This window comes from Streptomyces sp. NPDC006610, assembly GCF_040611575.1.
Lineage (GTDB): Bacteria > Actinomycetota > Actinomycetes > Streptomycetales > Streptomycetaceae > Streptomyces.
On sequence record NZ_JBEXOP010000026.1, the window covers coordinates 54,877 to 111,014 of the forward strand.

General features: G+C 73.7%; 50 protein-coding genes (2 of these 50 only partly in view). 23 read left to right on the forward strand and 27 right to left on the reverse strand.

The window, feature by feature from the left end; translation table 11 throughout:
• The 6 genes in view from ABZY13_RS21370 to cobI are tightly spaced (each overlapping or abutting the next) and all read left to right on the forward strand, a layout consistent with a single transcriptional unit that may run on beyond the window.
• Positions 1-1,106, forward strand: partial view of a cobyric acid synthase gene (locus tag ABZY13_RS21370; protein ID WP_356633010.1) — the 3' portion only. It extends 427 nt beyond the left edge of the window; 1,106 of the gene's 1,533 nt are visible here — the last part of the coding sequence; its start codon lies beyond the left edge, outside the window; its stop codon occupies positions 1,104-1,106.
• Complete coding sequence (gene cobN, locus ABZY13_RS21375) at positions 1,103-4,759, forward strand: cobaltochelatase subunit CobN (protein WP_356633012.1); 3,657 nt, start codon at positions 1,103-1,105, stop codon at positions 4,757-4,759. The genes ABZY13_RS21370 and cobN overlap by 4 nt, the downstream gene beginning before the upstream one ends.
• The gene (locus ABZY13_RS21380) at positions 4,756-6,741 is read left to right on the forward strand and encodes a putative cobaltochelatase (RefSeq protein WP_356633014.1); all 1,986 of its coding nucleotides are present in this window, start codon (positions 4,756-4,758) and stop codon (positions 6,739-6,741) included. The genes cobN and ABZY13_RS21380 overlap by 4 nt, the downstream gene beginning before the upstream one ends.
• Positions 6,741-7,340, forward strand: a complete 600-nt coding sequence (gene cobO / locus ABZY13_RS21385) for a cob(I)yrinic acid a,c-diamide adenosyltransferase (RefSeq protein WP_356633016.1) — start codon at positions 6,741-6,743, stop codon at positions 7,338-7,340. The genes ABZY13_RS21380 and cobO overlap by 1 nt, the downstream gene beginning before the upstream one ends.
• A complete protein-coding gene (locus ABZY13_RS21390) occupies positions 7,334-8,707 on the forward strand; it encodes a cobyrinate a,c-diamide synthase (RefSeq protein WP_356633018.1) in 1,374 nt (457 codons plus the stop codon). Before cobO ends, ABZY13_RS21390 begins: the two co-directional genes overlap by 7 nt.
• Positions 8,704-9,435, forward strand: coding sequence for a precorrin-2 C(20)-methyltransferase (gene cobI, locus ABZY13_RS21395; RefSeq protein WP_356633020.1), 732 nt, complete (start codon positions 8,704-8,706; stop codon positions 9,433-9,435). The genes ABZY13_RS21390 and cobI overlap by 4 nt, the downstream gene beginning before the upstream one ends.
• 23 nt (positions 9,436-9,458) lie before the next feature.
• Here the strand turns inward: cobI and ABZY13_RS21400 are convergent, their stop codons facing one another.
• Positions 9,459-10,187 (reverse strand): ZIP family metal transporter, encoded by a 729-nt coding sequence (locus ABZY13_RS21400; RefSeq protein WP_356633022.1) that lies wholly within the window; start codon positions 10,185-10,187, stop codon positions 9,459-9,461.
• Between the two features lie 92 nt (positions 10,188-10,279).
• On the opposite strand from ABZY13_RS21400, the gene cobM reads away from it, so the two are divergent.
• The 6 genes from cobM to cobC are packed head-to-tail and all read left to right on the forward strand — an operon-like array spanning position 10,280 to position 16,567.
• Positions 10,280-11,098 carry a precorrin-4 C(11)-methyltransferase gene (cobM, locus tag ABZY13_RS21405; RefSeq protein WP_356633024.1) on the forward strand — a complete coding sequence of 273 codons (819 nt, stop codon included), beginning with the start codon at positions 10,280-10,282 and terminating at the stop codon, positions 11,096-11,098.
• 5 nt (positions 11,099-11,103) lie between these two features.
• Entirely contained in the window at positions 11,104-12,345 is a 1,242-nt protein-coding gene (gene cbiE, locus ABZY13_RS21410; protein WP_356633112.1) for a precorrin-6y C5,15-methyltransferase (decarboxylating) subunit CbiE, read from the forward strand.
• A complete protein-coding gene (gene cobJ, locus ABZY13_RS21415) occupies positions 12,342-14,012 on the forward strand; it encodes a precorrin-3B C(17)-methyltransferase (protein WP_356633026.1) in 1,671 nt (556 codons plus the stop codon). The genes cbiE and cobJ overlap by 4 nt, the downstream gene beginning before the upstream one ends.
• Positions 14,009-14,596, forward strand: coding sequence for a precorrin-8X methylmutase (locus ABZY13_RS21420; protein WP_356633028.1), 588 nt, complete (start codon positions 14,009-14,011; stop codon positions 14,594-14,596). The genes cobJ and ABZY13_RS21420 overlap by 4 nt, the downstream gene beginning before the upstream one ends.
• Entirely contained in the window at positions 14,593-15,528 is a 936-nt protein-coding gene (locus ABZY13_RS21425; RefSeq protein WP_356633030.1) for a sirohydrochlorin chelatase, read from the forward strand. Before ABZY13_RS21420 ends, ABZY13_RS21425 begins: the two co-directional genes overlap by 4 nt.
• Positions 15,518-16,567 (forward strand): Rv2231c family pyridoxal phosphate-dependent protein CobC, encoded by a 1,050-nt coding sequence (gene cobC, locus ABZY13_RS21430; RefSeq protein ID WP_356633032.1) that lies wholly within the window; start codon positions 15,518-15,520, stop codon positions 16,565-16,567. The genes ABZY13_RS21425 and cobC overlap by 11 nt, the downstream gene beginning before the upstream one ends.
• Before the next feature lie 385 nt (positions 16,568-16,952).
• On the opposite strand, the gene ABZY13_RS21435 is transcribed toward cobC, so the two are convergent.
• The 4 genes from ABZY13_RS21435 to ABZY13_RS21450 are packed head-to-tail and all read right to left on the reverse strand — an operon-like array spanning position 16,953 to position 20,533.
• On the reverse strand, positions 16,953-18,044 hold the full coding sequence (locus ABZY13_RS21435) for an amidohydrolase family protein (RefSeq protein WP_356633034.1): 1,092 nt from the start codon (positions 18,042-18,044) through the stop codon (positions 16,953-16,955).
• A 10-nt stretch (positions 18,045-18,054) separates the two neighbouring features.
• Positions 18,055-18,858, reverse strand: coding sequence for an amino acid ABC transporter ATP-binding protein (locus ABZY13_RS21440; protein ID WP_356633036.1), 804 nt, complete (start codon positions 18,856-18,858; stop codon positions 18,055-18,057).
• On the reverse strand, positions 18,855-19,691 hold the full coding sequence (locus ABZY13_RS21445; RefSeq protein ID WP_356633038.1) for an amino acid ABC transporter permease: 837 nt from the start codon (positions 19,689-19,691) through the stop codon (positions 18,855-18,857). Before ABZY13_RS21445 ends, ABZY13_RS21440 begins: the two co-directional genes overlap by 4 nt.
• Positions 19,688-20,533, reverse strand: coding sequence for a transporter substrate-binding domain-containing protein (locus tag ABZY13_RS21450; RefSeq protein ID WP_356633040.1), 846 nt, complete (start codon positions 20,531-20,533; stop codon positions 19,688-19,690). Before ABZY13_RS21450 ends, ABZY13_RS21445 begins: the two co-directional genes overlap by 4 nt.
• 182 nt (positions 20,534-20,715) lie before the next feature.
• Between ABZY13_RS21450 and ABZY13_RS21455 the strand changes: the two genes are divergently transcribed.
• The 5 genes from ABZY13_RS21455 (at position 20,716) to thpD (ending at position 25,251) form a co-directional block, all read left to right on the forward strand.
• Positions 20,716-21,762, forward strand: coding sequence for an aminotransferase class V-fold PLP-dependent enzyme (locus ABZY13_RS21455; RefSeq protein WP_356633042.1), 1,047 nt, complete (start codon positions 20,716-20,718; stop codon positions 21,760-21,762).
• A gap of 364 nt (positions 21,763-22,126) precedes the next feature.
• Positions 22,127-22,645 (forward strand): diaminobutyrate acetyltransferase, encoded by a 519-nt coding sequence (gene ectA, locus ABZY13_RS21460; RefSeq protein WP_356633044.1) that lies wholly within the window; start codon positions 22,127-22,129, stop codon positions 22,643-22,645.
• A 13-nt stretch (positions 22,646-22,658) separates the two neighbouring features.
• Positions 22,659-23,930 carry a diaminobutyrate--2-oxoglutarate transaminase gene (gene ectB / locus ABZY13_RS21465; RefSeq protein ID WP_356633046.1) on the forward strand — a complete coding sequence of 424 codons (1,272 nt, stop codon included), beginning with the start codon at positions 22,659-22,661 and terminating at the stop codon, positions 23,928-23,930.
• Positions 23,931-23,950: 20 nt separating this feature from the next.
• Positions 23,951-24,355 carry an ectoine synthase gene (locus ABZY13_RS21470; protein ID WP_356633048.1) on the forward strand — a complete coding sequence of 135 codons (405 nt, stop codon included), beginning with the start codon at positions 23,951-23,953 and terminating at the stop codon, positions 24,353-24,355.
• Positions 24,356-24,363: 8 nt separating this feature from the next.
• Positions 24,364-25,251, forward strand: coding sequence for an ectoine hydroxylase (gene thpD, locus ABZY13_RS21475; protein WP_356633114.1), 888 nt, complete (start codon positions 24,364-24,366; stop codon positions 25,249-25,251).
• 325 nt (positions 25,252-25,576) lie between these two features.
• Here the strand turns inward: thpD and ABZY13_RS21480 are convergent, their stop codons facing one another.
• From ABZY13_RS21480 to ABZY13_RS21495, 4 genes are all read right to left on the reverse strand, one after another.
• Positions 25,577-26,632, reverse strand: a complete 1,056-nt coding sequence (locus tag ABZY13_RS21480; RefSeq protein WP_356633050.1) for an aminotransferase class V-fold PLP-dependent enzyme — start codon at positions 26,630-26,632, stop codon at positions 25,577-25,579.
• A gap of 99 nt (positions 26,633-26,731) precedes the next feature.
• Complete coding sequence (locus ABZY13_RS21485; protein WP_356633052.1) at positions 26,732-27,451, reverse strand: DsbA family oxidoreductase; 720 nt, start codon at positions 27,449-27,451, stop codon at positions 26,732-26,734.
• Between the two features lie 99 nt (positions 27,452-27,550).
• On the reverse strand, positions 27,551-28,162 hold the full coding sequence (locus ABZY13_RS21490; RefSeq protein ID WP_356633054.1) for a DUF1349 domain-containing protein: 612 nt from the start codon (positions 28,160-28,162) through the stop codon (positions 27,551-27,553).
• 202 nt (positions 28,163-28,364) lie between these two features.
• A complete protein-coding gene (locus ABZY13_RS21495) occupies positions 28,365-29,894 on the reverse strand; it encodes an aldehyde dehydrogenase (NADP(+)) (protein ID WP_356633056.1) in 1,530 nt (509 codons plus the stop codon).
• A 129-nt stretch (positions 29,895-30,023) separates the two neighbouring features.
• On the opposite strand from ABZY13_RS21495, the gene ABZY13_RS21500 reads away from it, so the two are divergent.
• From ABZY13_RS21500 to ABZY13_RS21515, 4 genes are all read left to right on the forward strand, one after another.
• Positions 30,024-30,797 (forward strand): IclR family transcriptional regulator, encoded by a 774-nt coding sequence (locus ABZY13_RS21500; protein WP_356633058.1) that lies wholly within the window; start codon positions 30,024-30,026, stop codon positions 30,795-30,797.
• 159 nt (positions 30,798-30,956) lie between these two features.
• Positions 30,957-32,009: a hypothetical protein gene (locus ABZY13_RS21505; RefSeq protein WP_356633060.1), complete on the forward strand. Its 1,053-nt coding sequence runs from the start codon at positions 30,957-30,959 to the stop codon at positions 32,007-32,009.
• A 47-nt stretch (positions 32,010-32,056) separates the two neighbouring features.
• Positions 32,057-33,355, forward strand: coding sequence for a histidine kinase (locus tag ABZY13_RS21510; RefSeq protein ID WP_356633062.1), 1,299 nt, complete (start codon positions 32,057-32,059; stop codon positions 33,353-33,355).
• A complete protein-coding gene (locus ABZY13_RS21515) occupies positions 33,352-34,017 on the forward strand; it encodes a response regulator transcription factor (protein ID WP_356633064.1) in 666 nt (221 codons plus the stop codon). The genes ABZY13_RS21510 and ABZY13_RS21515 overlap by 4 nt, the downstream gene beginning before the upstream one ends.
• Positions 34,018-34,110: 93 nt before the next feature.
• Here ABZY13_RS21515 and ABZY13_RS21520 read toward each other — a convergent pair whose 3' ends face one another.
• Entirely contained in the window at positions 34,111-35,568 is a 1,458-nt protein-coding gene (locus ABZY13_RS21520) for an NCS2 family permease (RefSeq protein WP_356633066.1), read from the reverse strand.
• Between the two features lie 256 nt (positions 35,569-35,824).
• Here ABZY13_RS21520 and ABZY13_RS21525 point away from each other — a divergent pair, with 256 nt between their 5' ends.
• Positions 35,825-36,388, forward strand: coding sequence for a SigE family RNA polymerase sigma factor (locus ABZY13_RS21525; RefSeq protein ID WP_356633068.1), 564 nt, complete (start codon positions 35,825-35,827; stop codon positions 36,386-36,388).
• Positions 36,385-37,296 (forward strand): hypothetical protein, encoded by a 912-nt coding sequence (locus tag ABZY13_RS21530; RefSeq protein ID WP_356633070.1) that lies wholly within the window; start codon positions 36,385-36,387, stop codon positions 37,294-37,296. The genes ABZY13_RS21525 and ABZY13_RS21530 overlap by 4 nt, the downstream gene beginning before the upstream one ends.
• 82 nt (positions 37,297-37,378) lie before the next feature.
• Here the strand turns inward: ABZY13_RS21530 and ABZY13_RS21535 are convergent, their stop codons facing one another.
• The 17 genes from ABZY13_RS21535 to ABZY13_RS21615 form a co-directional block, all read right to left on the reverse strand.
• The gene (locus tag ABZY13_RS21535; RefSeq protein ID WP_356633072.1) at positions 37,379-38,533 is read right to left on the reverse strand and encodes a dienelactone hydrolase family protein; all 1,155 of its coding nucleotides are present in this window, start codon (positions 38,531-38,533) and stop codon (positions 37,379-37,381) included.
• A 1-nt stretch (position 38,534) separates the two neighbouring features.
• The gene (locus tag ABZY13_RS21540; RefSeq protein WP_356633074.1) at positions 38,535-39,677 is read right to left on the reverse strand and encodes a pectinesterase family protein; all 1,143 of its coding nucleotides are present in this window, start codon (positions 39,675-39,677) and stop codon (positions 38,535-38,537) included.
• Between the two features lie 89 nt (positions 39,678-39,766).
• Positions 39,767-41,086, reverse strand: coding sequence for a polysaccharide lyase family 1 protein (locus ABZY13_RS21545; protein WP_356633076.1), 1,320 nt, complete (start codon positions 41,084-41,086; stop codon positions 39,767-39,769).
• 36 nt (positions 41,087-41,122) lie between these two features.
• Positions 41,123-41,920 carry a rhamnogalacturonan acetylesterase gene (locus tag ABZY13_RS21550; protein ID WP_356633078.1) on the reverse strand — a complete coding sequence of 266 codons (798 nt, stop codon included), beginning with the start codon at positions 41,918-41,920 and terminating at the stop codon, positions 41,123-41,125.
• A 240-nt stretch (positions 41,921-42,160) separates the two neighbouring features.
• Entirely contained in the window at positions 42,161-43,522 is a 1,362-nt protein-coding gene (locus ABZY13_RS21555; RefSeq protein ID WP_356633080.1) for a sugar ABC transporter substrate-binding protein, read from the reverse strand.
• A 55-nt stretch (positions 43,523-43,577) separates the two neighbouring features.
• Positions 43,578-44,270 carry a hypothetical protein gene (locus ABZY13_RS21560; RefSeq protein WP_356633082.1) on the reverse strand — a complete coding sequence of 231 codons (693 nt, stop codon included), beginning with the start codon at positions 44,268-44,270 and terminating at the stop codon, positions 43,578-43,580.
• Between the two features lie 40 nt (positions 44,271-44,310).
• The gene (locus tag ABZY13_RS21565; RefSeq protein ID WP_356633084.1) at positions 44,311-45,834 is read right to left on the reverse strand and encodes a family 43 glycosylhydrolase; all 1,524 of its coding nucleotides are present in this window, start codon (positions 45,832-45,834) and stop codon (positions 44,311-44,313) included.
• On the reverse strand, positions 45,831-46,676 hold the full coding sequence (locus ABZY13_RS21570) for a PmoA family protein (RefSeq protein WP_356633086.1): 846 nt from the start codon (positions 46,674-46,676) through the stop codon (positions 45,831-45,833). The genes ABZY13_RS21565 and ABZY13_RS21570 overlap by 4 nt, the downstream gene beginning before the upstream one ends.
• Positions 46,673-47,830 carry a Gfo/Idh/MocA family oxidoreductase gene (locus tag ABZY13_RS21575; RefSeq protein WP_356633088.1) on the reverse strand — a complete coding sequence of 386 codons (1,158 nt, stop codon included), beginning with the start codon at positions 47,828-47,830 and terminating at the stop codon, positions 46,673-46,675. Before ABZY13_RS21575 ends, ABZY13_RS21570 begins: the two co-directional genes overlap by 4 nt.
• Positions 47,827-49,122, reverse strand: a complete 1,296-nt coding sequence (locus ABZY13_RS21580) for a pectate lyase (protein WP_356633090.1) — start codon at positions 49,120-49,122, stop codon at positions 47,827-47,829. Before ABZY13_RS21580 ends, ABZY13_RS21575 begins: the two co-directional genes overlap by 4 nt.
• Positions 49,119-50,018, reverse strand: coding sequence for a carbohydrate ABC transporter permease (locus ABZY13_RS21585; RefSeq protein ID WP_356633092.1), 900 nt, complete (start codon positions 50,016-50,018; stop codon positions 49,119-49,121). Before ABZY13_RS21585 ends, ABZY13_RS21580 begins: the two co-directional genes overlap by 4 nt.
• Complete coding sequence (locus tag ABZY13_RS21590; protein WP_356633094.1) at positions 50,015-50,950, reverse strand: sugar ABC transporter permease; 936 nt, start codon at positions 50,948-50,950, stop codon at positions 50,015-50,017. The genes ABZY13_RS21585 and ABZY13_RS21590 overlap by 4 nt, the downstream gene beginning before the upstream one ends.
• A 131-nt stretch (positions 50,951-51,081) precedes the next feature.
• Positions 51,082-52,815: an L-arabinonate dehydratase gene (gene araD, locus ABZY13_RS21595; RefSeq protein WP_356633096.1), complete on the reverse strand. Its 1,734-nt coding sequence runs from the start codon at positions 52,813-52,815 to the stop codon at positions 51,082-51,084.
• Entirely contained in the window at positions 52,812-53,720 is a 909-nt protein-coding gene (locus tag ABZY13_RS21600; RefSeq protein ID WP_356633098.1) for a dihydrodipicolinate synthase family protein, read from the reverse strand. Before ABZY13_RS21600 ends, araD begins: the two co-directional genes overlap by 4 nt.
• Entirely contained in the window at positions 53,717-54,385 is a 669-nt protein-coding gene (locus tag ABZY13_RS21605) for a GntR family transcriptional regulator (RefSeq protein ID WP_356633100.1), read from the reverse strand. Before ABZY13_RS21605 ends, ABZY13_RS21600 begins: the two co-directional genes overlap by 4 nt.
• Positions 54,386-54,597: 212 nt before the next feature.
• The gene (locus tag ABZY13_RS21610; protein WP_356633102.1) at positions 54,598-55,197 is read right to left on the reverse strand and encodes a TIGR03086 family metal-binding protein; all 600 of its coding nucleotides are present in this window, start codon (positions 55,195-55,197) and stop codon (positions 54,598-54,600) included.
• A 165-nt stretch (positions 55,198-55,362) separates the two neighbouring features.
• On the reverse strand, positions 55,363-56,138 hold the 3' portion of the coding sequence (locus tag ABZY13_RS21615; RefSeq protein ID WP_356633104.1) for a hypothetical protein. 388 nt of this gene lie beyond the right edge of the window; 776 of the gene's 1,164 nt are visible here — the last part of the coding sequence; its start codon lies beyond the right edge, outside the window; its stop codon occupies positions 55,363-55,365.

A 56,138-nucleotide genomic window follows, 5' to 3' on the forward strand; every position in this document is an offset into this window, starting at 1 on the left:
TGCGGCGGACCGACATCGTGAACATGGGGATCGCCCGCAACGCGCGGCTGCCCGTGCTGGTGGTGGGCGACATCGACCGCGGGGGCGTCTTCGCGTCCTTCTTCGGCACGGTGGCGCTGCTCTCGCCCGAGGACCAGGCGCTGGTCGCCGGGTTCCTGGTGAACAAGTTCCGCGGCGACGTCTCGCTGCTGGAGCCGGGCCTGGACATGCTCCGGGACCTCACCGGGCGGGGGACGTACGGCGTGCTGCCGTACCGGCACGGGCTCGGCATCGACGAGGAGGACGGCCTGAGGGTGTCGCTGCGCGGGACCGTGCGCGAGTCGAACACCGCCCCGCCCGTCGGCGAGGACGTGCTGCGCGTCGCCGTGTGCGCGGTGCCGCTGATGTCCAACTTCACCGACGTCGACGCGCTGGCCGCCGAGCCGGGCGTCGTGGTGCGGTTCGTGGACCGGCCGGAGGAACTGGCCGACGCCGACCTGGTCGTGCTGCCGGGGACCCGCGGCACCGTGCGGGCGCTGGACTGGCTGCACGAGCGCGGGCTCGCCGGGGCGCTGCGCCGCCGGGCCGCGGAGGGCCGGCCCGTCCTCGGGATCTGCGGCGGCTTCCAGGTCCTCGGCGAGCGCATCGAGGACGACGTCGAGAGCCGACGCGGACAGGTGGACGGCCTCGGCATCCTGCCGGTGCGGGTGCGCTTCGCCCGCGAGAAGACCCTCACCCGGCCGGTCGGCGAGGCCCTCGGCGAGCGGGTCGAGGGCTACGAGATCCACCACGGGGTGGCCGACGTCCTCGGCGGGGACACGTTCATCTCCGACGACCGAGGACACGGTCTGGACGGCTGCCGGATCGGCACGACCTGGGGCACCCACTGGCACGGCTCGCTGGAGTCGGACGGCTTCCGGCGCGCCTTCCTGCGCGAGGTGGCCGCCCTCGCCGGCCGCCGCTTCGTGCCGGCGCCCGACACCTCGTTCGCCGCGCTGCGCGAGCAACAGCTCGACCGGCTCGGCGACCTGATCGAACAGCACGCGGACACGGACGCGCTGTGGCGGCTCATCGAGTCGGGCGCGCCGCAAGGACTGCCTTTCATTCCACCGGGAGCGCCCGCATGAGCACAGTGTTGTTGTTGTCGACCGCCGACACCGATCTGCTGGCGGCCCGCGCCGCGGACGCCGGCTACCGGATCGGCAACCCGACCCGCGTCGACGTCCAGGAGGAACTGCCCGCGCTGCTGGAGGGCGCGGACATCGCCGTCGTACGGCTGCTGGGCGGCAAGCGCGCCTGGGAGGACGGGCTCGCCGCGCTGAAGGCGTCCGGCGTGCCGACCGTGCTGCTCGGCGGCGAGGCCGTGCCGGACGCGGAGCTGATGGCCGAGTCGTCCGTCCCGGCCGGCGTGGTGGCCGAGGCGCTGCGGTACCTCGTCGAGGGCGGGCCGGACAACCTCACCGAACTGGCCCGGTTCCTCTCCGACACCGTGCTGCTGACCGGCGAGGGTTTCGAGGAGCCGCGCAGGATGCCGGAGTACGGCGTCCACGGCGAGCGCGCCGTCGCGGACGGCCGCCCGACGGTCGGCGTGCTCTTCTACCGCGCCCACGAACTCAGCGGCAACACCGCCTTCGTGGACACCCTGTGCGACGCGATCGAGGCACAGGGCGCCAACGCCCTTCCGGTGTACTGCGGTTCGCTGCGCGGCGCGGAGGAGGGCCTGTACGAGATCCTGGGCCGCGCCGACGCCCTGATCGCCACGGTCCTCGCCGCCGGCGGCACGCACGCCTCCGGTGCTTCGGCCGGCGGCGACGAGGAGGCCTGGGACGTCGGGGCGCTCGCCGACCTGAACGTGCCGGTGCTGCAGGGCCTGTGCCTCACCTCCTCGCGGGCCGCCTGGGACGCGTCCGACGCCGCGCTGTCCCCGATGGACGCCGCGATGCAGGTCGCCATCCCGGAGTTCGACGGGCGGCTGATCACCGTGCCGTTCTCCTTCAAGGAGCAGGGCCCGGACGACGTCCCGGTGTACGTCGCCGACCCCGAGCGGGCCGCGCGGGTGGCCGGGATCGCCGTACGGCACGCCCGGCTCGGGCACAAGCCGAACGCCGACAAGAAGCTGGCGCTCGTCTTCACCGCGTACCCGACCAAGCACTCCCGCGTCGGCAACGCCGTCGGCCTGGACACGCCCGCCTCGGCGGTGCGGGTGCTGGACGCCCTGCGCGACGCCGGGTACGCGGTCGAGGGCTACCCGGACAACGGCGACGAGCTGATCCACCGGCTGATCGAGGCCGGCGGGCACGACGTGGAGTGGCTGACGGAGGACCAGCTGGCCGCCGCGCCCGCCAGGGTGCCGCTGGCCGACTACCGGGCGTGGTTCGACCGGCTGGACCCCGAGCTGCGCGACGGGATGCTGGAGGCGTGGGGCGAGCCGCCCGGCTCCCTCTACGTGGACGGCGACGACATCGTGCTGGCGTCCCTGCGGTTCGGGAACGTCGTCGTGATGATCCAGCCGCCGCGCGGCTTCGGCGAGAACCCCATCGCGATCTACCACGACCCCGACATGCCGCCGTCCCACCACTACCTGGCGGCCTACCGCTGGCTGGAGAACTCCTTCCGCGCGGACGCGATCGTGCACATGGGCAAGCACGGCACGATGGAGTGGCTGCCCGGCAAGGGCCTCGGGCTCAGCAAGGGCTGCGCGCCGGACGCCGTCCTCGGCGACCTCCCCCTCGTCTACCCCTTCATCGTCAACGACCCCGGCGAGGGCACCCAGGCCAAGCGGCGCGGGCACGCCACGGTGGTCGACCACCTGGTGCCGCCGATGGCCCGCGCGGACACGTACGGGGACCTGGCGAAGCTGGAACAGCTCCTCGACGAGTACGCGCTCGTCTCCGACCTGGACCCGGCCAAGGCTCCGGCCGTGCGGGCGCAGATCTGGACGCTGGTGAAGGCGGCCGAGCTCCATCACGACCTGCACGTGGACGAGCAGCCGGACGACGAGACCTTCGACGAGTTCGTCATGCACATCGACGGCTATCTGTGCGAGATCAAGGACGTGCAGATCCGCGACGGCCTGCACGTTCTCGGCGGCGGGCCGGTCGGCGAGCCGCGCGTCAACCTGGTGCTGGCCGTGCTGCGGGCCTCCCAGGTGTGGGGCGGGCGGGCCAACGCGCTGCCGGGGCTGCGGGCCTCGCTGGCCGCGCACTTCGGGCTGGACGAGAAGGAGCTGCTGGCCGAGCCGGGCGCGCCGGTGAAGGTGCCCGTCGAGCTGACGAACCTGGTGGAGGGTCCCGCGCGCACCGGCTCCGACGCCGTCGACCTGCTGGAGCAGCTGTGCCGGCGGCTGGCGGAGGGCATGGAGGCCCGTGGCTGGGCCGTCGCGGAGAGCGGTCCGCTGGTGCGGGAGGTGCTGGGCGGCGCCGAAGTGCCGGACGCCGTCGCGGTGCTGGAGTTCGCCTGCGACGAGGTCGTGCCGCGTCTCGCCCGGACGACGGACGAGATCGGGCACATCCTGCGCGCCCTGGACGGCGGCTACGTCCCGGCCGGCCCGTCGGGCTCCCCGACGCGCGGCCTGGTCAACGTCCTGCCGACCGGCCGGAACTTCTACTCCGTCGACCCCAAGGCCATTCCGTCCCGGCTGAGCTGGGAGGTCGGGCAGTCGCTGGCGGACTCGCTGGTGCAGCGGTATCTGACCGACACCGGGGAGTACCCGAAGTCCGTCGGCCTGACGGTGTGGGGCACGTCCGCGATGCGCACCCAGGGCGACGACATCGCCGAGATCCTGGCGCTGCTGGGCTGCCGCCCGGTGTGGGACGACGCGTCGCGGCGGGTGACCGGCTTCGAGATCGTGCCCCTGGAGGAGCTGGGCCGACCGCGCATCGACGTCACGGTCCGCATCTCCGGCTTCTTCCGGGACGCGTTCCCGCACGTCGTCGGGCTGATCGACGACGCGGTGCGGGCGGTGGCCGAGCTGGACGAGCCCGCCGAGTCCAACCACGTGCGGGCGCACGTGGACGAGGACGCCGCCGAGCACGGCGACCGGCGGCGCGCGACGGCCCGTATCTTCGGCTCCAAGCCGGGGGCGTACGGCGCGGGTCTGCTGCCGCTGATCGACGCGCGGAACTGGCGCTCCGACGCGGACCTCGCCGAGGTGTACGCGGTGTGGGGCGGCTACGCCTACGGGCGCGGGCTCGACGGACGGGCGGCGCGCGGGGACATGGAGACGGCGTTCCGGCGGATCGCGGTGGCGGCGAAGAACGTCGACACGCGCGAGCACGACCTGGTCGATGCCGACGACTACTTCCAGTACCACGGCGGCATGGTCGCCATGGTGCGGCACCTGACCGGCGCCAACCCCGAGGCCTACGTGGGCGATTCGGCGACGCCGGACCAGGTGAGGACGCGGACGCTGGGCGAGGAGACGCACCGGGTCTTCCGGGCGCGGGTGGTCAACCCGCGCTGGATGGCGGCGATGCGGCGGCACGGCTACAAGGGCGCCTTCGAGATGGCGGCGACCGTGGACTACCTGTTCGGGTACGACGCCACGGCGGGGGTCGTGGACGACTGGATGTACGAGAAGCTCAGCGCCGAGTACGTCTTCGACCCGGAGAACCGGGACTTCATGAAGAAGTCCAACCCGTGGGCGCTGCGCGGCATCACCGAGCGACTGCTGGAGGCCGCCGACCGCGGGCTGTGGGCCGAGCCGGACGCCGACACGCTGGAGCGGCTGCGCGCCACCTATCTGGAGCTCGAAGGCGACCTGGAGGGCGACGACAAGTGACCACCCCGTTTCCGTTCACGGCCGTCGTCGGCCAGGACGACCTGCGCCTCGGCCTGCTGCTCAACGCCGTCTCACCGAGCATCGGCGGCATTCTCGTGCGCGGTGAGAAGGGGACGGCCAAGTCGACGACGGTCCGCGCCCTGTCGGCGCTGCTGCCGGAGGTCGACGTCGTCCCCGGGTGCCGCTTCTCCTGCGCCCCGGCCGCTCCCGACCCCGCGTGCCCGGACGGGCCGCACGAGGTCCGGGCCGGTACGACGCGCCCGGCCCGCATGGTCGAACTCCCCGTCGGCGCCTCCGAGGACCGGCTGGTGGGCGCCCTCGACATCGAGCGGGCGCTCGCGGAGGGCGTGAAGGCGTTCGAGCCGGGCCTGCTCGCCGACGCGCACCGCGGGATCCTGTACGTGGACGAGGTCAACCTGCTCCACGACCACCTGGTCGACCTCCTCCTGGACGCCGCCGCGATGGGCGCCTCGTACGTCGAACGCGAGGGCGTGTCCGTGCGGCACGCGGCGCGCTTCCTGCTCGTCGGGACCATGAACCCCGAAGAGGGCGAGCTGCGACCGCAACTGCTCGACCGGTTCGGGCTCACCGTCGAGGTCGCCGCCTCGCGGGAGCCCGACCAGCGGGTGGAGGTCGTGCGGCGGCGGCTGGCCCACGACGACGACCCGGCCGGGTTCGCAGCGCGCTGGGCCGACGAGGAGGCCGCCGTACGGCAGCGGATCGTGGCCGCACGCGAGCTGCTGCCCCAGGTCCGGCTCGGTGACGCGGCGCTTCGGCAGATCGCCGCGACCTGCGCCGCCTTCGAGGTGGACGGCATGCGCGCCGACATCGTGATGGCCCGCACGGCGACCGCGCTGGCGGCCTGGGCCGGGCGGACCGACGTCCTGGCCGAGGACGTGCGGCAGGCCGCGCTGCTGGCGCTGCCGCACCGGCGGCGGCGCAACCCCTTCGACGCTCCGGGGCTGGACGAGGACAAGCTCGACCGGACGCTGGAGGAGTTCGGCGACCAGGGCGAGGGCGACGACGATCCCGACCCCGACGGTCCCGGTGGAGGCGGGGGGCAGCCGTCCTCCGAAGGGCCCGACCAGGGCGGTTCCGGTGCGCGGCCCGAGGCCGGTGAGGGCGGGGAGCCGCAGCCGGCCGGGGCGGGCGAGCAGTCGGCCGTACGGGCCGCCGAGCCGTTCCGGACCCGGGTGCTGAGCGTGCCCGGCATCGGGGAGGGCGCCGCCGGGCGGCGTTCGCGGGCGCGGACCGAGCACGGGCGGACGATCGGGGCCCGGCGTCCGCGCGGGGCGCTGACCAAGCTGCACCTGGCCGCCACCGTGCAGGCCGCGGCGCCGCACCAGCGGGCGCGGGGGCGCAGCGGGCCGGGGCTGGTGGTGCGGCGGGACGATCTGCGGCAGGCGGTGCGCGAGGGGCGCGAGGGGAATCTGGTTCTTTTCGTCGTCGACGCCTCCGGGTCGATGGCCGCGCGGCAGCGGATGGGCGCCGTGAAGGGCGCCGTGCTGTCGTTGCTGCTGGACGCGTATCAGCGGCGGGACAAGGTGGGGCTGGTGACCTTCCGGGGGTCTTCGGCCGACGTCGCGCTGCCGCCCACCTCGTCCGTGGACGCGGCGGCGGCCCGGCTGGAGTCGCTGCCGACCGGGGGCCGTACGCCGCTGGCCGCCGGGCTGCTCAAGGCGCACGACGTGCTGCGCGTGGAGCGGCTGCGGGACGCCGCGCGCCGGCCGCTGGTCGTCGTGGTGACGGACGGGCGGGCCACCGGTGGGCCCGAGCCGGTGGCGCTGGCGTCGCGCGCCGCGCGGCTGTTCGCGGCCGACGGGGTGGCGTCGGTGGTCGTGGACTGCGAGGCGGGCCCGGTGCGGCTGGGGCTGGCGGGGCAGCTCGCCGGTGAACTGGGCGGTGCCGCCGTGACGTTGGACGAGCTGAGGGCCGACGCGATCGCCGGTCTGGTGAAGGACGTACAGAGGAGGGCCGCGTAATGCCGCAGGGACAGCCGAGTGTCGTACCGGACGACGGTCTGACGACCCGTCAGCGCCGTAACCGTCCGCTGGTGGTCGTGCACACGGGCGTGGGCAAGGGCAAGTCGACCGCCGCTTTCGGGCTCGCGCTGCGGGCCTGGAACCAGGGGTGGCCGATCGGGGTGTTCCAGTTCGTCAAGTCGGCGAAGTGGAAGGTCGGCGAGGAGCGGGCGCTGCGGGTGCTCGGGGACTCCGGCGAGGGCGGGACCGTCGCCTGGCACAAGATGGGCGAGGGCTGGTCCTGGGTCCAGCGGGACGCGCAGATGGACAACGAAGAGAAGGCCCGCGAGGGCTGGGAGCAGGTCAAGCGGGACCTGGCCGCCGAGACGTACCAGTTGTACGTGCTGGACGAGTTCGCGTACCCGATGCACTGGGGGTGGGTCGACACCGACGAGGTGATCGACGTCCTGCGCGACCGGCCGGGCACCCAGCATGTGGTGATCACGGGGCGGAACGCGCCGGAGAAGCTGGTGGACTTCGCCGATCTCGTGACGGACATGTCCAAGGTCAAGCATCCGATGGACGCCGGACAGAAGGGGCAGAGGGGCATCGAGTGGTGACCTGGCCCTCGTCCGTTCCCCGGCTGGTCGTCGCCGCGCCCTCCTCCGGGAGCGGCAAGACCACCGTCGCCACGGGGCTGATGGCCGCGCTCGCCGGGCGGGGACTCGCCGTGTCCCCGCACAAGGTCGGGCCGGACTACATCGACCCCGGGTACCACGCGCTCGCCACCGGGCGTGTGGGGCGCAATCTCGACGCGTACCTGTGCGGGCCGGAGCTGGTCGCTCCGTTGTTCCTGCACGGGGCGCGGGGGTGTGACATCGCCGTCGTCGAGGGTGTGATGGGGCTGTACGACGGGGCGGCGGGGGAAGGGGAACTGGCCTCCACCGCCCATGTCGCCAAGCTGCTCGAGGCGCCGGTCGTGCTCGTCGTGGACGCCTCGAGGCAGTCGCGGTCGGTCGCCGCTCTGGTGCACGGGTTCGCGTCCTGGGACCCGCAGGTGCGGGTCGCGGGCGTGATCCTCAACAAGGTCGGGTCCGACCGGCACGAGGAGCTGCTGCGGGACGCCTTGGATTCGGTCGGGGTGCCGGTGTTCGGGGTGCTGCGGCGGGCTCCGCAGGTCGATACGCCGTCCAGGCATCTGGGGCTGGTGCCGGTCGCCGAGCGGCGGGCCCAGGCCGTGGAGGCCGTGGCTGCGATGGCCGCGCAGGTCGCCGCGGGGTGTGACCTGGAGGCGCTGGTGGGGCTGGCTCGGAATGCGGGTGCGTTGGCGGGTGCGGCCTGGGACGCGGCTGAGGCCGTCGCTTCCTCGCCCCCGCCGCCCGGGCGTGTGAAAGTCGCCGTCGCCGGTGGGCCGGCGTTCACCTTCTCCTACGCCGAACACGCCGAGCTGCTCACGGCCGCCGGGGCCGATGTCGTCACCTTCGATCCCCTCCGCGACGAGCGACTGCCCGAGGGCGCGCGCGGGCTGGTCGTCGGCGGCGGGTTCCCGGAGGTGTACGCCGCCGAGCTGTCCGCCAACGAGCCGCTGCGCAGGGCCGTGGCCGAGCTGGCCCTCGGCGGCGCGCCGGTGGCGGCCGAGTGCGCGGGGCTGCTGTACCTGTGCCGGGAGCTGGACGGGCTGCCCATGTGCGGTGTGCTCGGCGCCGCCGCGCGGATGACGGACCGGCTCACCCTCGGCTACCGGGACGCGGTGGCCGTGAGCGACAGCGTCCTCGCGGCGGCCGGGACGCGGATGCGGGGGCACGAGTTCCACCGCACGGTCGTCGAGCCCGGCGCCGGGGCGGAGGCCGCGTGGGGGGTGCGCGCGCCCGAGCGGCGCGTCGAGGGTTTCGTACAGCGAGGTGTGCACGCGAGCTATCTGCACACGCACTGGGCGTCCGAGCCCGGTGTCGCCCGTCGGTTCGTGGAGAGGTGCCGGACGTCATGAGCAGCAGACTGATCGGGGTCGGGGTGGGGCCGGGCGACCCCGAGCTGGTGACGGTGAAGGGCGTCAACGCGCTGCGGGCCGCGGACGTCGTCGTGGTCCCGGTGATGGACACGGGCGAGCGCGGGCGGGCCGAGGCGACGGTGCTGCACTACGTGGGGCCGGAGAAGGTCGTGCGGGTGGTGTTCGCGCTGAACGAGCGCAGCGACCGGGCCCGGCGCGAGGCCGCCTGGGACGCGGCCGGGGAGCGGGTGGCCGCGCTGCTGCGGGCGCACGGGACGGTCGCGTTCGCGACGATCGGCGACCCGAACGTGTACTCGACGTTCACCTATCTCGCGCAGACCATCGCCGCCGTGGTGCCGGGCGTCGTGGTGCGGACCGTGCCCGGGATCACCGCGATGCAGGACCTCGCGGCCCGTTCGGGAGCGGTGCTGACGGAGGGCACCGAGCCGCTGACGCTGGTGCCGGTGACGGCCGGGGCGGGTGTGCTCAAGGAGGCGCTGGACGGACCGGGGACGGTCGTGGCGTACAAGTTCGGGCGGCAGGCGGCCGAGGTCGCCGAGGCGCTGCGGGACAGCGGGCGGATCGACGACGCGGTGTGGGGGTCGGCGCTCGGGCTGCCCGAGGAGTCCGTGCGCCCGGCCGCCGAGCTGGACGGGGCCGCGCTGCCGTACCTCTCGACGCTGATCTCGCCGCCGCGGCGCGACGGCGGGCGGGGCGGCAAGCTGTGACCGTCGGACAGGCGCCGGCCCGGTCACTCCGCGACGCCGACCACCAGCCAGATGAACGCCGCCCCCGCGACCGTGCACAGCAGCGTGGAGCGGGCCGGGTGGGTGTGGTGGGCCTCGGGCAGGATCTCCGCCGCGGCCAGGTACAGCAGTGCGCCGCCGAACAGGCCGAGGTAGCCGCCGAGCAGGGGCTCGGGGATGGCGACGAACGCCGTGGAGGCGGCGCCGGCCACGGGGGCGACCGCGTCCGCGCCCAGCATCAGCACGGCGCGGCGGCGGGCGTTGCCGTACAGCCGGGTCAGTGTGTAGGTGTTGAAGCCGTCCGCGAAGTCGTGGGCGACGACGGCCAGCGCGACGGCGACGCCCATGTCCTCGCCGATCTGGAAGGCGGCGCCGATGGCGACGCCGTCCATGGCGCTGTGGCCGACCATCGCGGCGGCGGCCGTCAGGCCCACCTCGGGCGCGCGTCCGTCCGCGTTCTTGGCGCCGTGCGCGGCCTGCCGGGCGGCCAGCAGCCGTTCCACCAGATGGGCCAGCAGAAAGCCGGCGACGAACAGCAGGAACGCGGCCGGCACGCCGAACACGTCGGCGTCCGCGGCGGCGAGCGACTCGGGCAGCAGGTCCAGTCCGACCACGCCCAGCATGAGCCCGCCGGCCAGGCCCAGCACCAGGTGGCGGCGGTCGGTCACGCGGTGTGCCGTCCAGCCGCCAGCCAACGTCATCAGGAACGCGCCGAGCGCGACGATCACCGCCATGCGCCCTTCGTATCCGATGCGTCCCCCGCCGCGCACCTTCGGCCTTCACCGCCGGTGCGCTTCCCCATCCCGTCATGAGAGGACCCCGACCCATGGCCGACGCCCCTTCCGGCAAGGTGACCTTCGTCGGCGCCGGCCCCGGCGCCGCCGATCTGCTGACGTTCCGCGCCGCCCGCGCCATCGCCGAGGCGGACGTGGTGATCTGGGCCGCGAGCCTGGTCCAGGAGGAGGTGCTGGAGCACGCCCGGGAGGGCGCGGAGATCCTCGACTCGGCGGCGATGTCGCTGGAGGACGTCGTCGCCGTGTACGAGCGGGCGCACGCCGACGGCCTGCGGGTGGCCCGGATCCACTCCGGTGACCCGGCGCTGTGGGGCGGCACGCAGGAGCAGCTGGACCGGTGCGCGCGGATCGGCATCGCGACCGAGGTGGTGCCGGGCGTGTCGTCGTTCTCGGCGGTGGCGGCGATCGCGCAGCGGGAGCTGACGATCCCCGAGGTGGCGCAGTCGGTGATCCTCACCCGGCTGGGCGGCGGCAAGACGCCGATGCCGCCCGGGGAGGAGGTGCGGGAGTTCGCCCGGCACGGGACGACGATGGCGGTCTTCCTGTCGGCGGCGCGCAGCGGCCAGCTGGTGCGGGAGCTGCTGGAGGGCGGCTATCCGACGACGACGCCGGTGGTGATCGCGTACCAGGCGACGTGGCCGGAGGAGCTGCTGGTGCGGTGCACGGTGGGCACGCTGGAGGACACGGTCAAGGAGCACAAGCTGTGGAAGCACACGCTGTTCCTGGTCGGTCCGGCCCTCGACGCGCACGGCACCCGCTCGCACCTGTACCACCCCGGTCACTTCCACGGTTACCGCAAGGCCGACCCGGAGGCCCGCCGGGCGCTGCGCGAGCGGGGTGCCCGTACGTGAGCGCCCTGATCACCGTCGTGGGCACGGGGACGGGGACGGGGGCGCCGACCGCGGCGGAGGCGGTCGCGGGGGCCGCGCTGGTCGTCGGCGGGCGGCGGCACCTGGAGTCCGTGGCGCTGCCCGGGGGCGCGGAGCGGATCGTGCTGGGGCCGCTGGCGCCCGCGCTGGACGCCGTCGCCGAGTACGTCGCCAAGGAGGCGCCGGTCGTGGTGCTGGCCTCGGGCGATCCCGGGTTCTTCGGGATCGTGCGGGCGCTGGCGGAGCGGTTCGGGCCACAGCGGCTGGAGGTGCGGCCGGAGGTGTCGTCGGTGGCCGCGGCGTTCGCGCGGGCGGGGCTGCCGTGGGACGACGCGGTGGTGGTCAGCGCGCACGGGCGGGAGCTGCGGACGGCGGTCAACGTGTGCCGGGCGCATCCGAAGACGGCGGTGCTGACCGGGCCTGGGGCCGGTCCGGCGGAGCTGGGCGCGGCGCTCGGGGACGCCCCGCGGGTGCTGGTGGTGGCGTCGGCGCTGGGGTCGGCCCGGGAGCGGGTGGAGCGGGTGACGCCGGCCGAGGCCGCGGCGCGGGACTGGGGGCCGGCGGTGAGCGTCGTGCTGTGCCTGGACGAGGCGCGGGCGCTGGGTCCGGTGCGCACGGTCGCGGGTCCGCCGGTGCGGCCCGGCGGGTGGGCGCTGGAGGAGTCGGCGTTCGCCCACCGCGACTCGATGATCACCAAGTTCGAGGTGCGGGCGCTGGCCCTGGCCCGGCTCGGGCCGCGCCCCGGCGACCTGGTGTGGGACGTCGGCGCGGGTTCGGGCTCGGTGGCCGTGGAGTGCGCGCGGCTGGGCGCCGCCGTGGTGGCGGTGGAGAAGGCGGCGGACGGGGTGGAGCGGATCCGCGCCAACGCCGCCGCGCACGGCGTCGACGTGCGGGCCGTGCACGGGGCGGCGCCCGGGGCGCTGGACGGCCTGGACGACGATCCCGACGCGGTGTTCGTCGGCGGCGGCGGGCGCGAGCTGCCCGCCGTGGTGGCGGCGTGCGCGCGACGGGCGCGGCGGGCGGTGGTGGTGGCGCTGGCGGCGCTGGACCGGGTGCCGGCCGCGCGGGAGGCGCTGACGGCCGCCGGGCTCGACTGCGACGGGGTGCTGCTGCAGTCGTCCCGCCTCGCGCCGCTTCCGGGCGATGTGACCCGGCTGGCGGCGACCAATCCGGTTTTCCTGCTGTGGGGCGTGCGGCCCCCGGCGCATGACGAAGGAGTTGTCCAGTGATCGGCCTTGTTTCCGCCACGGCGGCGGGCGCGGCTGCGCGCGACCGGCTGGCCGCGGCCTGGCCGGAGCGTACGCGCGTGTACGACGGCCCTGTCGGGTCCGCCGTACGGCGGGCGTTCGCGGAGTGCGAGCAGCTCGTGTGCTTCCTGGCCACGGGTGCGGTGGTGCGGCTGATCGCCCCGCTGCTGGCCGACAAGGCGTCCGACCCGGGCGTGGTCTGCGTCGACGAGGGCGGCCGGTTCGCGGTGTCGCTGGTCGGCGGGCACGGCGGCGGCGCCAACGAGCTGGCCGCGCGGGTGGGCGAGGTGCTCGGCGCCGAGCCGGTGGTGACCACCGGCACGGACGCGGCCGGCCTTCCCGGTCTGGACACGCTGGGGCTGCCCGTGGAGGGCGATGTGGCCGGGGTGACGCGGGCGCTGCTGGACGGGGAGCCGGTCGCGGTGGACGCCGAGGTGGCGTGGCCGCTGCCGCCGCTGCCGGTCGCGCAGAGCGGGGCGTACACGATCCGGGTGACGGACCGCCATGTCGCCGTCGGCCGGGGCGAGGTGGTGCTGCGTCCGCCGTCGCTGGTCGTGGGCGTGGGCGCGTCGCGGGGGGCGCCCGCGGACGAGGTGCTGGGGCTGGTCGAGGGCGCCCTGCGGGACGCCGGGCTGTCGGCGGCGTCGGTCGCCGAGCTGGCCACCGTGGACGCCAAGGCCGACGAGCCCGGCATCGTGGCGGCGGCGCAGCGGCTGGGGGTGCCGCTGGTGACGTACCCGGCCGGGGAGCTGGCCGGCGTCGACGTGCCGAACCCCTCCGACGCGCCGCTCGCCGCCGTCGGCACGCCGTCCGTCGCGGAGGCGTCGGCGCTGGCCCGCGGGGGCGAACTCCTCGTCCCCAAGCGGAAGTCGGCCATGGCGACCTGCGCGGTCGTACGGCGTCCCGCGCGCGGCCGGCTCGCGGTGGTCGGCCTCGGGCCGGGCGCACGGGACCTGCTGACGCCCCGCGCGACGGCGGAGCTGCGCCGCGCCTCGGTGCTGGTGGGCCTGGACCAGTACGTCGACCAGATCCGCGATCTGCTGCGGCCGGGCACCCGCGTCCTGGAGTCGGGGCTCGGCGCGGAGGAGGAGCGGGCCCGCACGGCCGTCGAGGAGGCCCGCAGGGGGCATGCGGTGGCGCTGATCGGCAGCGGCGACGCGGGCGTGTACGCCATGGCGTCCCCGGCGCTCGCCGAGGCGTCCGACGACATCGACGTGGTCGGGGTGCCGGGCGTGACCGCCGCGCTGGCCGCCGCCGCGATCCTGGGCGCGCCGCTCGGCCACGACCACGTGTCGATCAGCCTGTCGGACCTGCACACGCCGTGGGAGGTCATCGAGCGGCGGGTGCGCGCGGCGGCGGAGGCGGACCTCGTGGTGACGTTCTACAACCCGCGCAGCCGGGGCCGGGACTGGCAGCTGCCGAAGGCCCTGGGCATCCTCGCCGAGCACCGGGCGTCCGGGACCCCGGTGGGCGTGGTGCGCAATGCCTCGCGCGCCGACGAGTCGAGCCGGATCACCACGCTCGGTGAACTGGCCCCGGCGACGGTCGACATGATGACGGTCGTGACGGTGGGCAACACCGCGACCCGGACGATCGCGGGGCGCATGGTGACGCCGCGCGGCTACCGCTGGCAGGAGGCGTCCCGGTGACGCGCGTGGTCCACCCCATCGAGGCCGAGTCCTACCGGCGGCTGCGCGCCCGGCTGGACACGTCGCACTTCCCGCCGCTGACCCGGGCGGTGGTGGAGCGGGTCATCCACTCCGCCGCCGACCTGGAGTACGCCGAGGATCTCGTGATGGACGAGGCCGACCTGGTGGCGGCGCACGCGGCGCTGCACGCCGGGGCGCCGGTCGTCGTGGACGTGGAGATGGTCGGTGCGGGCATCACCCGGCGGGAGACCGTGTGCCGGCTGCAGGACGCCGTCGCGGGGCCGGGCCTGACCCGGTCGGCGCACGGCATCCGGCTGGCTTACGAGCAGGTCGGCCCCGGCGCGCTCTGGGTGATCGGCAACGCGCCGACCGCGCTGGAGGAACTGCTCACGCTGGACGCCGCTCCGGCGCTCGTCATCGGCCTGCCCGTCGGCTTCGTCGGCGCGGCCGAGTCCAAGGCCGCGTTGCGCGAGAGCGGGCTGCCCGCCGTGAGCAACGTGTCCGAGAAGGGCGGGTCGGCGGTCGCCGCCGCCGCGCTCAACGCCCTGCTGTACCACCCGATTTCCGCCGAGGAGAAACCGTGACCACCCCGCCGCCCGCCCTGCTCATCGCCGGCCACGGCACCCGTGACGACGCCGGCGCCGAGGCGTTCCGCGACTTCGTGCGCCAGCTGGGGCGCCGCCACCCCGACCTGCCCGTCGCGGGCGGCTTCATCGAACTGTCCCCGCCGCCGCTCGGCGAGGCCGTCGCCGAGCTGGTGGAGCGCGGGGTGCGCCGGTTCGCCGCCGTGCCGCTGATGCTGGTGTCCGCCGGGCACGCCAAGGGCGACATCCCGGCGGCGCTGGCCCGCGAGAAGGAACGGCACCCGGGGATCTCGTACTCCTACGGGCGTCCGCTGGGCCCGCACCCGGCGCTGCTGAACGTGCTGGAGCGGCGTCTGGACGAGGCGCTCGGCGGTGCCGGGCGGACGCCGGAGGACCGGGCGGACGTGACCGTGCTGCTGGTCGGGCGCGGCTCCACCGACCCGGACGCCAACGCGGAGGTGTGCAAGGCGGCCCGGCTCCTGTGGGAGGGGCGCGGGTACGCGGGCGTGGAGACGGCGTTCGTGTCGCTGGCCGCGCCGGACGTGCCGAGCGGGCTGGACCGGTGCGCGCGGCTGGGTGCCGGGCGGATCGTCGTGCTGCCGTACTTCCTGTTCACGGGCATCCTCCCGGACCGGGTGCGGCAGCAGACGGAGGGCTGGGCCGCCGCGCACCCCGAGGTCGAGGTGCGGTCCGCGGACGTGATCGGGCCGGAGCCGGAGCTGCTGGACCTGGTGATGGAGCGGTACGCGGAGGCCGTGGAGGGCGATCTGCGGATGAACTGCGACTCGTGCGTGTACCGGATCGCGCTGCCGGGCTTCGAGGACAAGGTGGGCATGCCGCAGCAGCCGCACTTCCACCCCGACGACGACGGCCACCACCACGGTCACGGCCACCACCATCACGGAGGGCACGCGCACTCGCATGCACACTGACGGGCCCGACCTGCGCCACCACGGTGACGCGGAGGTGCGCGACGACGGCGCGGCGCTGACCGACCTGGCGGTGAACGTCCGCGCGGGCACGCCGCCGCCGTGGCTGCGCACCCGCATCGCCGACTCCCTGGCCGGCCTCGCCGCCTACCCGGACGGGCGGGCGGCGCGGGCGGCGGTCGCCGCGCGGCACGGGCTGCCGGCCGACCGGGTGCTGCTGACGGCGGGTGCGGCGGAGGCGTTCGTGCTGCTGGCGCGGGCGCTGAAGGTGCGTCGGCCGGTGGTGGTGCATCCGCAGTTCACCGAGCCGGAGGCGGCGCTGCGGGACGCCGGGCACTCGGTGGACCGGGTGCTGCTGCGCGAGGAGGACGGCTTCCGGCTCGATCCGGCGGCCGTCCCCGAGGAGGCGGACCTGGTCGTCGTCGGCAATCCGACCAACCCGACGTCGGTCCTGCACCCGGCGGACGACGTGGCGCGGCTGGCTCGGCCCGGGCGGACGCTGGTCGTGGACGAGGCGTTCATGGACGCGGTGCCGGGCGAGCGGGAGGCCCTGGCGGGCCGGACGGACGTGCCCGGCCTGGTCGTACTGCGCAGCCTGACCAAGACATGGGGCCTGGCCGGGCTGCGCGTCGGGTACGTCCTCGCCGCCCCGGACACCGTCGCGGACCTGGAGCGGGCCCAGCCCCTGTGGCCGGTGTCGACGCCGGCGCTCGCCGCGGCCGAGGCGTGCGTGACGCCGCCGGCCCTGGCGGAGGCGGCCCACGCCGCCCACCGCATCGCGTCCGACCGGGCCCGTCTCCTGGCGGGCCTGGCGGAGTTCGCCCCGCACGGCCTGCGCGCGGTGACCCCGGCCGAGGCCCCGTTCGTCCTGGTCCGCCTCCCCCGTGCGGCCGAGGTGCGCCACCGGCTGCGTGCCCTCGGCTACGCGGTGCGCCGCGGGGACACCTTCCCGGGGCTGGGCGAGCAGTGGCTGCGCCTGGCGGTACGGGACCGGGCGACGACGGACGGGTTCCTGGGGGCGCTGCGGCGGGCGGTGGGCTGAGGACGGGCCGCCCGGGCCGCCCAGACTCGGCCGGGGGCGAGGCGCTCACCCCGCGCCGGCGCCGGCGCTCCTCCGCCCGCCGCCGGCGAGGTACGGGGTCAGGGAGTCGCCGCCCGTCTCCGCCGGGCCGGCCGCCGGCCGGTCGGGCGCGCCCTGGGACGCCACGTCGGCCGGCGCGGGGTCTGGCCGGCGGCCCGGGCCGGGGTGAGCGTGCCCTCGACGGTGAACGGGCGGCGCCCAGGGTGACTCACTCCAACGAGGGGTTTTGGCGAGGACGTCGAGCTTTCGGGTGCGGGTGCTCGCCTGCGCCCGCCGCGTTCACTCCTCCCGGCGAGCGCCCGGCCGGCGCGTCCGCGCCCCGAGGGGCGGATTTCCGTCACCCCGGTCACCGGACCACCCGCCCGTTGAGCACGATCCGCCGTGGCGCCGCCAGCACCCGTACGTCCGCCCTGGGGTCCGCCTCGTACACCACCAGGTCCGCCGGCGCGCCCTCGTCCAGGCCGGGCCGGCCGAGCCAGCGGCGCGCGGCCCAGGTCGTCGCGGACACCGCCGCCTCGGGCGGAATCCCGGCGGTGACCAGTTCCGCCACCTCGGCGGCGGCCAGCCCGTGGGCGAGCGAGCCGCCGGCGTCCGTGCCGACGTACACCGGGATACCGGCGTCGTAGGCGGCGCGCACGGTGTCGTAACGCCGCTCGTGCAGGCGCCGCATGTGCTCGGCCCAGCGCGGGTAGCGGGCCTCGCCCCCGGCGGCCAGCCCGGGGAAGGTGGCGATGTTGACCAGCGTCGGCACGATCGCTACCCGGCGTTCGGCGAACAGCGGGATCAGGTCCTCGGTGAGCCCTGTCGCGTGCTCGACGCAGTCGATGCCCGCCTCGACGAGGTCGCGCAGGGAGTCCTCGGCGAAGCAGTGCGCGGTGACCCGGGCGCCCAGCCGGTGCGCCTCGGCGATGGCGGCCTCGGCCGCCTCCCGGGGCCAGCAGGCGGCCAGGTCGCCGAGGTCGCGGTCGATCCAGTCGCCGACCAGCTTCACCCAGCCGTCGCCGCGCCGGGCCTCCTGGGCGACGTACGCGACCAGGTCGTCCGGCTCGATCTCGTGGGCGTAGTTGCGGATGTAGCGGCGGGTGCGGGCGATGTGCCGCCCGGCGCGGATGATCTTCGGCAGGTCCTCGCGCTCGTCCGCCCAGCGGGTGTCGGAGGGCGAGCCGGCGTCCCGGATCAGCAGTGTGCCGGCCTCCCGGTCGGCCAGCGCCTGCCGCTCGGCGACGTCCCTCGGCACCGCGCCGTGCGCGTCGAGGCCCACATGGCAGTGCGCGTCGACCAGGCCGGGCAGCGCCCACCCCGTCACCGTGCGCACCTCGCGGGCGCCGGCGGGGCGGTCGTACGAGATCCGCCCGCCGATCACCCAGAGCTCGTCCCGGACGTCGTCGGGCCCGACGAGCACCCGCCCCTTCACGTGCAGCACCGGCTGATCGCTCATGGACGGCACCTTAGTGAGGGGGCCCGCCCCGGCCGCCCACCTGGTCGGACTTCTCCTCCTCCACCTCCGCCATCGCCGGGTCGAGGAGGCGCGAGAGAAAGTGGCGGGTGCGTTCGTGGCGGGGGGCGGTGACGACCTGCTCCGGGGCGCCGTGCTCGACGACGACGCCGCCGTCCATGAAGACGACCCGGTCGGCGACCTCGCGGGCGAAGGTCATCTCGTGCGTGACGACCATCATCGTCATGCCGTCCCGCGCGAGCATCCGCATCACCGCCAGGACGTCGCCGACCAGTTCCGGGTCGAGCGCCGAGGTCGGCTCGTCGAACAGCATCACCTCGGGTCCCATCGCCAGGGCGCGGGCGATGGCGACGCGCTGCTGCTGGCCGCCGGAGAGGGAGGCGGGGTGGGCGTCCGCCTTCTCGGCGAGGCCGACCCGCTCCAGGTTCTCGGCGGCGACCCTGGCGGCCGTCGCCCTGTCCCGGCGCAGCACCCGGCGCTGCGGCAGGGTGAGGTTCTCGGTGACGGTGAGGTGCGGGAACAGGTTGAACTGCTGGAAGACCATGCCGATGCGGCGTCGTACGGCGTCGATGTCGACGTCCGGGTCGGTGACCTCGGTGCCGCCGACGACGACCCGGCCCCGGCTCGGTTCCTCCAGCAGGTTGACGCAGCGCAGCAGGGTCGACTTGCCCGAGCCGGAGGGGCCGATGACGCAGACGACCTCGCCCTGGCCGATCTGCAGGTCGATGCCGCGCAGGACGTGGTTGTCGCCGAACGACTTGTGCAGGTCGTGGATCTCGATTTCCGGTCGGCTCATTTCACGGCCTCCTGGGCCCTGGCCTCCATGCGGCGCACGACGAGGCCGAGCGGGATCGTGACCAGCAGGTAGCACAGGCCGGCGACGAGGATCGGCGTGGAGTTGGCGGTGGTGCTGGCCAGGTCGCGGCCGTACTTGGACAGCTCCCGCTCCTCCAGGGTGACGCCGAGGAACAGCACCAGCGAGGAGTCCTTGAAGAGCAGGACCAGTTCGTTGGTGAGCGGCGGGAGGATGATCCGGAACGCCTGCGGCAGGATGATCGAGACCATGGCCCTGCCGGGTGAGAACCCCAGGGAGCGGGCCGCCTCCATCTGGCCCTTGGGGACGGCCTGGATGCCCGCGCGGATCGTCTCGGCCATGTAGGCGGCGGCCACCAGGCCGAGCGCGAGGGCGACCTTGCCGTAGGTGCCGCCGACGATCTCGGTGCCCGGGAAGGCCAGCGGGACGGCCACGCCGATGAAGATGAAGATCAACAGGGCGGGCAGGCCGCGGAAGATCTCGATGTAGATCCCGGCCAGCCAGCGGTAGGGGCCCACGGAAGACAGCCGCATCAGCGCGATGACCATGCCGAGCACCAGCCCGACGGCGAAGCCGGTGACGGTGAAGAGCACGGTGTTCTTGAGCGCCAGCGTGATGACGTCCGGGAACATCTGCCGCGCGATGTCCTCCTGCGCGAACTGGTTCCGCAGCCGGTCCCAGTCGGCCGAGACCGCGAAGGCGATCACGGCCGCGACGAACACCACGTACTGGAGCCCGCGCGACAGGCTCCGCTTCTGCCTCCTGGACAGCCCCTTGCGCCGCGGCTGGACCTCGGCCTTGGCGACGCCGCTCATGAGGCGGAGGGCGACGCGGCCGACTCCTCGTACGGGCCGATCCACTTCTCGTACAGCTTCTTGTACGTGCCGTCGGACCGGGCCTCGGCGAGGGCCTTGTTGATGGCCTCGCGCAGCGCGTTGTTGCCCTTCTTGACGGTGAAGCCGTACTGCTCGCCGGTGTTGATGTTGTCTGCGACCTCGAAGGCGTCGGCGTTGGCCTCGTCCTTCAGCCAGCCCTGGACGACCGGGTAGTCGATGACGACCGCCTCGACCTGCCCGGTGCGCAGCCCGTTGAGGACGGCGTCGGAGGACTCGAAGGAGACCGGGTCGAGGCCCTGGCCCTTGGCGTGGTCCTCACCGGTGGTCTGCGCCTGCGCGCCCACCTTCCGCCCCTTGAGGTCCGCGAAGGAGGCGATGCCGCTGTCCTTGTCGGCGAGGACCGCCTGGGTCGCCTCGAAGTAGGGGTCGGAGAAGTCGACGTTCTTCTTGCGCTCCTCGGTGATGGTCATGCCGGCGGCGGCCAGGTCGCACTGGCCGGAGTTGAGGAACGCGCCGGTCTTGAAGTTCTCGAACGGGGTGTCGAGGATCTCCTGCGTCACGCCGAGGTCCTCGGCGACCAGGTCGATCAGGGCCACGTCGAAGCCCTGCACCTTGCCGTCGATCTCCGACTGGAACGGCGGATACGGCAAATGGGTGCAGGTCGTCAGCTTCCCGGCCTTGACCAGGCTCACCCCGCCGGCGGCCGTCTCACCGCCGCCGCCCCCGTCGTCGCTGGACGTGCAGCCGGCCACGAGCACCAGCCCGGCCGTAGCGGTGACGGCGGCCAGGGCCCGGACCCGGCGTCCGAGGAGCGTGTTCACGGGGACCTCCTGTGGGGAGACGTGGGGAGCATGCAAGGATTGCGGGATTTGGTGGCGTTTTGCGCCATTTTCCCGTACGGGCCGGAGAACGGGCGCGGTGGCCGCCGGTTACGCTCGTCCGAGTCGATCCGGACCGCGCACGGACAGGCGCGGACAGCGAAGAGAGCGAAGAGAGCACCGCCGTGACCCACCCCTTCCTCGACCTGCCCCCGCTGACCGCCGCGCGCTTCGCGTCGATCGAGGAGCGGGTGGCCCGGCTGCTCTCTACCCGGCAGGACGTGGTGATCATGCAGGGCGAGGCGCTCTTGCCGCTGGAGGGGGCCATCCGCGCCGCCGCGGGTCCCGGCACGACGGCACTGAACGTGATCACGGGGCCGTACGGGACGACGTTCGGCAACTGGCTGCGGGACTGCGGGGCGACGGTGCACGACCTGGCGGTGCCGTTCCACACGGCCGTCACGGCCGAGGACGTCCGGCGGGCCTTCGCCGAGCACCCGGAGACCGACTTCGTGTCGCTGGTGCACGCGGAGGCGGCGACCGGCAACACCAACCCGGTCGCGGAGATCGGCGAGGCGGTGCGGGAGCAGGGGGCGCTGTTCTACCTGGACGCGGTCGCCTCGGTCGGCGCGGAGCCGGTGCTGCCGGACGCGTGGGGCGTGGACCTGTGCGTGATCGGGGCGCAGAAGGCGATGGGCGGCCCGGCGGGCGTGTCGGCGGTTTCGGTGAGCGAGCGGGCCTGGGCCCGGATGGCGGCGAACCCCCGCGCGCCGCGGCGCTCGTACCTGTCGCTGCTGGACTGGAAGGAGCGCTGGATCGACGCCGGCCGCGGCGCGCTGCCGCACGCGCCGGCGCAGCTGGAGATGCTGGCGCTGGAGGCGTGCCTGGAGCGCATCGAGGAGGCCGGGCTCGAGACGGTGATGGCACGGCACGCCTCCGCCGCGGCGGACACCCGGGCCGGGGCGGCGGCGCTGGGCCTGGCGCCGTACGTGCACGACGCGACCCAGGCGGCGCCCGTGGCGACGACCCTGCGGACACCGCCCGGCGTCGACGCCTCGGAGCTGGTGGCGCGGGCCCTCACGGCCGACGCCTCGCTGCCGCTGGCGGCGGGCGGCGGCGCGCTGGCGAAGGAGATGATCCGGGTCAACCACTACGGGCCGGACGCGACGCGGGAGGCCGTGCGGACGTCGCTGGACGCCCTCGGAACGGCGCTCACGGAAATGCGGCACTGATTCGCCCGGCCTGCCGGGATTCTGCGGCAGCCTTATCGGCGGCCCAATTCCCGGCATTCTTTCCCCGTATTCCATACCCATTACCCGAAGCAGCTTCCCGTCTTCTTCTGCCCGATTCACCCGACCCTAAACGCGAAGATTTCGCGAACGCCGAGTGGCGTAATCCGGGCGGGTGCCGCAGGGGTTACACGGGTGTGACGCGTTACACAACGCGCCCGTTTCACACCATTCCTCCCGGTCAAACCGCCCCATAAGGCATGGTGCTCGCGTGGCCGTACGCGCCCGCGTGATAACACACGCGACGGCCCCACGTAAGACCTGACGGCCATGCAATTTTCAATTTCGCTCGCTAAATTCAATTCGCATGACTGCCGCACCAGCAGACCTGCACATCGACCGACCGGCGGTGACGGACGGGGCCGCGATCTGGCGCATGGCCAAGGAATCCGGGACCCTCGACCTGAACTCGTCGTACAGCTATCTGCTCTGGTGCCGGGACTTCGCCGGCACCTCGGCGGTGGCCCGGGACGCCGGGGGCGAGCCGATCGGGTTCGTCACCGGATATCTGCGGCCGGACCGTCCCGGGACCCTGCTCGTGTGGCAGGTGGCCGTCGACGCCGCGCACCGCGGCCGGGGGCTGGCCGCCCGGCTGCTCGACGGGCTCACCGCCCGGGTCGCCGCCGAGCACGGCGGCCTGACCCGTGTCGAGACCACCATCACGCCGGGCAACACCGCCTCCGAGCGGCTGTTCACCTCCTACGCCGAGCGCCACGGAGCGCGCGTCGAGCGCGAGGTGCTGTTCGACGCCGGACAGTTCCCGGACGGCCCGCACGACCCCGAGGTGCTCTACCGCATCGGCCCGCTGACCCACCTGTCGCATTGAGGAGCGAATCGTCGTGACCATCACCCAGCCCGACCTCAGCGTCTTCGAGACCCTGGAGTCCGAGGTGCGCAGCTACTGCCGCGGCTGGCCCACCGTCTTCGACCGCGCGCGCGGCAGCCGCATGTACGACGAGGACGGCCACGAGTACCTCGACTTCTTCGCCGGAGCGGGCTCGCTCAACTACGGGCACAACAACCCGGTGCTCAAACGGGCCCTGCTCGACTATCTGGAGCGGGACGGCGTCACCCACGGCCTCGACATGTCGACCACGGCCAAGCGCGCCTTCCTGCAGACCTTCCAGGACCTGGTGCTGCGCCCCCGCGACCTGCCGTACAAGGTCATGTTCCCGGGCCCGACCGGCACCAACGCGGTCGAGTCCGCGCTGAAGCTGGCCCGGAAGGTCAAGGGCCGCGAGGCCATCGTGTCCTTCACCAACGCCTTCCACGGCATGTCGCTCGGCTCGCTCGCGGTGACCGGCAACGCCTTCAAGCGGGCCGGCGCGGGCATTCCGCTGGTGCACGGCACGCCGATGCCGTTCGACAACTACTTTGACGGCAAGGTGCCGGACTTCCTGTGGTTCGAGCGGCTGCTGGAGGACCAGGGCTCGGGGCTGAACAAGCCCGCCGCCGTGATCGTGGAGACCGTGCAGGGCGAGGGCGGCATCAACGTCGCCCGACCCGAGTGGCTGCGGGCGCTGGCGGACCTGTGCGCGCGCCAGGACATGCTGCTGATCGTGGACGACATCCAGATGGGCTGCGGACGCACCGGCGCGTTCTTCTCCTTCGAGGAGGCCGGCGTCGTCCCCGACATCGTCACCGTGTCCAAGTCGATCAGCGGCTACGGGCTGCCGATGTCGCTGTGCCTGTTCAAGCCGGAACTGGACGTGTGGGAGCCGGGCGAGCACAACGGCACCTTCCGCGGCAACAACCCCGCGTTCGTCACGGCCACCGCGGCGCTGGAGATGTACTGGACCGACGGCTCGGCCATGGAGAAGCAGACCCGGGCGCGCGGCGAGCAGATCGAGCAGCACCTGATCTCGATCACCGAGGAGAACCTCGCCGACGTCAAGGAGTACCGGGGCCGCGGGCTGGTGTGGGGCATCGAGTTCCACGAGAAGGCGCGGGCCGAGCGGATCGCCCGGCGCGCCTTCGAACTGGGGCTGCTCATCGAGACGTCCGGTCCCGAGAGCGAGGTCGTCAAGCTGCTGCCCGCGCTGACCATCACCCCCGACGAGCTGGACGAGGGCCTGCGCGTCCTGGCCCGCGCCGTCCGGGAAACCATCTAGCCAGGAGGCATCGCACCACCGTGATCGTCCGTTCCTTCAAGGAGCTCGAGGGCACCGACCGGCATGTGAAGTCCGCGTCCGGCACCTGGGAGAGCAAGCGCATCGTCCTCGCCCGGGAGAGGGTCGGCTTCTCCCTGCACGAGACCGTCCTGTACGCGGGCACCGAGACGTCCATGTGGTACGCGAACCACGTCGAGGCCGTCGTCTGCGTCGAGGGCGAGGCCGAACTGACCGACCACGAGACCGGGCGGACGTACACCATCACGCCCGGGACCATGTACCTCCTCGACGGCCACGAGCGGCACACGCTCAGGGTCCTGGAGGACTTCCGCTGCATCTGCGTGTTCAACCCGCCCGTCACGGGACGGGAGGACCACGACGAGAACGGCGTCTATCCCCTGCTCACCGAACCGGAGGAGGTGTGACCGTCTCCATGACCACCGTCACCGATCTCTACCCGACCCGCGGCACGGCCGAGGTGTCCGTCCCCCGCCAGGACCCCGTCGTCTGGGGCTCCCCCGACACCCCGGGCCCGATCGCCGAGGCCGACCTGCGGGCGTACGAGCGCGACGGCTTCCTCGCCGTCGACCGGCTCATCGAGGACGACGAGGTCGCCGTCTACCGCCGGGAGCTGGAGCGGCTGGTGGCCGACCCGGCGATCCGGGCCGACGAGCGGTCGATCGTCGAGCCGAAGTCGAAGGAGATCCGGTCCGTCTTCGAGGTGCACCGGATCAGCGAGGTGTTCGCCGCGCTGGTGCGCGACGAGCGCGTGGTCGGCCGGGCCCGGCAGATCCTCGGTTCGGACGTGTACGTCCACCAGTCGCGGATCAACGTCAAGCCGGGCTTCGGGGCCAGCGGCTTCTACTGGCACTCCGACTTCGAGACCTGGCACGCCGAGGACGGCCTCCCGAACATGCGCACGGTGTCCGTCTCGATCGCGCTGACCGAGAACTACGACACCAACGGCGGCCTGATGATCATGCCGGGGTCGCACCGGACGTTCCTCGGCTGCGCGGGGGCCACGCCGAAGGACAACTACAAGAAGTCGCTGCAGATGCAGGACGCGGGCACGCCGTCGGACGAGGCCCTGACCCGGATGGCGTCCGAGTACGGCATCCGGCTGTTCACCGGCAGGGCCGGGTCGGCGACGTGGTTCGACTGCAACTGCATGCACGGGTCCGGCGACAACATCACGCCGTTCCCGCGCAGCAACGTCTTCATCGTCTTCAACAGCGTGGAGAACGCGGCGGAGGAGCCGTTCGCGGCGCCGGTGCGGCGGCCGGAGTTCATCGGGGCGCGGGACTTCACGCCGGTGCGCTGAGCCGAGCCCGGCCGGGGGCACGGGGGTCGCCCCCCGGAGAACACCGCATCGGGACGCTGGACTTCACGCCGGTGCGCTGAGCCGAGCCCGGCCGGGGGCACGGGGGTCGCCCCCCGGAGAACACCGCATCGGGACGCGGGACTTCACGCCGGTGCGCTGAGCCGAGCCCGGCCGGGGGCACGGGGGTCGCCCCCCGGAGAACACCGCATCGGGGCGCGGGACTTCACGCCGGTGCGGTGAAGGCCGACGCGCTGAACCTCGGTTCGGTGAACGCCGGTCGAGGGCGGTGCCGGAGCGGGCCGGCGCCGCCCTTCGGCGTGCGCGTTCAGCCGGAGAGCGCGTCCAGCAGCCGGTCGACGTCCGCGGGCGTGTTGTAGAGGTGGAAGGACGCGCGCAGGTTGCCCGCGCGGTCGGAGACCTCGATGCCGGCGCGCTCCAGCTCCGGCTGCCGGGCGCCGAGCCCCGGCACCGAGACGATCGCGGAGCCGGGCGCGGGCAGGGCCTCGTGGCCCAGGCCGAGCAGCCCGTCCCGGAACCGGTCGGCGAGGGCCGTGTCGTGGTCGTGGACGGCGTCGACGCCGCCGAGTTCCTCGATCAGTTCCAGGGAGCTGCGCAGCCCGGCGTAGGTGAACAGGGCCGGGGGCAGGTCGAACCGGCGGGCGGAGTCGGCGAGCCGGGTGACGGGGCCGTAGCAGCTGTCGAAGGGGACCTCGCCCGCGACCCAGCCGGCGAGCACCGGGGTCAGTCCGCCGAAGTCCTCCGGGACGGTGAGGAAGGCGGCGCCGTGCGGGCCGAGCAGCCACTTGTAGGAGACGCAGGCGGTGAAGTCGTAGGCGCCGGCGTCCATCGGCAGCCAGCCGGCGGACTGGGAGAAGTCGACGTAGGTACGGGCCCCGTGCTCCCGGGCCGCCTCGCGCAGGGCGGCCAGGTCGGCGATCCGCCCGTCGGCGGACTGGGCCGCGCTGACCGCGACCAGCGCGGTGCCGGGGCGGACGGACTCCGCGATGCGCTCCAGCGTCACCGCACGGACCTTGAGATCGCCGCGGACGTGGAAGGCGTTGAGCACGGAGCTGAAGTCGTCCTCGGCAGTGAGGACTTCGGCCCCGGCGGGCAGCGACGCGGCGACGACGCCGGTGTACGCGGCGACCGAGGACCCGGCCGCCACCCGGGTGACGGGAACTCCGGCGAGCCGGGCGTAGGCGGCCCGGCAGGTCTCCACGTCATCGTGCAGGCCGGTCAGGGGCCGGCCCTCGGCCCGGGTCAGCACCGCCTCATTGAGGGCGGCGACCGTACGGGCGGGCAGCAGGCCGTTGCTGGCGGTGTTGAGGAACGTGCGCTTCGGGGCGAACTCGGCGCGGACGAGGGTCTCGAAGGTCTCCATGGCCACCACTGTGGGCCCGGACGACCTCCCCGTCCATTGCCTTTCTCTGCATCGTTCCTGCAAGCATCGCTTATACGACGCCCCTGACCTGCGTGTTCGTCAGCGCTGCGGCACCGCGCACCCGTCGGGCCCGCACGCCTCGGCCGCGGAGTCCCCCGCGTCGACCAGCGTCAGCGGCGACCGCTCGTCCCACGCCCGGGCGAGGGCCTGCGCGAAGACCTCGGCGGGCTGGGCGCCGGAGACGCCGTACTTGCGGTCGATGACGAAGAACGGCACGCCGTTCGCGCCGAGCGCCGCGGCCTCCCGCTCGTCGGCGCGGACCTGGTCGGCGTAGGCGTCCGGGTCGGCGAGGACCGCGCGGACGGCGCTCTCGTCGAGGCCCGCGACGACGGCGATCTCCACCAGCCGCTCGTCGTCGTTGAAGACGGACCGCTCCTCGGCGAAGTTGGCCTCGTACAACCGCTGGACCAGTTCGTCCTGGCGGCCGTGCTCCTTGGCGAGGTGCAGCAGCCGGTGCATGTCGAAGGTGCTGCCGTGGTCACGGCCGCGCGTGCGGTACGCGAGCCCCTCGGCGGCGGCCTGCGCGCCGAGGTTGTCCTCGCCCGCCCGGGCCTGCGCCTCGGTCATGCCGTACTTGCGGGCGAGCATGGTCAGCACCGGCTGGACGTCGTCCTTGGCGCGGTGCGGGTCGAGCTCGAAGGACCGGTGCACCACCTCGACGTCGTCCCGCGCGGGAAAGGCGGCGAGCGCCTTCTCGAAGCGGGCCTTGCCCACGTAGCACCACGGGCAGGCGATGTCGGTCCAGATTTCGACGCGCATGGAAAAGGGGCCCTCTCCGGATTCGTGCGAGCGCGGAGGGTGCCCTCCGCGGGTGCGTGAACGTTCAACCGGTCGGGTTCATTCCCTCGCCGCCGTCCCTCAGCTGCCGTCGCGCAGGTCCCGCGGCCCGCCGGACCGGAACTCCAGGTGGTCGAACGTCGCCCCGCACCCCTCGCCCACCGGCGACTGGACCAGGAAGCCGACCAGCGCCGCGCCCGTCTCCCGCTCGTCGCCCAGCGTGAACAGGCGCACGAAGGTCCACCGCTCGCCGTCCAGGGAGGCGTGGAAGGCGAAGGCGCGGCCGAGGCGGCTCACCCGGAGCCAGGCGCTGTCGCCCTCGACGGTGAAGGAGTTGGCGTCGTCGGAGTGGCCCCGGGTGACCACCGTGCAGACGGTGGGCACGTCCGGGGAGTACTCCAGGCACAGCTTCGCCCACGCCCGATCGCCCAGGTGGACGTAGAGCACCCCGGCGTCGAAGGCCCCGGCGAAACCGACGCTCACCCGCGCGATCAGCTGGAAGTCCCCCTCCGGGGGAGCGCCGAGCAGCCGGGGCGCGTCCGATTCCGGGTCGAGCGCCTCCCCCGTGGGCGGCACGAACCGGTCCTGCCGGGCGCCGGCCCGCCCGGCGAGCACACCGTCCGCGTAGGACCAGTGCCCGTCGGGCCCGTGGGCCCGCAGCGAGAACGGCAGTTCGGGAAGTGTCAGCTCCATGCCCTGATCATCCCAGCCCGGGGCCAACGCCGTAAGGGGCGCGGGGAACCGCCCGACCAGCCACCCACCACCGGCGCCCGGCAGCCCACCGCACCATCGAGAAGCGGCGCGGGGAACCGCCCGACCAGCCACCCGCGACCCGCACCCGGCAGCCCACCGCACCCTCACGGCGCGGCCCGCTGTCGACGCCCCCGGCGGAGCGCTACCGCTCCAGCCGCCCGTTGAAGCGCCGCGGCAGCCCCAGCGGGTTGTCGTCGCGCAGCTCGGGCGGGAGCAGGGCCTCGGGGGCGTTCTGGTAGGCCACCGGGCGCAGCCAGCGTTCGATGGCCGTGCCGCCGACGGACGTCGACGTGGACGTCGTCGCCGGGTACGGGCCGCCGTGGTGCTGGGCCGGGGCGACGGCGACGCCCGTGGGCCAGCCGTTGACCAGGACGCGGCCGGCCAGCGGGGTCAGCTCGGCGAGGAGTTCCGCCCCGCGGCCCTCGCCCGCCGCCTCCTGCTCCGACAGGTGCACGGTCGCCGTGAGGTTGCCCGGCAGCCGGGAGAGCACGCCGCGGACCTCGTCCTCGCCGTCGTAGCGGGCGACGACGGTGACCGGGCCGAAGCACTCCTCCAGGAGCAGGTCGTGCTCGCCCTCGGCGGTGAGGCGGTCCGCCGGGACGGTGAGGAAGCCGGCGCTGACCGCGTGCTCGTCGGCGGGGCCGGGCGTGACCGGGGCCTCGACGTCGGGCAGGGTGGTGCGCTCGGCGACGCCGGCGACGAAGTTGTCCCGCATCCGGTGGTCCAGCAGCACGCCGGCCCCGGCGTCGGCGACCGCGTCCGTCAGGGACTTCAGCAGCCGGTCGCCGGCCTCGCCGGACGGCGCGAGCACCAGTCCCGGCTTGACGCAGAACTGGCCGACGCCGAGCGTCATGGACCCGGCGAGCCCCACGCCGATCGCCTCGGCGCGCTCGGCGGCGGCGGCCTCGGTGACGACGACGGGGTTCAGGGAGCCCAGCTCGCCGTGGAAGGGGATCGGGACCGGACGGGCGGCGGCGGCGTCGAACAGGGCGCGTCCGCCGCGCACCGAACCGGTGAAGCCGGCGGCGGCGACCAGCGGGTGCTTCACCAGCTCCACGCCGGCCTCGAAGCCGTGGACGAGGCCGACGACACCGGCCGGGACGCCGTGCTCGGCGGCGGCCTCCCGCAGCACTCCGGCGACCTGCTCGGACAGGGCCGGGTGGTCGGGGTGGGCCTTGACGACGACCGGGCAGCCGGCGGCGAGGGCGCTGGCGGTGTCGCCGCCGGCGACCGAGAAGGCGAAGGGGAAGTTCGACGCCGAGTAGACGGCGACGACGCCGAGCGGCACCTTGTAGCGGCGCAGGTCGGGGATGGGCGGGGTGGCGGTGTCGTCGGGGTGGTTGATCACCACGTCGAGGAAGGCGCCCTCGTCGACGATGTCCGCGAAGGCCCGCAGCTGGAAGCAGGTGCGGGCGAGTTCCCCGGTCAGCCGGACGGTGCCGAGCGCGGTCTCCGCGTCGGCGGTCGCGACCAGGCGCTCCTTGTCCGCCTCCAGCCGGTCTGCGGCGGTGCGCAGGAAGGCTCCGCGCACGGTGCGGTCGCCCAGGGCGCCGCGGGCGTCGTGCGCCGCGCGGACCGCGGCGTCCACCTCCTGGGCCGTGGCCTCCACCGCAACCTGTTCGCGCTGCTTCCCGGTTCGGGGGTCGACACTCCAGACTGGTGCTGCTGCCACCGCGGGTTCCTCCACATGTATTGCGCAGTGCGTCCGTCATCCACCAGGGCGTTCGATATACTGAACGCTGTCTCTGATGGTGAATATGATGCGGAGACTATTTGCCGTGCAACGAAGGGGTCAAGGGCGATGTCGGCAGGCGAGACAGGCGGCGGAGCGCAGGTCAAGTCCGCGGTGCGGACCGTTGAATTGCTCGAGTACTTCGCCGGACGCCCCGGTATGCACTCCCTCGCGGCCGTCCAGGAGGCGGTCGGCTACCCCAAGTCCAGCCTCTACATGCTGCTGCGCACGCTGGTGGAGCTGGGCTGGGTGGAGACCGACGCCACCGGCACGCGGTACGGCATCGGCGTGCGGGCGCTGCTGGTCGGCACCTCGTACATCGACGGCGACGAGGTGGTGGCGGTGGCCCGGCCGACGCTGGACCGGCTGTCGGACGACACCACGGAGACGATCCACCTCGCCCGGCTCGACGGCACGAACGTCGTCTATCTGGCCACCCGCCAGTCCCAGCACTATCTGCGCCCCTTCACCCGGGTCGGCCGCCGGCTGCCCGCGCACTCCACGTCGCTGGGCAAGGCGCTGCTGAGCACGTACACGGACGAGCAGGTCCGCAAGATGCTGCCCGAGTCGCTGCCCGCGCTGACCGAGAACACCATCACCGACCGGGAGAAGCTCATCGAGGAACTGCACCTGGTGCGTGAGCAGGGGTACGCCGTCGACCGCGAGGAGAACACGCTCGGGCTCCGCTGCTTCGGCGTGGCGATCCCGTACCGCACGCCGGCCCGTGACGCGATCAGCTGTTCGATCCCGGTGGCCCGGCTGACGCCCGCCCACGAGCAGATGGTGAAGGACGCGCTGTTCGACGCGCGGGACCGGCTGACGCTGGCGACGCGCAGGCTCTGAGGCCCGTGGCCCGCCGACCCTTTGGCGGCGGCAGGCGCGCCGCACGGCGCCCGGCCGGGTCGGGGTCGAGTGCCTCTCCCCCGCCCGGCGGAGGAGGGCGGGGGAAGATCGTCGTACGGCAGGACGCGGCAGGTCGCGGCGGCGCGGGAGGGTGGGCGCATGACACGGACAGCCGCCCTCCGAAGCCCCGCCGGCCCCGGCCCCGTACCTTCCCCTCCCCACCCCTCCGTCTCCCGGCCGCGGCGGATCCTGCGGGCCGTCGCCATCGCCTCGTGCCTGCCCTATCTCGCCCTCAAGGCCGCCTGGGTCGCCGGGAGCCGGATCGGCATCCCGGACGGCAGCGAGCTGCTGGAGCACCGGGTTCCCATGGCCGTCGCCAACGGCGTGACGATCCTCATGGACAGCGCGGTCGTCCTGCTCGCGCTGCTGCTCACCCGGCCGTGGGGGCGCGCGGTGCCGGCCTGGCGGCTCGCCGTCCCGGTGTGGACGGCGACCGGGCTGCTCGCTCCGATCATGGCCGGATTCCCCGCGTTCGTGGTGGCGGACCTGCTCGGCGGCAGCGGCAGCGGGGAGGCCGCCGGGGACGAGCCCTTCCTCGACGGATGGGTCTTCTCCGTGGTCTACACCGGGTTCATCGTGCAGGGCGTCGCCCTCGGCGCGCTGTTCGTGCTCTACGCCCGCGACCGGTGGGGACGGCTGTGGCGGGGGCCGGTGGGGGATCCGCCGGGGCGGCGCGCCGGCACGGCCCAGCGGCCGGCCGCAGTCGTGGCCGCGCTGCTCGCCCTGCTGCCGCTCACCGTCCGTCTGCTGTGGGCCGGCGGCGGAACGGCCGGCCTGCCCGTCGGGCGGATCACCGGCCGCGGCAGCGACTTCCACGTCCTGGAGGTCCTGGCCGTCCTCTTCCTGGCCGGGGCCGTGACGGGCGCCCTGCTGCTCGCCTTCCGCCGCCCGCCCACGCTGCCCGCGGCCGTGCCGCTCGCCCTGGTCTGGGCCGGCTCGGCCACCCTGGTCTGCTGGACCGGGTGGACCTGGCTGACGCCTCTCGTCGGGAGCGGGGACATGGCCGAGCGGCCGAGCCCCCTGATGCATCTCACCTACGGCGGCCAGGTGACGACCGGCCTCCTGGCGGCCGCCGTCTGCGTCGGCTTCTTGAGGGAGCGGTCCGGGCAAGGGGAGCGGTCCGCGGAACGCGGCCGGGAACACACGGGGTGAGGGACGTTCCACGGCCCCTGCCTCGCCGGCGGGCGGGGGCGTCCCGCATGACCGGCCCGACCGGCCCGACCGGCGCGACTGGTCTGACTGGTCTGAGCGGTTTTCGGAAGGCCCTGTTCGGGCGGTGGGTGCATCTGGTCCTCGGCGGCGCGCTCGCCATGCCGTACGTGTTCGTCGCTTCGGTCGTCGTCGGTCCGGTGCTCGGCTCGCGGTACCTGTTCGGCGACCCCTACGTGCAACTGGCCTCGTTCGCCGTCGCGTTGCCGCTGGCCGCCGTCACCTCGCTGTTCCCGCCGACCCGTCCGCTGGAGGCCGCCGCCGTCCGGGCGCTGTGCGGTGTCGACGCCGACGCCCTCGCGCACACCCCGGCCCGGACGCGGGCGGCCAAGCGGCGTACGGCGGCGTGGTTCACGCTGCACCTGGGGCTCGGCGGCGTCCTGTCGGGGATGACGCTGGCGGTACCGCCGTTCGCCGCCGTGCTGATGGTGCTGCCCGTCGCCGGTGTCCTGTTCGACACCAGGCTGGGGCTGCCCCGGGTCTTCGAGCACGCCTGGGCCCTGGCGCTCGCGCCGGTCGCGGGCGTCGCGACGCTGCTCGCGCTCACGGGCTGCGCGGCCGGCGCCGGGGCGCTGCTGGCCCGCTGGGCGCCCGCGCTGCTCGGGCCGACCCCCGCCGACCGGCTCGCGGCGGCCGAGGAGCGCGCCGCCGACCTGGCCCTGCGCAACAGGATCGCCCGGGAGCTGCACGACTCCGTCGGCCACGCCCTCAGCGCGGTCACCCTCCAGGCCGGCGCCGCCCGCCGGGTCCTGGACAGCGACCCGGGGTTCGTCCGCGAGGCCCTCGCCGCGATCGAGGACACCACCCGGCGCACGGTGAGCGAACTGGACGCCGTGCTGGGCGTGCTGCGCGACGGCGACGCCCCGGGCACCGCGCCCGCCCCGGCCCTCGCCGCCGACCTGGACGGCCTGCTGCGCCGCACCCGCGCGGGCGGCCTGGAAGTGACCGCCGACGTCGCCGTGGACCCCGCCTCGCTGCCGCCGCTGCTGTCCCGCGAGGCGTACCGCATCGTGCAGGAAGGACTGACCAACGCCCTGCGGCACGGCGGGGAACGGGCGACCGTCGCCCTGCGCATCGCCGAGGCCGGCGGCCACCTGGAGATCACCGTCCGCAACCCGCTGCGCGCCGGCCCCTCCCCCGCCCGCCCCGGCGGCGGTCACGGCCTCGACGGCATCGCCGACCGCGCCCGGCTGCTGGGCGGCACCGCACGGGCGGGCCCGGACTCCGGAGCCTGGCTGCTCCACGTACGACTGCCGACGGACCGCACCCGAGGAAGAGGAACCCCATGAGCACCCCGCCCGCCCCCGTACGCGTCGTCGTCGCCGACGACGAGCGCATGGTCCGCACCGCACTGCGCGCGATCCTGTCCGCCGAGCCGGACCTGGAGGTGGCCGGCGAGGCGGCGACCGGGGCCGAGGCCGTGTCCGTCGTGCGCGAGGCGCGGCCGGACGTGGTGCTGATGGACGTCCGCATGCCGGAGGTCGACGGCATCCGGGCCACCGAGCAGATCCTCGCCACGCTGGACGCGCCGCCCCGCGTGGTCGTCGTGACGACCTTCGAGAACGACTCGTACGTGTACGACGCACTGCGCGCCGGCGCCGCCGGGTTCCTGCTGAAGCGGTCGGACGCGGACGCCCTGGTGCAGGCCGTACGGCTGGTCGCCCGCACCGACACCCTGCTGTTCCCGTCGGCGGTGCGGGCGCTGGCCGTGGAGCACGGGCGCGGACGCGGCACGCCGCCGCCCTGGGTGGCCCGGCTCACCGTCAGGGAGGGAGAGGTCCTGCGGCACATGGCGGCCGGCCTGACCAACGCGGAGATCGCCCGGCGCCTGGAGGTCGGCCCCGCCACGGTGAAGTCGCACGTGGCGGCCGTCCTGGCGAAGACCGGCGCCCGGGACCGCACGCAGGCGGTGATCGCGGCGTACGAGGCCGGCTTCCTGACGGTCTCCTGACGGTCCCGGCCACGTCCCTGGGCCCGCGGGGGAGGGGCGGCGGCGCCCCGCGAGCGGGCGCCGCCGCCCCTCCCCCGCCGCCTCCCCGCGCCGTCAGTGCACGCCGAGCAGCTGCTCGACCGGGTCGATGGCGAAGTAGACCAGGAACAGCGCCGAGGTCCCCCACAGCAGCCAGTGGACCTGCTTGGCCTTGCCGAGCACGGTCTGGATGACGACGTAGGCCAGGAAGCCGGCGCCGATGCCGTTGGTGATGGAGTAGGTGAACGGCATGACGGCGATGGTCAGGAACGCCGGGACGGCGATCTCGTAGCGGTCCCAGTCGATGTGCTTGACCTGGGTCATCATCAGGAAGCCGACGGCGACCAGCGCGGGGGCCGCCGCCTGGAGCGGGACGATCGTGAGCAGCGGGGTCAGGAACAGGGCGAGCGCGAACAGGCCGCCGGTGACCAGGTTGGAGAAGCCGGTGCGCGAGCCCTCGCCGACGCCGGCCGCCGACTCGATGTAGGAGGTGGCGGAGGACGACGAGGCGGCGCCGCCCGCGACGGCCGCGGCGCCGTCGATGAGCAGCACCCGGCCGAGGTTCGGGACCTTGCCGTCCTCGTCGAGCAGCCCGGCCTCCGCGCTGATGCCCACGACGGTGCCCATGGTGTCGAAGAAGTCCGACAGGATCAGTGTGAAGATCAGCAGGACGACGGTGACGACGCCGACCTCGGGCGCGCCGAACGCGCCGAACAGGCTGAAGTCGCCGATCAGCCCGAAGTCGGGGGCGTCCACGATCCGGTCGGGCCACTCGGGCGTGGTCAGGCCCCAGGTCTTCACGTCGGCGAGCGAGTTGACGACCAGGGCGACGACGGTCATGACGGCGATGCTGATCAGGATCGCGCCCTTGACCCGGCGGGCGAGCAGTCCGACGGTCAGCAGCACGCCGAGGCAGAAGACCAGGATCGGCCAGCCGGTGAGGGTGCCGGTGCCGCCCAGCTGGACCGGCACGGTGGTGTTCGCGGCGTCCGGGATGCGGCTGACGAAACCGGCGTCGACGAAGCCGATGAAGGCGATGAACAGGCCGATGCCGACGCTGATCGCCTGCTTGAGCGGTTGCGGGATGGCGTGCATGACGGCCTCGCGCAGCCCGGTCACCACCAGCACGCAGATCAGCAGCCCCTCCAGCACGACCAGGCCCATGGCGTCGTCCCAGCTCATCAGCGGGGCGATCTGGAAGGCGACGACGGCGTTGAGGCCGAGTCCGGCGGCCAGGGCGAGCGGCAGGTTGCCGCCGACGCCCATGACGATCGTCATCACCGCGGCGACCAGGGCGGTGGCGGTGGTGAGCTGGACGGGGTCGAGCTGCTCGCCGAACTTGTCCTCGGCGCTGCCGAGGATGAGGGGGTTCAGGACGAGGATGTAGGCCATGGTGAAGAAGGTGGCGAGGCCGCCGCGTATCTCCCGGCCGACGGTGGAGCCCCGTTCGGATATCCGGAAGAACCGGTCGACGGCGTTCCCCGCGGGTGGCGGGGCGGCCGGCCGGCCGGCCGCCTTCTGCGCTTCGGACATGGCGCACTCTCCTCGTTGTGCTCGATGGGTGATCCGCGACCCGTGATCCGTGACCCGTGACCCGTGACCCGGTGCGGATGATGGCTGGATTGTTCCTCCGCCGGACAGGGTTCAGGTTTTCTCCGTGTTACGGAAGGGGAGTTCGAGGGGTCATACGCCGTTCGAATCACCGCACGGAACGCTGGTACAGTTCCCGATCTCACCCCCGGCGCACGGTTGTTCGATGCCGGGACACCGCTGCGAGGAGTAACCGCCCGTGGGCACAGTCGTCGACGACGCCGCCTCCGTGGAGTTCCATGCCTTCTTCGAGCGCCACCACGCCGAACTGGCCCGCCTCGCCCATCTGCTGACGGGCGAGGCCGACGCCGCCGACGACCTGGCGGCCGACGCGCTGCTCGCGCTGTGGCACCGCTGGGACCGGGTGCGCGCGGCCGACCATCCGGTGGCGTACGCGCGGGGCGTGGTCGCCAACCTGGCGCGCACCCGGATCCGCAGCGCGGTCCGCGAACGGCGCCGGATCGCGCTGTTCTGGTCGCGCGAGGAGAAGGTCGAGGATCCGGACGTGGCCGGCGCGGTCGACGTGCAGACGGCGCTGCGCCGGCTGCCGTTCCGCAAGCGCGCCTGCGTGGTGCTGCGCCACGCCTTCGACCTGTCCGAGAAGGACACCGCGCTCGCCCTGGGCGTCTCGGTGGGTACGGTGAAGAGCCAGACCTCCAAGGGAATGGCCGAGCTGCAACGCCTGCTCGGCGTACAGGGAGCTCCGCAGAAGATGCGTGTGGCGATGACGCGCACCCGCCAGGCCGCAGGAAGGGATCGATGATCATGCAGCGGGACGTGCACGACGAGCTGCGCGCCCGGCTGCACGAGGCGGCCGAGGCGCACCGGCCCGACCGCGCGCGCATGCTGGCCAGGATCGAGCGCGGCATGGCGGAGGACTCCGTCCGCGGCGGCGAGCACCGGGCCAGGAGGCCGCGGGCGTTCGGCTGGCTGCGGGTCGCGGGCGCGACGGCGGCGGTCGCCGGCGTGCTGGCGGTCGGCGGGTACGCGGTGGCGTCCGCGGTGAAGGACGAGGCCCCGCAGCAGGGCACGGTCGCGGCCACCGGGTCGCCCACGCCGTCGCCGGACGCGACGAGCCGGCCGCCCTCCCTCCCGGTCGATCCCTCGCCGAGCGCCACGCCCGAAGGGCGCGCGGAGTCCGGTTCGCCTCCGCCGAGCAGCGCACCGCCGTCGAAGGCCGCGCCGGCCCCGCTGGACCCGGACGCCGGCGTCGAGGACGGGCCCCTGTGGTCGGACGGCTCGGTGGACCCGCACAGCAACGAGTTCTGGGCGCAGTCCAACGTCACCCTGAAGACCGGCGAGGAACTGACCGGGCTGACCGTGCAGTTGCGCATCGCGCAAACCGGCGGGGTGGCCTCGACCGGCGCCTGGCGCTCGCTGCCCGAGGCCGACTTCGACGTGACGGTGACCGAGCGGGACGGCTTCCTCGTCTACACCTGGGTGCTCAAGGAGGGCCGTACGGTCCCGGCGGGCGAGTGGGTCTTCGCGGGGCAGTACGACCATGAGCGCGGCGGCCGGGACGCGGGCGACGACACCTACGCGGCGGCGGCACGCGGCACGTCCGGGCAGCTGGCGGTGGCGGGCGACTTCGCGCCGCGGGACGACCACCGCGGCAGCGCCGACGAGGGCTCCGACAGCGGCTCCGAGGGCGACGGCGACGGCGACTCGTAGGGCGCGCGACGCCGGACGAAGAAATCGCCGGGCGCCCGGCGCACGCCGCCCCCGCCGGTGACGACCGGCGGGGGCGGCCCCGTCACACCACCCGGTCGAGCCAGCGGAACACCTCTTCCTGCATCGGCGCCGTGAAGACGTGCCCGAGGCCCGGCCAGACCTCCGTGCGCAGCCTGTCCTCCGCGTGCCGGGACCGCCACACCGCCCGCAGCCTCCCGTAGGCCGCGGCGACCCCCTCCGGGGTGAACAGGGTGTCCCGTTCGCCGTGGAGGAAGTACATCGGCCGCGGGGCGGCGATGCTCGCCACGTCGGGGATGTCGAGGTGGCGGGCGAGGCCGGGATGGAGCATGTAGTACGCCGACTGCCCGCGCAGGGTGTTGTTGCCGGGCACCATCATCTCCTTCAGGCCGGTCATCCAGCAGGCGCTCGCCGCCGCGGCCACCTGGTCGCTGAGCGCGGCCGTCTGCCAGGCGCGATAGCCCCCCATGGAGAATCCGGCGGCGGCGACCCGGCGGCCGTCCACCCGGTCCAGGCCGGCCAGGAAGCCGGCGGCGCGGGCGTCCTCGCGGGCCATGAGACCGGCGAGCGAGGAGCCGAGGTTGAAGAAGTTGGCGGCGAGCGCCTGCTGCTGCTCGTAGGTCACCGGGCCGCGGTCGCCCCAGCCGGGGGCGTCCAGGCACAGCACGACATAGCCGCGCCGGGCGAGTTCGTCGCCGACGAAGCGCCCGTCGAAGCAGCGGTCCGCCCAGGCCCGCGCCGAGGCCAGCCGGGTGTCGTCGTACCAGGGGCGGACCAGCTTCTCCTTGCCGATGTCGAACTTCGCGCCGTGGTCGTGCAGCAGGAGCACCGCGGGGAACGGCCCGCTGCCGTGCGGGGTGAGCAGGGCGCCGCGGACGCGTTCGTAGCGGGTGAGGGACACGGTCACCAGCTCGCGGGTGTACCCGTCGCCGTCGGCGCGCCCGCCGAACTCGGGGGCGTACGGCACCCGGTGCTGTCGGTCGACCAGGAGGTGCGCCTCGACCTCGGCGCGGGCGGCGCGGCGCCACGCCCCGAAGTCGCGCAGCGGGGAGGTTCCCCAGGCGAGCGGGAAGTCCAGCTCGTCCTTGAGGGCCCGGTGGAAGTCCGGCAGGTTGCCGCCGGCCCACTCGGCCGCCCCGGCGGTGGCTGGGGTGGCTGGGGTGGCTCCGGTGAGGAACGCCGCGGCGGCGGCGCCCGTCACCACGGTCCGCCGGCGCACGTCAGCAGTCCTCGCGCCACGGCGTCCAGTCGCCGAGCTGGGCCTCGCGGGTGTGCGACGCGGCCTCCTCGTCGGTGAGCTGGGGGCGGTTCTCCGGGACGGTAATCGCGGCGCCGGGACCGGAGTTGCGGTACTCGGCGAAGCGCTGGTTCTGCCAGGGATGGCCGCTGGACATGTTGGTGTAGGGGGCGACCGCGTCGACGCCGGCGCCGAGGTGGGAGTCGCGGACGACCAGCATGGGGCGGGCGGTGGTGTCGGAGCTGGGCACCCAGGGGCGGGCCAGCTTGTAGTAGCCGTCCGGGGCCTCGCTGCTGATACGGCTCCTGGTCACCAGGTAGCCGCGCGGGTTCGCTCCCGCCGTGGAGGGCGCGAACACGAAGCCGTACGGGGCGGCGGCGAGGTCGGTGCGGATCAGGGTGCGGAAGTGGCAGCGGTCGAACACCGCGGTCGCCCGGCCGAAGACGAAGTCGACGTCTCCCTCGACGTAGCAGTGGGAGAAGTACTGGCGGGCGAAGACGCCGAGCGCCATGGAGTCGGCGTACAGGGTGTCCTGGTGGCCGAGGAAGCGGCAGTGGTGGAAGGCGGAGCGGTCGCCCTGCACCTTGACGGCGACGGCCTGGGTGCCCGAGACGCCGGGGTGGTCGGCGCGCAGCCAGTCGTTGGCGAAGGTGATCCAGCGGGCGGTGAAGCCGTCGGCCTGCACGGTGGTGGTGGCCGAGCCGGTGGTGCCGTAGGTGCCGCCGCCCGGCTTGGGGGTGCCGGCCGCGTTGTCGTACACGACCACGACGTCGCGGGGGTTCTCCGAGGCGCCGATCCAGGCCATGTCCTTGCGGGTGGCGTCGACGGCGACCGTCTCGCGGTAGGTGCCGGGGGCGATGACCAGGGTGCGGCCCGTACCGGTGGCGGCGGCCACGGCGGCGGCGACGGAGGTGAAGTCGCCGCGGCCCCGCACGTCGACGTAGAGGGTGCCGGGGTCGCGGCGGGCGGCCGGCGATCCGAAACGGCCGAAGGGACGGGAGGGACGCCGGGACCGGTCGTCTGCGTGCGCGGCCGGGGCGGTCACGGCCAGCGCGGCGGCGGCGCCGGCGCTCGCGAGGAGGAAGCCCCGCCGGGGCAGGGGCAGGTCGGGGTCGGGAGAGGGCATGCGGGTGCTCCTAGGGAGGGGAGGGGCCGGGGCGGCGCGCCCGTGGTGGGGGCGCGGTGCGGTCCGCCCCGGCCCGGCGTGCGGCGGGATCAGCGCAGCCGGCCGGCGCCCGCGCCGAGGCCGACGATCACGGGAACGGCCTTGGCCGGGTGGACCGTGGTGCGCAGGGTGGGCGTCCAGCCCGCGCCCGACTGCAGGGTCTCGGCGGGGATCTCGGCGTTGTGCACGGCGATCAGGTCGACCGGCTTGCCGTTGACGACGTTGTGCGCGGCGGTGACCGGCGCCTCGCTCCACTTCTTCAGCACCTTGGCCGGGCTGATCCCGTCCGGCAGCGTGAAGGCGTTGTGCTCGGCGACGAGCTGGGACTCCTTGCCGATGCCCAGGCTGTAGGAGTAGTTCTCGTCGGCCACGTAGTGGTTGTTGTACGCGTCGACCTGGCCGAAGCGGACGCGCGGCGCGCGCTCCACGAGCTTGGAGAACCGGTTGTGGTGGAGCGTGACCTTCAGGTGGCCGCGGTCGCCGACGGCGGTCGACTCGCTGTCGCTGTTGCCGATCAGGATCGTCTTGTCGTGCTCGGTGAAGACGTTCCAGGAGGCGGTGACGTAGTCGGCGCCGCGGACGATGTCGAGCAGTCCGTCGTGCTGCTGGTAGAGCATCCCGAAGTAGGTCGGCGCCTCGCTGTCGGGGTGCTCGCCGTCGGTGAAGGTGTTGTGGTCCAGCCAGACGTGGGTGGCCCCGTAGACGACGACGCCGTCGTACTCGGAGTTCCAGTTGCCCTTGCTGCCGTCGGTGGGGTCCCACTGCGGGAAGCAGTCGATCGGGGCCTCGACCGTGAGGTTGCGGATGATCACGTTGTCGACGCGGTTGATCTGGAGGCTCGCGCCCTTGATGGCCGCGTTCCGGCCGACGCCGATGATCGTGGTGTTGGACGGCACCGACACCTTGATGGCCTTGGACTGGTTGGCGGCGGAGGCCGCGCGCAGGCCCTCGGGGCTGTCGGCGGGCTCGCCGCTCAGGTCGGTGTCCAGGCCCCACTTCTCGGGAGCGTACTTCTCGAGGTAGGCGTCGAAGTCGTAGCCGGGCGCCTCGAAGGCCTGGCATCCGTCGGCCACGGCGTCCACCACGCCCTTGACCTTGATGATCTTCGGCGCGTCGCCGCCGGCGGCCAGGGCGGCCTTGAACCCGGCCCAGTCGGTCACCGTGTACACGTGCTCGGCGTCGGCGGCGGCCCCGCCGGTGGTGCCGGTGCCGTACGACCCCCAGCCGTCGCCGGCCGGGAGGGTCTGCCGGGCGGCGTCACGCGGGCCGTGGTGGGCCTGGGCGGGGGCGCCGGTCGCGGTCAGGACGAGCGCGGTGCAGCCGACGACGGCCATGCCGGTGACATGCCCATGCCATTTGGTTGCTCTCATGGTGCGGCTCTCTTTCAAGAAGAAGGGGTACGAGGGTTACGCGGTGCCCTGCGGCCAGGTGATCCAGGACTCGGGGATCTCCTCGTCCAGCCGGCGCACGTCCCCCGGCGCCAGCACCCGGCGCCGCAGGAGTTCGCCCGCGACGAGCCGGGCCACCTCGATCGCGCCCGGCGGGTTGAAGTGGGTGTTGTCCTGCTCGGTCACGGTCCAGTTGAAGTGCGTCTTGGTCCCCTCGACGCCCAGCCCCTGCCACAGCTCCAGCGACAGCGCCTGGATGTCGAGCAGCGCCACGCCCTCCTCCTCGGCGAGCGCCCGCATCGCGGCCGGGTAGTCGCCGTGGCTGGTCACCGCGTTGCCGGCCGCGTCGAACCGCCGCCGCTCCACCGGCGTCGCCAGCACCGGCCGGGCGCCGCGGGCGCGGGCCCCGTCCACGTACAGCCGCAGGTGGTCCTGGTACGTCGTCCAGGGCTCGGTGCCCCTGGCCGGGTCGCTGGTCTTCTGGTCGTTGTGACCGAACTGGATCAGCAGGAAGTCGCCGGGCCGGAGCTGCCCGAGCACGACGTCGAGCCGTCCCTCGTCGACGAAGCTCTTGGAACTGCGCCCGTTGACCGCGTGGTTGGCGACCGGCCGGTCCTTGTGGAGGAAGAAGGGCAGCGCCATCCCCCACCCGGTCTCCGGGGCCGCGTCGGCGTACTTCTGCGCGGCGGTGGAGTCGCCGGCGATGTAGAGGGTGCGGGTGCGCCGGCCGTGCGCCGACGCGGTGCCGGCGGCGACGCCGGCGAGGGGAAGGGCGGCCACGGCGGCGGCCGCGACCTGTCTGCGCGTGAGTGACACGACGGTGTGCCTTTCAACGGGGTGGTTCGCGGTGTGGCCCGGCCGCGTGGTGCGACGGGGGGATTCGCGGTGCGGCATGCGCCGCGTGGTCACCGGGGGTGGTTCGCTGTGCGGCATCGCCGCGTGGTGCACCGGGGGTGCTTCGCGGTGCGGCATGCGCCCCGCGTGGTCGCGCCCGGCCGGGGGCGGCCCGGAGCCCGAGAGCCACGGGCCGCCCCACGAGGAAACCGGTGCCGAGGACTAGCCCTGCTGCTCGTTCCACTCGGCCTGGGCCTCGTTCAGCTGCTCGGCCAGCGTGTCGAGGAACTCCTTGGCCGTCATGTCACCCAGCAGCACCTTCTGGAAGTTGGGCTCGTTCTCCGCCTTGGAGATGGTGTTCCAGTCGGGCAGGTAGTACGGCAGCTGCACGATCGTCGTCGACCCGTCCGACAGCGCCTCGGCGGCGAGCTTCGTCGGCTCCGCCTTCGAGATCCACTCGTCCTTGGCCGCGTCGAGGTTCGCCGGCACCTGCCCGGCGGACTCGTTGAACTTCGAGTTGGACTCGTGCGAGGCCGCGAACTCGATGAACTTCCAGGCCGCTTCCTTGTTCTTGGAGCTCTTGAACAGACCCAGCCCGTCCACCGGGTTGGACACCTGGACCCGCTTGCCGCCGGGGCCGGTCGGCTGCGGGATGCCGCGGAACTTCTCGACGCCGAACGCCTTCACGTGGTCCTGGTAGGAGCCCAGGTTGTGGTTCAGCATGCCGATGGTGCCGGAGTCCCACTGGGCGACCATCTTGGTGAAGTCGTTGTTCAGGTCGGCGGCCGGGGTGGCCTTCTTGTAGAGGCCGGCGTACTTCTCCAGCGCCTCGACGTTCTTCGGGTCGTTGAGGGTGGTCTTCTCGCCGCTCCCGTCCCAGAAGGACGTGATCCCGGACTGGCCGTACATCGCGTCGAAGGCCTGGGCGATGGAGCCCGCGCCGCCGCGGATGGTGTAGCCGAACTCGTTCTTGCCCGCGTCGGTCAGCTCCTCGGCCGCCTTGTAGAAGGCGTCCCAGGTCGACGGCTCCTCGAGGCCGGCCTTCTCGAACAGGTCGGTGCGGTAGTAGAGGACGCCGTTGTTGGCCGAGGTCGGGACGGAGTACAGCACCTCGTCGCCACCGCCGGCCGCCTTCATCGAGGCGACCATGTCCTCGTTCAGCTTGCCGGTCAGGGAGGACTTGGACAGCCGGTCGTCCAGCGGCTCCAGGGCGTTCTGCGCGGCGAACCCGGCGAGCATGGCCGCGCCGACGCCGCCGACGTCGGGCAGGCCACCGCCCTGGATGGCGGTGTCGACCTTCGACTGGTACTCGGTGGAGGCGATCCCGACGTACTCGACGTCGATCTCCGGGTTCTTCTTCTCGAAGTCGGCGATGATCTCCTTCCAGATGTCGGTGCGGACACCGCCGTTGTTGTCCCAGAAGACGATCTTGCCCTTGCCGCTGCCCTCGGAACCCTTGTCCCCGCCGGCGCCGCTGCCGTCGTCACCGCAGGCGGTGGCGGTCAGCGCGAGGACGGCGCCCAGGGCGACGACGGCCGGCAGTCGACGCCCGCCGGTGCTGCTTCTGCGATTGCTGATCTTCATTGGTCGGCTCTCTTCTTCTGGATTCAGCGGAGTGGTGAACGGGTGTGGGGGTTGCTCAGGGGCGAGTGTGGGGAGCCCGGTCGGCGTCGCCCGGTCCGCGGTGGCGGAGCGCGGCGAAGGAGAGGGTCGTCGTCCCGGCGGGCGTGTCGCGCACGGTCCCCGGTCCGGTGGCGAGGGGTTCGGCGCCGCCCTCGGCGGCCCGGCCGCCGGTCGTCGCGGACGACGGCGGCTGCTCGCCGTCCGGCTCGCGCACGGCCTCTTCGGCGGCGTGCGCTGCGGGCGTGCCGTAGACGATGACGGTGGCGGACCCGTCCTGTCCAGTCCCTTGCGGCACGATCTTCGGCGCGGGCGCCGGGGCGGTCGCGCCGATGCCCGCCCGGAGCCCGGACGGGCGCCTGACCAGCGCCGGAACGGCGGCGGCCGGGCCCTGCCGGTGGGCATGGAGGTCCCGTGGAGCGTCCCGTGGAGCGAAGGCCGCGCCCCACGCGTCGTCGCGCCCGGGGGCGTGCTGCGGGATCGATCCGCGCCGCACCGCCTCGCCGCCCGCGCCGTCGCCCGTGCCCTCGCCCGCGCCGTCGGCCGCACCACCGGCCGGCGAGGCGGAGCCGTGCGGCCGGTCCGCCCGGTACGGCGCGGCCCCCGCCTCCCCGATCGCGCCGAGGCCCAGCGCGGCCACGAGGCCGAGCACGGCGGCGGCGACCTTGCCGTGTCCCGGACGCGACAAGCGCTTGCCATGGAGTTGCGTCATTGCGGCTCCCAACGGGCGGAACGGTGGGGTGGGTTGGCGGTTACAGGGCGGTGATCCGGAAGCGGGTGAACAGGCCGGCGCCGGCGTGGCCCGGTCCGTCGCCGGGGGCGACGGCGAACAGGCCGAGCAGTGCGCCGACCCAGCGCCAGGGGGTGGCGGCGAAGACCTGGCCCGAGGGGTGCGGGCCGTCCCCGGTGTCGGCGGAGAAGCGGCAGCGGGCGCCGGGGCCGATCTCGACGCGCAGCCGGGCCGTGCCGTCGGGCGCGGAGCGCGGCTCGGCCGCGTCCCGTTCCCGGTCGGCGACCGCCTCGGCGAACCGGTCGACGAGATGGACCGTGCCGTCGCTCCCGCGCTCCAGCCCGATCCAGCGGTACGCGTCCCCGAGGACGGCGAGTCCCGCGCGCGCCCCCGGTTCCTCGCTGTCCAGGCGCAGCTCCACCTCGACTGCGACGGGCATGCCGGGCAGCCGCTGGGTGAGCACGTTCGGCAGCCGGCGCAGGTCGTGCGCGTCGGCCGAGCGGACGCAGGTCAGCCGGAGCCCGTCGGCGGAGTGCTGGGTGGCCCAGCCGTCGCTCGGGTTGGCCGTCCACTGCCACTGGCGGCCGTACCGTCCGCCGGGGAAGTCGTCGTCGGTGGCGGGCGCGGCCGGCGGCTGCGGCGGCAGGGCGGGCCTGCGGTGCTCGGTGACGGGGGCGCCGTCGTCGCCCATCACCGGCCAGCCCCCGGCGTCCCAGCGCATCGGCTGGAGGTGGACCACCCTGCCGTAGGCGCCGCGCTGCTGGAAGTGCACGAACCAGTCCTCGCCGGCCGCCGTGCGCACCCAGCCGCCCTGGTGCGGCCCGTTGACGTCGGTGTCCTTCTGCTCCAGGACGACCCGCTCCTCGTAGGGGCCGAAGAAGTCCCGCGAGCGGAAGGCGCCCTGCCAGCCGGTCTCCACTCCCCCGGCGGGGGCGAGGATCCAGTACCAGCCGTCGTGCCGGTAGAGCTTGGGGCCCTCCAGGGTGAACCAGCCGGGGACGAGGTCGCCGTCCACGATCACCTTGCCCTCGTCGAGCACTCCGGTGCCGTCGGGGCGCATCCGGTGGCCGGTGAGGCGGTTCTTGATCCCGGAGCGGGACCTGGCCCAGGCGTGGACCAGGTACGCCTCGCCGGTCTCCTCGTCCCACAGCGGGCAGGCGTCGATCAGCCCCTTGCCCTCCTTGACCAGGTGCGGGCGGGTCCACGGGCCGCGGATCTCCGGCGCGTTGACCTGGAAGATCCCCCGGTCGGGGTCGCCCCAGAAGATCCAGAACCGGTCGTCGTGACGGCGCAGGGACGGGGCCCACACGCCGCAGTCGTGGCGGGGCGCGGTGAAGGCGTCCGCCGGTTCCAGGCGGTCCAGGGCGTGTCCCACCAGCGTCCAGTTGACGAGGTCGCGGGAGTGCAGCAGCGGCAGTCCGGGGACGCGGCCGAAGCTGGAGGCGGTGAGATAGAAGTCGTCGCCGACGCACAGGACGTCGGGGTCGGACCAGTCGGCGTCGAGGACCGGGTTGCGGTAGGTCGTCGCGGTGGGCGGGACGGTCACCGGGTCACCGCCTTGTGGACCAGGGCGGCCGCCTCGTCGCGGCCGAGGCGGCCGTCGGCGACGACGGTCACGATCCGGCGGACGACCGTCTCCCCGGCCGGCACGGGCAGGCGGGCGTCGTGGGCCAGGGACGAGCCGACGCCGGGGTACTCGGCGGTGCGCACGAACCAGGGGTCGCGGCGGGTGGCCTCGGTGGCGCCGGCGAAGACGAGGGTCCAGGTCGATCCGGTGAGGGCGACCCAGCCGGCGCGGCTGCCGTGGGCGTGTGCCTCTCCCTCGCCGTCGGGGGTGAGGACGCCGGGGGCCTCGGCCTCCTTGAGGGCGCGCCAGAAGAAGCCGCCGTAGGCCGCGCCGGGGCGTCCGTTGGTGGCGGGGCTGCCGATGGACAGGGGGCCGCCGGTGGTGTTGGTGAGGGCGAAGGTGAAGTCCAGCGCCCAGGCGGCGTCGGTGAGCCCGGTCGCGGCGACGGTGCGGCGCTCGCGCAGCAGCTCGGTGCCGTCGGCGACCCAGCGCAGCTCCTCGACGAAACCGTCCGGGTCGCTCAGGGCGAAGGAGACGTGCTGCTGGACGCCGTGGTTGTCCAGTTCCGTCGGGCCCCGGTCCCGGACGTAGGTGCGTCCGCCCCAGAAGTTGTGCCCCTCGACGTCGGGAACGGCGACACCGACGCCGAGGTGGTGGAGGTGGTCGGCGGGGGCGAGTTCGGTGACCGCCGTGCCAGACAGAGTGGTGACGGGGTGCAGACAGGGGCGCGGGGAGAGCCGGGCCGGGAGGTCGGGCCGGGTGACGTACCGGCCGACGGGGCGGCCGGACACGCTCAGGACGTGCGCGTCGTCGCTGGTCATCGGGGGCTCACCTGCTTCGCGAGAACGTCGTGGACCGCCCAGGGGGCGCCCAGTTCGGAGTAGAGGGACAGGGTGTCGGCGGCGGCGGCGACGAGCGCGTCGACGCCGGGGACCACGCGCCGGTCCTCGTCGGGGACGCGGCGCCAGGCGGTGGGCGGCAGCGGCGCCGGGTCGGGCGCGAGGCGGATGGCCTCGACGACCTTCATGAAGGCGCCGGTCGTGTCCGGCGGGACCAGCAGGGCGGCGCCGTCGGTGAGATGGGCGGCGAGGTTCTCGAGCAGGTCGGTGCGGCCGTACTCGGACTCCTCCGGGCCGTGTCCGGCGCGCTGGAGCAGCACCCGGTCCTGCTTGTACCAGAAGGTGATCCGGCCGCGGTCGCCGTGCACCAGGACGTAGGGCTCGTCGGCGCGCTCGGCGCACAGCGTGGCGGCGACGGTGATCCGCCGCCCCGACGCGGTGGTGATGCGCACGCAGGAGGTGTCGTCGGACTCGATGTCGTTGGCGCGCAGCAGTTCGGTCTCGATGCCGGCGACGTCCTCGGCGCGTTCGCTGCCGCCGAGGGCGAGGGCGGTGGCGACGGCGTGCGCGAGGGGGTTGGTGAGGGCGCCGTCGATGACGTCGACGCCGTTCATCCGCCGCTTGCCCGACCAGGGCGCGCGGCGGAAGTATGCCTCGTCGCGCACCCAGGCGCCGGCCCCGCCGATGCCGGTGACCTCGCCGACGGCGCCCTCGGCGACCATCTCGCGGATCGCGGCGACGGCGTGCGAGCCGAGCGACTGGAAGCCGATCTGGCAGGCGACGCCGGCCGCGGCGACCCCGTCGGCCATCCGCCGGTACTCGGCGAAGGACGGCGCGGGGGGCTTCTCCAGCAGCATGTGCACGCCGCGGCGGGCGGCGGTCAGCGCCAGGTCGGTGTGGGTGGGGATCGGGGTGCAGATCACCGCGGCGCGGGCGCCGGTGGAGTCGAGCAGGGCGCCGAAGTCGGCGGACTGCTCGGGGAGTTCGCCGCCGAACTCCTCCTCGGTCAGCGGGGTCAGCTCGCAGACGCCGACCAGGCGGACCAGGCCGCGACGCTCGAGGCGGCGGATGTTCTCGACGTGCCAGCGGCCGTGGCCGCGGGCGCCGGCGAGGACGACGGACAGCGGTTCGCTCATCGGATCCTCCCCGCTCCCGCGCCCCGGGCCACCGCCCGGTCGGCCGCCGCGGCGCTGTCGACCGGCCCGTGCAGGACCGGCGTCCAGCCGACGTCGCCGGTCAGGTCGCGCTCGCTGCCGGAGTTGTAGGCGTTGTTGAGGGCGAGCAGGTCGACCGGGAAGCCGTTGAAGAGGGTGCCGCTCTGGTGCAGGGCGGTGCCGTTCCAGCTCTTGACCAGGTCGGCGGCCTCGATGTGGCCGGGCGCGGTGAAGGCGTTGTTCTCGGCGTACACGGCGGACTCGGTGCCGACGCCGATCGAGTAGCGGTAGTCGTGGGCGTCGCCGGGGACGACGTAGCGGTTGTTGTAGAGGTGGACCCGGCCGAAGCGGACGCGCGGGGCGCGCTGGACGACGGTGTCGAACTCGTTGTGGTGCAGGGTGACCCGGAGCCTGCCGCGGTCCGCGGTGGCCGCGTCGCCGTTGCCGATGAGGATCGCCTTGTCGTGGTCGGCGAACCGGCTCCAGGAGACGGTGACCAGGTCGGAGGCGTTGGTGATGTCCAGCAGCCCGTCGTGGCGCAGGTAGGTGCGGCCGAAGTGGGTGGGCTCCCGCTCGTCCGGGTGGCCCTTGTCGCTGATCGTGACGTGGTCGATCCAGACGTGGCTCGCACCGCGCAGCCAGATGTTGTCGTAGGCCGCCTTCCAGTCGCCGAGGCCGCCGGTGTTGGGCTGCCAGACGGGGAAGCAGTCGTAGGCGTCGCGCAGTTCGAGGTTGCGGACGATGACGTTGTCCGCGTCGGCGATGCGCAGGCTCGCGCCCTTCAACACGGCGTCGTCGCCGAGGCCGACGAAGGTGGTGTGGGAGCCGACGGCCAGCTCGATCCGCTCGGCCTGACGGGCGGCGGACGCCTTGCGGGCGTCCTCCAGCGGGCCGGACGGCCTGGCCGCGCCCCAGGTGCGGGGGTCGTAGGCGGCCAGGTACGCGCGCTTCGTGTAGCCGTCGGCGGCGTAGTCGGCGCAGTCCAGGCGGTCTCCGTCGTCGTCGGTGTTGGCGTCGATGGTCCCGGCGATCCTGATGATCTTCGGGGTGGCGCTGCCCCCGTCGAGGGCGCGCACCAGCCCGGCGCGGTCGGTCACCGTGAACACATGGGCGTCGTCCGCCGCCGCGCCGCCGGTGGTGCCGCCGGCCGCCGCCGCCCAGCCGTCGCCGGCGGCGAGGGTCTCGCGGCCGAGGTCCCGGCCGTCGTCGGCGTGCGCGGGGGCGCCGAGCAGCCCCAGCAGGGCGAGCGGAAGGATCGCGCGGGCCTTTCTCATCCCTTCACCGCCCCCGCGCTGAAGCCGGTGATGAGCCACTTCTGGATGAAGGCGAAGACCAGCACGACCGGGACGGCGGCGATGATGCCGCCCGCGGCCAGCGCGCCCAGGTCGACGCTGTCGGAGCTCATCAGGGTGTTCAGGCCGACCGGGATGGTCTGCTTCTGCTGGTTGTTGAGGAACATCAGCGCGAACAGGAAGTGGTTCCAGGAGTGCACGAAGGCGAAGGAACCCACCGCGATCAGGCCGGGCCGCAGCAGCGGGAGCACGATGATGCGGAACGCGGTGAAGCGGTTGCAGCCGTCGACCCAGGCCGCCTCCTCCAGGGAGTACGGCACGTTCTTGATGAAGTTGCTGATCAGGATCATCGACAGCGGCAGCTGGAAGACCGTCTCCGCGATGATGACGCTGAGCAGCGAGTTGATCAGCTGGAGTTCGGCGAAGATCTCGAAGAGCGGGACCAGCAGCAGCGCGCCGGGCACGAACTGGGAGCAGAGCAGGGCCAGCATGAAGGCCCGCTTGACCTTGAAGTTGAACCGGGCGAGGGCGTAGCCGCCGGCCAGGGCGACGACGGTGGTGACCACGAGGGTGGCCAGACCGACGTAGACGCTGTTCTCGAAGTAGGTGCCGAAGCTCCGCTCCGTCCAGACCTTCTCGAAGTGGTCGAGGGTCATCGGCCAGGGCACCAGGGAGGTGGAGCCGGCCGGGCGCAGTGCGAACAGCAGGATCCAGTAGAAGGGGATGAGCGTGAAGATCAGGTAGATCGACAGCGGCAGGTAGATCTGCCAGCGCGGGACCTCGTCCCAGGAGCGGTTCCTGCCGGTCCCCCGCTCCGGCGTGCGGGCCGGGCGGGCGGGAGCCGGGGCGACCTCGGCGGTGGCCTCCTTGGTGATCACTTTTCCTCGCCTCCGAACTTGCTCAGCCGCAGATAGACGATCGAGCAGAAGAGCAGAATCACGAACGCGACCGTGGTCAGGGCCGACGCGTAGCCGAAGTCGTGGGACTCGACGCTGGTGTTGGCGATGTAGAGCGGCAGTGTGGTGGTCTCGCCGGCCGGTCCGCCGCCGGTCAGGGTGTAGAGCAGGTCGACGTTGTTGAACTCCCACACCGCGCGCAGCAGGGTGGACAGCACGATGGCGTCCTTCAGGTGGGGCAGGGTGATGTGCCAGAACTGCTTGAACCGGCTGGCCCCGTCGACCTCGGCGGCCTCGTACAGGTCCTTCGAGACGGACTGCAGGTCGGCGAGGATGAGGATGGCGAAGAAGGGCACGCCGCGCCACAGGTCGGCGACGATCGCCGCCGGGAACACGGTGGAGGTGTCCGACAGCCAGCTGGTGCCGTACGACCCGATGCCGATGTCGGCGAGGTAACGGCTGATGCCGGTCTGGGAGTTGTAGAGCAGTACCCAGATCGCGGAGGTCAGCACGCCGGAGACGGCCCAGGGCGAGAAGACCAGCGCCCGGCCGATCGCGCGGCCCACGAAGGTCTGGTTGACGATCAGGGCGAGCGCGAGTCCGAACAGCAGCTGGAGGCCGACCTCGACCACCACCCACTTGGCGCTGAAGACGAGGGTGTCCCAGAAGATGGGGTCCTCGGTGAAGGCGTGGACGAAGTTGTCGAAGCCCGCGAATCCGTTCCGCCACGGCTTGGTGGGGTTGTATTCCTGGAGGCTGTAGTAGAAGACGCTGATCACCGGGTAGGCGATGAACCCGAGCATCAGCAGGGCCGCCGGTGCGATCAGCAGGTACGGCAGCCTGCGCGGCGTGGCGGAGGCACGGCGCCGCCGGGGTGGCGCGGGCGGTTTCGCCACGGCTGCGGCTTGGGCCATGACTGTTCTCCGTTCTCGTACGTTCTCTTGCGCGTGCGTTCTCGCACGGTGGGGGCGTTCTCCTGCGGGGTGAAGCGCTTTCTCGTGCTGCGTGCGTGGGTCCGGCCGCTTTAGGACGGCCGGGGGCGGGCTCAGCCCGCGTAGGGGTCCTGCACCTTGCCGGGACGGGCCAGGAACTCGAAGTCGCAGCCGGTGTCCGCCTGGGTGATCTGTTCGTTGTAGAGCGCGCCGTAGCCGCGCTCGTAGCGGGTGGGCGGCGGGGACCACTCGGCCCTGCGCCGCGCCAGTTCGTCGTCGTCGACGTCGAGGTGGAGGACCCGGGCCTCGACGTCGAGGGTGATGCGGTCGCCGGTGCGCACCAGCGCGAGCGGTCCGCCGACGTACGACTCGGGGGCGACGTGCAGCACGCACGCGCCGTAGCTGGTGCCGCTCATCCGGGCGTCGGAGATCCGCACCATGTCCCGTACGCCCTGCTTGAGCAGGTGGTCGGGGATGGGCAGCATCCCGTACTCGGGCATTCCGGGGCCGCCCTTGGGGCCGGCGTTGCGCAGCACGAGCACGCTGTCGGCGGTGATGCCGAGCGCGGGGTCGTTGATGGTGCGCTGCATGGTCCGGTAGTCGTCGAAGACGACCGCGGCGCCGGTGTGCTTGAGCAGGTGCGGCTCGGCGGCTATGTGCTTGATGACCGCGCCGTCCGGGCAGAGGTTGCCGCGCAGGACGGCGACGCCGCCTTCGGGGGCGACCGGGTTGTCCCGGGGACGGATGACGTCGTCGTTGTGGACCTGGGCGCCGGCGAGCTGCTCGCGCAGGGTGTCGTGCGCGACGGTGGGCCGGTCCAGGTGGAGCAGGTCCGTGATCCGGGACAGGAACCCGGGCAGCCCGCCCGCGAAGTGGAAGTCCTCCATCAGGTACGTCTGTCCGCCCGGCCGGACGTTGGCCAGCACCGGGACGGTGCGGGCGATCCGGTCGAAGTCGTCCAGCGTGAGCCTGACGCCCGCGCGGCCCGCCATGGCGATCAGGTGGATCACGGCGTTGGTGGAGCCGCCGAGCCCGAGCACCGTCGTCACCGCGTCCTCGAACGCCTCGCGGGTGAGGATGTCGCTCAGCCTGCGGTCCTTGTGGACCAGTTCGACGATGCGCAGGCCGGCCGCGGCGGCCATCCGGTCGTGGCCGGAGTCGACGGCCGGGATGCTGGACGCGCCGGGGACGGTGACGCCGAGCGCCTCGGCGGCGGCGGTGAGCGTGGAGGCGGTGCCCATCGTCATGCAGTGGCCCGGCGAGCGCGCCAGCCCGCTCTCCAGCTCCAGCATCTCGCAGTCGCCGATGAGGCCGGCCCGCTTGTCGTCCCAGTACTTCCACATGTCGGTGCCGGAGCCGAGGGTCTCGCCGCGCCAGTGGCCGGGCAGCATGGGACCGGCGGGCACGAAGACGGTGGGCAGGTCGGCGCTGGCCGCGCCCATCAGCAGGGCCGGCGTCGACTTGTCGCAGCCGCCCATCAGCACGGCCCCGTCGACCGGGTACGACCGCAGCAGCTCCTCCGTCTCCAGGGCGAGGAGGTTGCGGTAGAGCATCGGGGTCGGCTTCTGGAAGGTCTCGCTCAGCGTGGCGACCGGGAACTCCAGCGGGAAGCCGCCCGCCTGCCACACCCCCCGCTTGACGGCCTGCGCGCGGTCGCGCAGGTGGACGTGGCAGGGGTTGATGTCCGACCAGGTGTTGAGGATGGCGACGACCGGCTTGCCCAGGTGCTCCTCGGGCAGGTAGCCGAGCTGGCGGGTGCGGGCCCGGTGGCTGAAGGACCGCAGCCCGTCGGTGCCGTACCACTGGTGGCTGCGCAGCTCCTCGGGCGCCTTCCTCGGCGTGCTCATATCGACCACCCCGCGACGATGGCGGCGACCTCCGCACGCTCCCCCTCCGGCAGCTGCCTGCTCGGCGGGCGCACCTCCCGGCGGCACAGGCCGAGCACGGCGAGTGCCTCCTTGACGACGGTGACGTTGTTGGCGGAACCGTTGGCGGCGCGCAGTTCCTCGAAGCGGCGGATCTGCTCCCACACCTTCATCGCGGCCGGGTAGTCGCCCGAGCGCAGCGCCTCGATCATGTTGACCGAGACGGCCGGGGCGACGTTGACCAGCCCGGAGGTGAAGCCGGTGGCGCCGGCGGAGAAGTAGGAGGGGGCGTACGGCTCGGCGAGCCCGGCCACCCACACGAACCGGTCCAGGCCCGCGTCCCGGGCGAACGCGGCGAAGCGGGCGGCGTCCGGGACCGCGTACTTGACGCCGATCACGTTCGGGCAGGCGTCGGCGAGTTCGGCGAGCCGGGCGCCGGTGAGCTGCGCGCTGCGGATGTACGGCACGACGCCCAGCTCGGGCACGGCCTGAGCCACGGCGCGGTGGTAGTCGACCCAGCCGCTCTGCGAGACGTAGGGGTGGACCGGCTGGTGCACCATCACCATCTGCGCGCCCAGGTCCCGGGCGTGCCGGGCGGAGGCGACGGCGGTCGGCACGTCGTGGCCGACGCCGACCAGGATCACGCCCCGGTCGCCGGCCTCGTCCACGGTGATCTCGGTGACCCGGCGGCGCTCCTCGGGGCTGAGGGCGTAGAACTCGCCGGTGTTGCCGTTGGGCGTGAGGGTCCTGATCCCGCCGTCGAGCAGACGACGCAGCAGAGCCCGGTGGACGCCCTCGTCGACGGACCCGTCCTCGGCGAACGGGGTCACCGGGATCGCGACCACGTCGGCGAGTGCCGCCCGCTGGGTCTCGAACGTCGTTGTCATTCCTGACCGTCCTCTCCCTGGGCCATGACTCCCGCATCCGGGAAGGCCCGCTCGACGAACGACGCGATGTGCGCGTGGAGGGCGCGTGCGGCGCCGTCCGCGTCCCCGGCGAGGGCGAGCCGCAGTATCTCGCGGTGCTCGCTGGCCTCCCGGTCCCAGGACGGGCTCGCGGCCCAGGCGACCGCGGAGACCAGGGCGGCCTGGTCGCGGACCTCGTCCAGCATCCGGCCGAGCAGCGGGTTGCCGCAGGGCACGTACAGGGCGCGGTGGAACTCGCGGTTGGCCAGGGAGCGTTCGGCGGTGTCCGTGGCCTCGTCGGCCAGGCTCAGCGCGTTGCGCGCCGCCTCCAGGGACGCGCCGCGCCGCACGCTGCGCCGCAGGGCCTCCGGCTCCAGCAGCAGCCGCACGTCGTACACCTCGCGCGCCATGTCTGCGTCGACCATGCGCACCGTGACGCCCTTGTACTGGCTCATGACCACCAGTCCGGTGCCGGCCAGGGTCTTCAGTGCCTCGCGCACCGGGGTCTTGGACACCCCGAACTGAGCGGCGAGCTCGGTCTCCACCAGGGCCTGCCCGGGCGTCAACTGCCCGGTCAGGATGCGGCGTTTGATCTCCTCCAGCACGTACTGCGTGCGTGAGGGGATCGGCGTGGGCACAGAGGTCATGCGCGCCTCTCGGATCTCGCGTCGGATCGCGTATCGCGTCTCATATATGACGTACGAAGTACGACGCGTTGAAGGTAGGAGGGGGTCTGTGTTTCGTCAATGCTTCGGACAAAGGAAGTGGGGATGACACGCGATCGAGACCTGGGGCGACGCCCCCTGGACACGGAAAAGGCCCGGCCGAGGCCGGGCCGGGACAGGGGCGTGAGCAGGTGTTATGCCCCCTGCGGGGTCGGGGTCCACCCCGGGTCGCGTCCGCTCAGCCCGATCGCGCGGTCCAGGTCGGACGCTCCGGGCGGCACGGGGACGACGGGGCCGAAGATCGCGTCGCGGCCGGGGTCGCCGGCGGACTCGGCGAGGAAGGCGAGCGCCGACGACAGGGCGGCCGGGTCGGGGTCGTAGGCCTGGCCGGTGGCGACGGCCAGGTCCCAGCCGTGCACGACCAGTTCGTCGATCGCGACGGCCCCGGCGACCGCGCCGGGCAGATCCACCCCGCCGGCGCGCGTCATGCCCGTCCGGGCGGCCGGATCGCGCCACGCCTGCGCCAGCTCGTCGAGGGCCTTGGGCAGCTCCTCCCGCCAGCCGGGCCCGACGTCCGGCAGAGCGGCGTCCGGGGGCGTGTCGGTGGTGGGCCCCAGCTCCTTGCGCCCGGCGTCCCGGAACGCGACGGCGAGGCCGGCCAGGTGCCCCAGCAGGTGGCGCACCGCGTAGTCCGGGCAGGGCGTCGGGTGCGCGAGCTGCTCGTCGGTCACCCGCTCGGCGAGCCGGGCCAGCACGCGGGTCTGCGGACCCAGGTCCGGGATGGTGTCGGTCATCGGTGTCTCCTCACGGGTACGTGCACTTGTGAGGCAGACCGCCGAAAGCCCGGAAAGTCATCGCGAGACGGCCGCGTCGTCGGCACGAGGGGCCGGCCCGGCCGACCGCCCGGCCCGGCGCCGTGGTTCACAGCCCGCCCGAACCCCCGGGCGGGCCTGCGTGGTTCACAGTCCGGCCAGCGCCCGGCGCACCGCCTTCAGGTCCGCGTCCGACGCCAGCCCGGCGTGGTACAGCCGCAGCTCCGTCGCGCCCAGGTCACGGGCGCGGGAGGCGTCCTCGGCCAGGGTGGCGGGGCTGCCGCCCATGCCGGAGACGACCGTGAAGTTGGCGGCGAGCACGGCGCCCGCGCGGCGCTGCTCGGCGAACGGCGTCAACAGGCCCGCGCCGCCCGTGCAGGGCACGACCACGCCGTCCGCGACGGACAGGATGTGCGCGGGGTCGACGCCCGCGTTGGCCCCGCAGTGGTACGACACCGGGTCCGCGTGCAGGAGGACCTGGAAGCCCTCGGGCGCGGCGGCGCGCACCGCGGCCACCGCCGCCTCCTGGAGGGAGCGCGCGGCGGCGTCCCGGAAGGCGCGGGTGGCGGCGGCCGTGGCCGTGCCGAGCAGCTTCTCGACGCCGGCCCACCCCCCGTCGGACGGCGCCCCCTGCCACACCGGCTCCAGCGCGGTGCGCACGGCGACGGCCAGGTCGCCGGCGTCGAGGCCGTGCGCCTCGTACCCGGCCCGGCAGTCCGGGCAGAAGCACAGCGACATCAGGTACTGCCCGGCGTCGCCGAGCCCGACCCCGCCGATCTTGTCGTGGGCGTGCAGATGGGCGAGCCCGTACCAGCCGAGGGACTCCAGTTCGGTGCCGCGCGCCCCGGGCCGTACGGCCGCCTCTGCGGCGAGGTCGACCAGGTAGGCGCGGGTGGCGGGCTGCGCGATGCAGGGCGCCCACG

What these genes read in the sequence shown, in the direction of transcription:
- cobN (WP_356633012.1), top strand. Translation starts at nt 1,103, where the DNA reads ATGAGCACAGTGTTGTTGTTGTCGACCGCCGACACCGATCTGCTGGCG.
- cobO (WP_356633016.1), top strand. Translation starts at nt 6,741, where the DNA reads ATGCCGCAGGGACAGCCGAGTGTCGTACCGGACGACGGTCTGACGACC.
- cobI (WP_356633020.1), top strand. Translation starts at nt 8,704, where the DNA reads ATGAGCAGCAGACTGATCGGGGTCGGGGTGGGGCCGGGCGACCCCGAG.
- ABZY13_RS21400 (WP_356633022.1), bottom strand. Translation starts at nt 10,187, where the DNA reads ATGGCGGTGATCGTCGCGCTCGGCGCGTTCCTGATGACGTTGGCTGGC.
- cobM (WP_356633024.1), top strand. Translation starts at nt 10,280, where the DNA reads ATGGCCGACGCCCCTTCCGGCAAGGTGACCTTCGTCGGCGCCGGCCCC.
- cobC (WP_356633032.1), top strand. Translation starts at nt 15,518, where the DNA reads ATGCACACTGACGGGCCCGACCTGCGCCACCACGGTGACGCGGAGGTG.
- ABZY13_RS21435 (WP_356633034.1), bottom strand. Translation starts at nt 18,044, where the DNA reads ATGAGCGATCAGCCGGTGCTGCACGTGAAGGGGCGGGTGCTCGTCGGG.
- ABZY13_RS21440 (WP_356633036.1), bottom strand. Translation starts at nt 18,858, where the DNA reads ATGAGCCGACCGGAAATCGAGATCCACGACCTGCACAAGTCGTTCGGC.
- ABZY13_RS21445 (WP_356633038.1), bottom strand. Translation starts at nt 19,691, where the DNA reads ATGAGCGGCGTCGCCAAGGCCGAGGTCCAGCCGCGGCGCAAGGGGCTG.
- ectA (WP_356633044.1), top strand. Translation starts at nt 22,127, where the DNA reads ATGACTGCCGCACCAGCAGACCTGCACATCGACCGACCGGCGGTGACG.
- thpD (WP_356633114.1), top strand. Translation starts at nt 24,364, where the DNA reads ATGACCACCGTCACCGATCTCTACCCGACCCGCGGCACGGCCGAGGTG.
- ABZY13_RS21480 (WP_356633050.1), bottom strand. Translation starts at nt 26,632, where the DNA reads ATGGAGACCTTCGAGACCCTCGTCCGCGCCGAGTTCGCCCCGAAGCGC.
- ABZY13_RS21485 (WP_356633052.1), bottom strand. Translation starts at nt 27,451, where the DNA reads ATGCGCGTCGAAATCTGGACCGACATCGCCTGCCCGTGGTGCTACGTG.
- ABZY13_RS21490 (WP_356633054.1), bottom strand. Translation starts at nt 28,162, where the DNA reads ATGGAGCTGACACTTCCCGAACTGCCGTTCTCGCTGCGGGCCCACGGG.
- ABZY13_RS21500 (WP_356633058.1), top strand. Translation starts at nt 30,024, where the DNA reads ATGTCGGCAGGCGAGACAGGCGGCGGAGCGCAGGTCAAGTCCGCGGTG.
- ABZY13_RS21505 (WP_356633060.1), top strand. Translation starts at nt 30,957, where the DNA reads ATGACACGGACAGCCGCCCTCCGAAGCCCCGCCGGCCCCGGCCCCGTA.
- ABZY13_RS21510 (WP_356633062.1), top strand. Translation starts at nt 32,057, where the DNA reads ATGACCGGCCCGACCGGCCCGACCGGCGCGACTGGTCTGACTGGTCTG.
- ABZY13_RS21515 (WP_356633064.1), top strand. Translation starts at nt 33,352, where the DNA reads ATGAGCACCCCGCCCGCCCCCGTACGCGTCGTCGTCGCCGACGACGAG.
- ABZY13_RS21520 (WP_356633066.1), bottom strand. Translation starts at nt 35,568, where the DNA reads ATGTCCGAAGCGCAGAAGGCGGCCGGCCGGCCGGCCGCCCCGCCACCC.
- ABZY13_RS21530 (WP_356633070.1), top strand. Translation starts at nt 36,385, where the DNA reads ATGATCATGCAGCGGGACGTGCACGACGAGCTGCGCGCCCGGCTGCAC.
- ABZY13_RS21540 (WP_356633074.1), bottom strand. Translation starts at nt 39,677, where the DNA reads ATGCCCTCTCCCGACCCCGACCTGCCCCTGCCCCGGCGGGGCTTCCTC.
- ABZY13_RS21545 (WP_356633076.1), bottom strand. Translation starts at nt 41,086, where the DNA reads ATGAGAGCAACCAAATGGCATGGGCATGTCACCGGCATGGCCGTCGTC.
- ABZY13_RS21555 (WP_356633080.1), bottom strand. Translation starts at nt 43,522, where the DNA reads ATGAAGATCAGCAATCGCAGAAGCAGCACCGGCGGGCGTCGACTGCCG.
- ABZY13_RS21560 (WP_356633082.1), bottom strand. Translation starts at nt 44,270, where the DNA reads ATGACGCAACTCCATGGCAAGCGCTTGTCGCGTCCGGGACACGGCAAG.
- ABZY13_RS21570 (WP_356633086.1), bottom strand. Translation starts at nt 46,676, where the DNA reads ATGACCAGCGACGACGCGCACGTCCTGAGCGTGTCCGGCCGCCCCGTC.
- ABZY13_RS21575 (WP_356633088.1), bottom strand. Translation starts at nt 47,830, where the DNA reads ATGAGCGAACCGCTGTCCGTCGTCCTCGCCGGCGCCCGCGGCCACGGC.
- ABZY13_RS21580 (WP_356633090.1), bottom strand. Translation starts at nt 49,122, where the DNA reads ATGAGAAAGGCCCGCGCGATCCTTCCGCTCGCCCTGCTGGGGCTGCTC.
- ABZY13_RS21590 (WP_356633094.1), bottom strand. Translation starts at nt 50,950, where the DNA reads ATGGCCCAAGCCGCAGCCGTGGCGAAACCGCCCGCGCCACCCCGGCGG.
- araD (WP_356633096.1), bottom strand. Translation starts at nt 52,815, where the DNA reads ATGAGCACGCCGAGGAAGGCGCCCGAGGAGCTGCGCAGCCACCAGTGG.
- ABZY13_RS21600 (WP_356633098.1), bottom strand. Translation starts at nt 53,720, where the DNA reads ATGACAACGACGTTCGAGACCCAGCGGGCGGCACTCGCCGACGTGGTC.
- ABZY13_RS21605 (WP_356633100.1), bottom strand. Translation starts at nt 54,385, where the DNA reads ATGACCTCTGTGCCCACGCCGATCCCCTCACGCACGCAGTACGTGCTG.
- ABZY13_RS21610 (WP_356633102.1), bottom strand. Translation starts at nt 55,197, where the DNA reads ATGACCGACACCATCCCGGACCTGGGTCCGCAGACCCGCGTGCTGGCC.